This is a genomic window from Bacillus sp. LSHTCR4 (genome assembly GCF_057197025.1).
The window spans coordinates 820,401-878,071 of record NZ_JBXUNO010000002.1 but is presented as its reverse complement, the minus strand read 5'-3'; the positions used below and the strand labels follow the sequence as shown (position 1 = coordinate 878,071).

Below are 57,671 nucleotides of genomic sequence, written 5' to 3'. Positions count from 1 at the left end.
CACAATGCTCGAGCTTAAAAATGAATATTGATTGTTTGTCATAATAAAAAAGGTTTCAATGTCTTCATCTAATTTTCGATTCATAGAAGTAATTTGCATCTCATATTCAAAATCAGAAACCGCTCGTAACCCACGTAAAATCGCGTTCGCATTACGCATTTTCGCATACTCAACTAGTAGTCCACTATGTGAATCTACTTTTACATTAGGAATATCCTTTGTTGCTTCTCGAATTAAATCTAAGCGCTCTTCCACTGAAAAGAACGGTTTTTTTGACGAGTTGTTTAAAACAACTACGTATACCTCATCAAATACTTTTGCTCCCCTTTTAATAATATCCAGATGCCCAAGAGTAATTGGATCAAAACTTCCCGAAGAAATAGCTATACTTGTCATTCCGTCCCCTCACCTTCATACTTATAAATCGATATCGCTGTAATGCCATAATTTTCAGCTCGCACTTTTACAAGTCTTCCTATAGACTCAGGTAAAACTACATCATTACCATGCTCCGCCATAATTAAACCATGGTTATGTAGCAATCCATGTTGATCCATTACACTAATTAAAGATATAATTTTTTGATCTTTATATGGAGGATCAATTAATATAAGATCGAATGATATTTCACGTTTTATAAGTGCTTTTATCGCACGTTCTGCATCATTTCGATATACTTCAGCTTGTTCCTGTATTCTACAACTTTCTAAATTTTGATGGATTACCTTTATCGCTTTATTGTCTCGATCAACAAAAATCGCTTTATCAATCCCTCTACTTATCGCTTCAATTCCAAGACCACCGCTACCGCCAAATAAATCAAGAGCGACACCTCCATCAAAATAAGGGCCTATCATATTAAAAATTGATTCTTTTACTTTATCCGTCGTTGGACGTGTTGTATTACCTGGCACCGCTTTAAGCGGGTGTCCTTTACATTTTCCTGAAACTACTCTCATCTGTTGTCACTACCTTTATTTCAATCTATCGAGCAATTATAGAAAGCCCTTCTCCATTCGGTAACCGCTACCAAACTTTACGATTCCGTTCATCTTTCAACAAACACTAGAAGAACTTAGCTTAAAATAACCGCTCTGTATTTTTATGTATTCATCTCACCATTCGCTAACACGAACTATTCGTTCCACTTTATCTTTTTTATCCTATCATAAAATAAAAAAAAGAAAAATAAAAAGCCCAACATAAAATTTAATTTCAACATGTATATCTTCATTTAGATTGGACATAAATAATTATAACAACATCACCTTCGATGTTGTTGCCAACCGCGGAGAAGACTTACGTTTCCCCATAAGTTCTTCCTCCGGTTTCTCCTCTCCCTTTGCCTTCTTACTAGTACATGCTAGTATAAGAAGGGCCCTGCTTTGCAGGGTTTTTTTTCTTTGTCTACTTTTCATTTGAAAAGTGAGATGATACAGTAAAAGAAAGAGGAGGAAAAGATATGATTCAACGCTTTATAGAACTCGGAGAGGGCTACTCTGATTTATATGAATTACTTGAAATTGCCAAAGCAAATCAAGAACGTATAACACATATGTTACAATTTGAAACGATTAAAAACGAAAAAAAAGTGTGCTCACTTGTTGTAATATTAAAACCAACTACTACTGGTGATTTCCAACCATTATACATATGTCGTGAAGGCATTCCTGTACTTGAAAATAAAAAAAGTAAACGCGTCATTTTATTTGAAGAAACGGCAGAACAACTTGGAAAAAAAGTGACTACCTTTACGGTAAAACCATCCACAACTTTCCCAGAAAAAGAACTGTTTTTCAATCATTTAATTGGTATTTTACGAATGAATAATTTTATCCCTCCAATGAAATAATGTGTTATTTCAAGTGAAAAATCCCCTACTAAAATTAGCAGGGGATTTTTTCTATTAGCTATAATCGTATTCTTTTGCCCGATCAGGACGTGAATTTTCAAATTCCGTTTTTAAATACGGGCGGTACGACTGTTCTATCTTTTTCACAAAAGGAAGTTTGTTCAACTTTTGCATCATATGCTCAATTTGTTCCATATCACAATATACTACTGCGTATTTTAAGCGTTTTGATATGTAATGTATGTTACCATATTTCCTTAAAATCTTGGCATGTTTCAATGAATGTAAATAAACAATCATACTTTGTCGTTGCCCGAACATAATCTTCTCCATCTTCTCCTTTTAAAAACATATATTTTATATTTTATGAAAACCAATCCGAAATTTATGACATTACAGGACAAACTCTGTATACGTTTTCTTCTATCTTCTAAAAAACGGGGTGATTTACCCCGTTTTTTTACAACCGCAACCTCCGCCGGTACCACAACCGCCACCACAGCCACCAGCATCAAAAAATGGATTCCCTGTTGGAACTTTGATGGAAGAGGACACCTCAGAACCGATTGCTACACTAACTTCATCTAACAACTTTTGTAAAGCCGTTTCTACTCGTTTAAAAGCTGCAATCTTATCATGTAAATCTACAGAACGCTTTAATTCCCTCATTTTCGTCGAAACGAAAGTATAGTCAGGATGATATTTACCGAAACGTTGCACTTCCTCATATCGTTCTTTCATCGCTGTAAATTGCTGAATTAACGTCTGAACTTCCATATCTTCATGCAAATCTTTATAACATTTACGATAATCTTCTGCTATATCTGAACAGATGATCGCTTTTGCAAGCTGCTCTGCCTTATCTAATATTAATACGCTTTCTAGCGTCGCTACAATCATGAGAGACACCTCCGAGTATTTATCATACCACATTTAGAATAGAACTACTAATTGAAGTGTCTCACTAAACAGAAAGATATCATTCTAACTATTTTTTATATACTTTCAGTAGACATTTATACATTAATATGTTCCGCAATATTGTATTTAAGAACATCCCACTTCCCACTATTTTCATTCACATAACTAATACATGCGTTTTTTAACGGTGTCTTAAACGAAATATCTTCCGGTGCAATTGCATGTAAAATCGCTTTTATCGCATGTGAATGGGCTACAATGATAATACGTTTGCCAGAATGAGTTTCTGCAACATCTTTTACCGCAGCAAAACAACGAGCTACAATTTCTTCATCTTGCTCCATACCCTCTACTTTACCTTCTGCAATTAATTCCCTAACAGTCGCAACCGGCTTTCCAGAAGCTTCTCCAAAATTACGTTCAACAAATCGCTCATCTAATAAAATTGATTGTAATCCAGTTGCCCCTGCAATTTCCTTAGCTGTTTCGTGCGCTCTAATTAATGGGCTACTTATAATTATATCCCATGCCTCCGCTTGCAAAGCAGCTGCACTTTGACTTGCTTGCTTCTTCCCCACTTCATTAAGCGGAATATCTTCACGTCCCTGAATAATCTCTTGAAAATTCCAATCAGTTTGTCCATGTCGTACTAAACAAATTTCCGTCATGCTCATGCTGCAACTCCTTTTTAAATAATCCGCTTCTATTGTATCAAAAGTTCTGCATGACGGACATAGTTTTCCCTTCCAATTATGTTGCATTTTGCTGCTTCATATACTGAAACATATCAATCATAATGGAAGCAACCGCCAATTGATTTTGAAACTTCTCAACTTTATCTGGTATCGTTTTTTTGAAATGTTGCATAGCCGCTAACTCAAATGCCTCTTTTTCTTCAGGATTTCTCGTTAGCTTTCTATACCAGTAAGGTTGCTCCCTAATGTAGCGAGATAAATCCTCATCCGCTTTTATAAACTCCATAATTTCTGCTCTCATCCGCTTTCCCCCTAATCCTTCTGAAAGAAAAATGGATTATTTTCTGAAGTACTCTCTTCTTGCTGCGTGCGTTTCCCTTGAAATTGTTGAAAAACTTGTTGCACACTACCAATAGCACTCGTCACATTAGCTAAATGATGTTGCATTTGTTCCACATCTAGCTTTTTAAAGAAAGAAAGCATTTGTCCCATCACATCAGCAGTTTTTTCCTCTTCAGTTCGATTATCTTTTTCTTTTTTATTTTCTTTTACCGAAGAAAAAGGAGGCGCTCCATCAGGTCTAAAAGTTGCCCATATCGGATCTTCTTCACCAAGTAAGTACCATTCCTCATAAAACTGTTGCCAAGTTTTATGACCACTTCGAACTTCATGAACCATTTTAGGGTGATGGTTTACAAACTCTTTAAACTGTTGAACCGATGGATGTAACGGTCCTTTTGTTGTTGGCATAATCCTCACCTCTTCATGTATATCTACCTACTATATAGTAAGAAAAAAAAGGCACATGGTTCGCCTATTTTTAGACGATTCATGCACCTTTTTATCCTACTATTTGCATAGGGTAAGATTCCCATCCACAAGTTACAGTTTCACTTTATTTCCGAATAAAATTTTGTGTATAAAACTTATCGTATACTCCTACACCTAATCCTGTAAATTGTTCATTCAATAAATTCTTTCGATGTCCCTCACTATTTAACCAACCTTGCAATGCCGCAACTCCATCACTATGTTGCGCCGCTATGTTTTCACCCGCAAGTTGGAATCCTACTTTCCCGCGCTGCAAACGATCTCCTAACGTACCTAATGTAGGTGAATCGTGTGAAAAGTAATTATTATCCTTCATATCTTTACTATGACCGATTGCCACCTCTGCCGTTTGTTGATCCCAAGCTAATAACGGTAAATTATGACGACTTCGAATAATATTTGTTAAATCAAAAATTTGTTGCATATTCCCATTCTCTATTTGTTTCATTTTATCTGGAGTTAATGGTTGTTCTGCTAGTAATTCACCTGAATAAACGAGCTGATACGGTCTTTGACGTAATAACGTTTCGTCATCCATATAACGAACACCAACAAGCTCATGCGTAAAATGATCAAAATATAATTGTGCCCAGCCATCCTCTACAGGTATTAATGGTTGCTCCATCACTTCGGTATCAGATAACTCAAATTGATAACTATTCTTCCCTCTTTTTAATGAAATCTCATGTGAGAGTGGATTCTTTTTATACACATCTTCATACTTTTCATTTATATAATAAGGTGGCACCTTAACTTGCTCACCAGCGACATACGCTGTTACAACTTTACGTTCAGCAACCCCAAATTGAACATACTGAGCTAAATCTTGATTGTATACCCACCATTCATATCCATAAGCAGATGGCTCTATTCGAGAAGGTTCGCCCCATTTTGCTAATAAATTTTCAGAGTCCCCACCAATCATATTTAAAACAGTATCGGAAGAGTCTTCATTTACTTGTTTTTTCTTTTTCACAATTTTATTTTCTTGCTTTGATTGAGATGGGGTTAATATATATTGCGAAACGAGCAATTTCCCATATAAATCAACAGCTAAAATTAAAATTGTAATCATTACGATACGCAATAATTTCTTCAATCGATATACCTCCTGCAGAAAACATAAAATTGAGATATACACAAATCCTTTTCTTTCCTTTTTGTGTGTACCGTACTCTTTTCACTATATCATATTTTCGCAAAAAAAGTCTGGATTATCCCTTTTCTCTCAATATGAATTGCACTTTCTTACTATTCATACTATTATAAAAATAATGATGTAACATGAAAAAAGGAGGTATTATATGCAATTTACAAATACGAAATTTAATGGGGCAGTCGTTGATTTAACACTATTAACAGAGATTATGGAAAAGAACCATTTTGTACTTGCTGGACAATGGGATTATGAACGAGTTACATACGATTATAAATTCGAAATATTAAACGATGTTTATTATTTACGTGTACAAGGTTTAGCTGTTGAAGGTGACATTGGTAGTAGACACGCTGAAATAAAGCTACTACCTCCCTTATTAGGTAAACACTATTATCCTCATGGCGTTGAATATGGTGATGGTGAAGTTTTTCCAACAAATGTACTTCAAAAAAGCGAACAACTCCTACAAAATGTCGAAAAAGAGTTAAAAGAATTCCAAATCATTGAGTAAAATAAAAGTGAGTGCATCAATATGATGCACTCACTTTTATTTCGTTTGTAAATACGGCGGCAATTGTTGTAACTGCTCTTTATCCTTTTCACGCTCTCGACGCGCCCATCGAAAGAACACATAACCAATAATTGTACCGTACACTATTTCCTGGACAATTTTCATAATGATGCCCCCTGTTTGTTGGTCTTGTACGACCGGCATCCAGTGTAAAAATTCTGGTCCAGTTATATTTAAATCAGATAAAGTTCCCGCTGGTACACATAGTTCCATCGCCTTCATCCAAGCAGCCGGATCCGTATACGTTGCAAACAACGGCGCCGTCGCAAAAATTATTAACGCGCAAGCTGGCGTTAATAATATACCGTTAGCAAACATATAACCAAGTTTCTTTATATCACTTAACGTTTGATATTCTGGTAATGGATTTAGCATCGGCCACCACATCATGATTGCCGTAAAGAACAATATAGCGAGACAGATAGGATGAGCAATTTGACTTTGTTTTACTGTATCAAAAACAACTGGTAAATGATAAAAAGAAAACAGGCCATTAAATACAAACAATGCAATAAGCGGCTTAGCAAATATCTTTAATATAATTTGAACGAACTTAAAAGAAGTAATATAACGATATAACCAAACTGGTATACCAAGCAACAACAATGGCGGAACGGCAATATACATGACTGCCATTTCAAACATATGCGCACTAAATATAATATGACCAATTAAATCAATAGGCCCTCCCTTTACAAAATACAAAAGAACAATCCCGGTCGTAAAATAAAAAACTTGCTTCTTACTTACCTTCGTCGCATGTTCAAATCGCATTCTATATGGCCCAATAATTAAAAAATATCCAATGAGGATCGAAAGCATAAATAATAAAAAGATTGGACTCCATAGCGCTTGAAAACCAAATATCCACAAGTTACTCATTGTCACACCTACCTTCTTAAGGTTATCCTTTCACATAATATGAAGAGGGAGCTGCGACAACACAAGCTCCCTTATTCTTCACTTTTCAAATCCACACAATTGTCATAAAAGCTAAAATTGTAATTAACCCGATTAACAGACCAGAATAAAGAAAGAAACTCGCTGCTTCATGACCTTTATGACTCATATGCATAAAATAGTACAATTGAAAAATTACTTGTACCACCGCTAATAGTAAAATAAATGGTACTGAGAAAGTCGGGCTGAAAGTTTTCGGATATGCTACTGCTACAAATGCAACTAATGTTAAAAATATCATTAATGCAAATGTAATAACTTGATGCTTCATTTCCTCCGCACTTTTTCTTTTCCGATAAACAAGATCAACTTTAGGATTATTCGTTTGCTTTATCGCCATTGTTTATCCCACCATTCCCATTAAATATACTACAGTGAAAATAAACACCCAAACTACGTCAATAAAGTGCCAATAAATCGATGCAACATAAAACTTCGGTGCATTGTATAAATTTAGACCTCTCTTCGCATTTCTAAAGATTAATGTTAAAATCCAACACAACCCAAACAATACGTGGAGTCCATGTGTACCAACAAGAGCATAAAACGCGGAACCAAATGCACTACTTCTCATAGTATGCTTAAATTCATGCGTATAATGATAAAACTCATATATCTCAAACCCTAAAAACCCTAATCCTAGTAGCACTGTTACCAGTAGCCAAAGCTGCATTTTCTTAAAATTAAAGTTTTTCATATGATACATCGCATATACGCTCGTTAAGCTACTCGTTAATAAAAGCATCGTCATAATGAAAACGAGTGGCATTTGGAACATCTCTTGAGATGTTGGTCCGCCATTTGTAGAATTTTTTAACGCTAAATATGTGCCAAATAAGGAAGCGAACAATACTGTTTCGCCTCCAAGAAATAACCAAAAACCAACAAACTTATTTTTCCCCTCAAGGGTTGCTTTTTCAGGCTCTGCTGGAAATGTTTCATTCGTTAATTTTTCATCTACATGCATTATGCCTTGCCCCCCTTATCTTCTAAATCTTCCTTATGAATATGATATCCATGATCATCGATTACTGAACGTAGGAACATTGCACCAAACGTAATGATTAAACCAATAATTGCTACTAATAACCAAAACTTATCTTTTCCACCCTGCATATACATTGCACCAAATGCCGCTATAAACAATCCGAAAGAAATGATAAATGGTGAAAATGATGGATTTGGCATATGAATATCACCAACTGGTTCCGCCGCTGTCATCTCTTTATTCCCTTCACGTTTTTCAATCCAAAACGGATCTAATCCGCGAACAAATGGTAATTGTTTAAAGTTATATTCCGGTGTAGGTGCTGGCATTGTCCATTCTAGCGTACGTGCATCCCATGGATCACGACCAGCTTTTTCTTTTGATACTGTTGTTTTAATTACATTGAATAGAAGCACAATCGTTCCAAGAGCCATAAACACCGCTCCAATAGAACTAATCATATTTCCCATTTCCAACCCTTGACCTTCAAGATATGTGTAGTAACGACGCGGCATACCAATTAACCCAAGGAAATGCTGAATGAAGAACGTTAAATGGAAACCGATAAAGAACAACCAAAATGTTATTTTCCCTAACGTTTCATTTAATACTTTATTAAACATCAGTGGCCAATAATAGTGAGCTCCTGCAAGTAAACCAAATACAACACCGCCGACAATTACATAATGAAAGTGCGCTACTACGAAATAGTTATCATGAAATTGATAATCAGCTGGTGCAGATGCTAGCATAACACCTGTAACTCCACCCATTACGAATGATGGAATGAAAGCTACTGCCCACATCATCGGTGTCGTAAAACGAATACTTCCGCCCCACATCGTAAAGAGCCAGTTGAATATTTTAATACCAGTCGGAACCGCAATCGCCATTGTTGCAACTGAGAAAATAGCATTGGCAACTGGACCAAGTCCAACAGTAAACATATGATGCGCCCATACCATAAATCCTAAAAATCCAATTAACACTGTCGCAAACACCATTGACGAATAACCAAATAATCGTTTTTTCGAAAACGTCGCGAAGATTTCTGAGAATATTCCGAAAGCTGGGAGTATAAGAATGTATACTTCTGGATGACCGAAAATCCAGAATAAATGCTCCCATATAATTGTATTCCCGCCCAGTGCTGGATTAAAGAAACTTGTTCCAAATAAACGGTCTAACATTAAAAGTCCTAATCCTACAGTTAACGGTGGAAAAGCAAATAATATTAACGAAGATGTTACAAATGTCGTCCATGTAAACATCGGCATACGCATATACGTCATCCCTGGCGCACGCATATTAATAATGGTTACAAGGAAGTTAATACCTCCAATTAATGTACCAATACCAGAGATTTGCAAGCCAAGTACATAAAAATCAACACCATGGCCTTTAGAGGCTAAAGCTAAAGATGCATAAGATGTCCATCCTGCATCAGGTGCTCCACCTAAAAACCAACTTAAATTTAAAAATACTCCACCAAAGAAAAATAACCAAAATCCGAGTGAATTCAAAAACGGGAACGCTACATCACGTGCACCAATTTGAAGCGGTACAGCGGCGTTCATAAATGCAAACACGAGTGGCATAGCTGCGAGGAAAATCATTGTTGTACCGTGCATAGTTAATACTTGATTATAAGCATCCCCAACAAGAAAAGCGTTGTTAGGAATCGCTAATTGAAGGCGAATAAATAGAGCTTCTATTCCGCCTATTACAAAAAACAATCCACCTGCAATTAAATAGAGAATGGCAATCTTTTTATGGTCTACTGTCGTTAAATAATCCCATATGACAGCACCCATCCCCTGTTTTTTTGCTACAGAACTCACGTTTTCAACCTCCCCTTCGCGAATAATCCCTCTTTACTTTTCAACTTTTAACGTTTGTAAGTATGCATTTAATGCATCAATTTGATCGTCTGTTAAGTTGCCATATTTACCAGTCATTTTATTTCCTGGTTTCATATTTTCGGGATCTTTCAGCCATTTTTTTAAGTTTTCTTCATTGTTTTCAGCAATGCCGGCAACTGTATCGCGATCCGCAAAGTTTGCTAAGTTTGGTGCGATACGAGCGGAAGGTGGTCTACTATCATTAGATCCAACTGCGTGACAACCAATACAGCTTTTATTAAATATTTCTTGGCCCTCTTGCGCCTTTGTTGAAGCTACTTCTTTCTTCCCATCAATTTTCTTCATATCAGCAAGCCATTTTTTGTACTCGCTTTCATCTAAAGCTTTCACTTTGAATTGCATTAAAGAATGTGATGGGCCGCAAAATTCTGTACAAAAACCATTATAAGTGCCCGATTTATCTGCCTTTAACCACATTTTGTTCACATTGTCTGTATTTGTATCCATTTTCCCAGCTAAAGATGGAACCCAAAACGAATGTTTAATATCGGCACCCTTCAAATTCAAATACACTTTCTTACCTGTGGGGATGACTAAATCTTGAGAAGTTACTATCTTTTCTGATTTATAAGAAAATTCCCACCAATAAAGATTCGCTGTTACATCAACAACGATAGTATCTTTATCAATATTCTTTTTCTCCATCGCACTTACATCAGCAAGTTTGAATGTATATGTAACCGTCGGAACAGCTAAGATTAGCAAAAGAATAATCGGAATAACTGTCCATATAATTTCTAGTTTGTGATTCCCTTCAACTTGCTCCGGAATATAATCTTCCTGACCTTTCTTTTGTCGGAAACGCACAATTACATATAAGAAAATAATAGTAACTACTAGTACTACTCCTACCATGATTGCACTTGCTAGTAAGAGCAGATCATATTGCATTTTTGCTACTTCTCCTTGCGGAATTAAAGTAGATTGAAAGGCTTTACCGCATCCCCCTAACAGTAAAGCCAGCAGTGAAACGAACGAAAGCAGTCGCCACTGTTTCTTCATACAAACAACCCCCACTTTCCTTGTGAATTAGATTGTACTTTATAGTTAAGTAAAGTAAATCTCAACGTAAAGAAATCCAATTATGTCGTTGTCTTAGAAGAATGTAACTACAATCATTGATACAAATAAGATTGTTAAATAATTTAGGGAATAAACAAACATTTGCACAGACCATTTGATGTCATCTTTCTTACGGAAGCCATAAAATCCTAAAACGATCCATCCGATGTTAAGCAGTGTTGCAATTACCATAAATGTTATCCCTAGTCCACTCATATAAAATGGTAGTGGTAATAAACATACTGTCCAAATCATAATTTGGCGTTTCGTAATTTCAAATCCATGAACTACAGGAAGCATTGGAATTCCTGCATTTCGATATTCATCAACACGTTTCATTGCTAATGCAAGGAAATGTGGGATTTGCCAAATAAACATAATTAAAAATAACATCCAAGCAATTGGATGGCCTAAAGATGGATCGATTGCTGCCCATCCAATTAAAGGTGGAACTGCACCGGATATACTACCTACAACAGTATTTAGTGTATACTTTCTTTTTGTCCATAAACTATATAGAACAACATATGTGAAAGCACCAATAAATCCCATTAAGACTGCCATTGGTGTTGTTAATAATAAAAATACAAAACCAAGAAGTAATATGACTAGTCCAAATGTAAGTGCAAATCCTGGTTTATACTTTCCAGTAACCGTTGGACGTGTCTTTGTTCTTTCCATTAATGGATCGATGTCTCGATCAATGTAGTTGTTTAAACAACATACCCCTGCCATAACTAATCCAGAACCAACGATTGTAAAGAATAACTTATCCAAATTGTCCATTACACTTAATCCATTAAAGTGTAATGCCAACCAAAATCCTGTAAATACAGTAAGTGTATTTGAGTTTACAATCCCCATTTTAACGAGTGCTTTTAAATCTTGTATCCGAGTTGTTTCCGGTACACTTGTAACAGCAGACTCATCATGCAGCTCACTTGTTGCATGGTTCATCACTTTAACCCCCTCTTAAAACTTTCATCTTTCTTTTTGCGCCTATTTCAAATGAAATATTTCGCTTCTATATAGCAATATTATTACAGTAGAAACATTGTTAACCCATTCTACTACTAATCTACGCCCATACTCCAATATATTAAATCATATTTCCCGAACATTTTGTGAAGAAAACATGAACTTTTTGTGTCGAATATAAAAAACTTAATTCTTACTTATCCATATCATAACATGATGTTACCTTCTATAATAAACTTTTTTGTCATATTTAACACGTATTCTCCCCATTTCTTTTCAAAATAGCCTATTTTTCACCTAAAAATTTCCTTGTAAATCTTATTTCCACACCCGTTTTCTCTCCCCTGTCTTCCTCCTCCATTTCTTTGCTATTTTATTATTTTTTATATATCATAGGAACTAGCGCGTTTTATTCTATACATAATGGAATGAAAATATTTCGCAATAACTTCATAGCAGAAAGATGGTGAAAGAGATTGCAACGCTTTATTAAATGGTTAGCAGTCATTACGAGTCTTGATTTATTAATAGTTTTATTAGGAGGCGCCTTAGTTACAAAAACAGGATCTGGCCAAGGATGCGGTAAGTCATGGCCACTTTGTAACGGTGAATTTGTTCCATCTAATTTATCAATGGAAACTATTATAGAACTAAGTCATCGCCTTACATCAGGATCAGCAGGAATTTTTGTTACTCTCCTTTGTATTTTGTCCTGGAAATATTATAAACATGTGCGCGAAACAAAAACGTTAGCAATTTTATCCTTCGTATTTTTAGTTGCACAAGCATTAATGGGAGCCGCAGCGGTTGTTTGGGGACAAATGCCAGCTGTACTTGCTATCCATTTCGGTATCTCCTTAATTTCATTTGCTTCTGTCATTTTATTAACGTGTCTTATCTTTGAAATTGACCAAAAATTTGATGCACGTTCACTTATTATGGACAAAAAAATGAAATTTCATATTTATGGTGTAACAATTTACAGTTATATTGTCGTCTACACAGGGGCTTTAGTACGTCACGAACGAGCTAGCTTAGCCTGTCCAGACTTTCCTTTATGTAGCAAAAACAGACCTATGCCAACTCAACTACATGAATGGGTTCAAATGGGCCATAGAGTTGCAGCGATGTTAATTTTCGCTTGGATACTATACGCGATGATTCTCGCTATCCGCCATTACAAACAGCAACCTGTCGTATACTGGGGATGGATCATCTCATTTATCCTTGTTACACTTCAAGCTATAGTAGGAATTTTAGTCGTATTTACAAATGCTAGTTTATCAATGGCATTATTACATTCCCTATTCATTTCTTGCTTGTTTGCTGTACTATGCTATTTAGTTATGTTAGGTACAAGAAGTAAAGTGAATGCAAAAGAAGCTGCATCAACTTCTAAACAAACAAAATAAATGAAAATACCTTGCCGAATTGGCAAGGTATTTTTTCGTAATAAAAAAGAGCTGTGTTTCCACAACTCTTTTTTATTTTAGTGATCTAATTCAATGAGTAAGTCACCCGTTTGAATTGCATCTCCATCGTTAACATATACTTTTTTCACTTTACCATTGAACGGCGCTTGAACTGTCGTTTCCATTTTCATCGCTTCTGTAATTGCCATAGAATCGCCTTTTTTCACTTCATCGCCTTCTTTTACAACTACTTTAATAACCGTTCCTGGCATTGTTGCGCTAATGTGGTTTGGATTTTCACGGTTTCCTTTCACACGTTGTGCAACTGTTGCTTTCACACTTTCGTCTTTCACAACAATCTCACGTGGTTGACCGTTAAACTCCAAGTAAAGAACACGATTTCCATCTGGCTGAGGCTCTCCGATTGATACTAGTTTAACCATCAATGTTTTACCTTGTTCAATTTCCACATCGATTTCTTCACCAAGTCTCATACCATAGAAGAATGTCGGTGTATCAAGCACAGATACATTCCCATAAATCTCAGCAACTTTTTCGTAATCCATAAATACTTTTGGATATAATGCATATGCCACTACATCAAAAATCGTCACTTCGCGTCCAAGTTTATGGAATAGCTCTTCTTTTAACGCGTCGAAATCTACTGGTTCTAATAATTCACCTGGTCTTACTGTTAATGGTTCTTTCCCTTTTAAAATAATTTCTTGTAACTTTTTCGGGAAACCACCATACGGTTGTCCTAAGTCTCCAGAGAACATTTCAACAACAGATCCTGGGAAATCCATAGAATGTCCACGCTCTAAAACATCTTGTTCTGTTAAGTGATTTTGAACCATGAATAATGCCATATCACCGACAACTTTAGATGATGGCGTTACTTTAACAATATCACCAAACATGTCATTCACACGGCGGTACATTACTTTTACTTCATCGAAACGATCTCCTAAGCCAACCGCTTTCGCTTGTTGTTGTAAATTACTATACTGTCCGCCTGGCATTTCGTGCATATATACCTCTGTATGAGGAGCATTCATACCGCTTTCAAACGGTGCGTAGTATTTACGTACATCTTCCCAATAATGAGATAGTTTTTCTAATGAATCTATATTAACATCTGGCTGTCTTTCGTTTCCGCCTAACGCATAGTATAGCGTGTTCGCACTTGGTTGTGACGTTTGACCAGCCATAGAACTTACTGCTACATCGACGATATCAACACCTGCTTCAATTGCTTTCGTATACGTTAATATCCCATTTCCACTCGTATCGTGTGTGTGCAGGTGAATCGGAATCGATACCGTCTCTTTTAATGCTGAAACTAAATCATATGCTGCGTTTGGTTTTAGTAAGCCCGCCATATCTTTAATACCTAAAATGTGGGCTCCTGATGCTTCTAATTCTTTTGCTAAATTTTTATAGTAATTTAAATCATATTTACTACGCAATGGATCATGAATATCCCCTGTGTAACACATAGTTGCTTCTGCAATTTTACCAGTATCTCGTACAGCATCAATCGCAACTCTCATACCTTCTACCCAGTTTAAGCTATCAAAAATACGGAACACATCAATTCCAGCTTGAGCAGAACACTCCACAAACTTTTGAATTAAATTATCCGGATAGTTTTTGTAACCAACTGCGTTTGAAGAACGAAGTAACATTTGGAATAAAACATTTGGCATTTTTTCACGAAGATCTAGTAATCGTTCCCAAGGATCTTCTTTTAAGAAACGATACGCAACATCAAACGTTGCACCGCCCCACATTTCCGCTGAGAATAAGTTCGGTAACATTCTCGCTGTCGGCTCTGCAATGTGATGTAAATCTTTTGTACGAATACGCGTTGCAAGTAATGACTGATGCGCATCACGGAATGTTGTATCCGTTAAAAGTACACGTTTTTGATCTTGTACCCATTTTACTAATCCGTCTGCTCCACGCTCATCCAAAATTTGTTTCGTTCCATTTTGGATTGACTCTGAGTGTAATACATTCGGTATACGAGCATCTGGGAAAATTGGTTTCTCTTTTTTCCCTACTCCCGGGAAGCCATTTACTGTTACTGTCCCAATGTAATTTAACATTTTCGTTCCGCGGTCTTTACGTTTCGGGAACAAGAATAGTTCAGGTGACGCATCGATAAATGAAGTGTCATATTCCCCTGATAAGAAGTTTTTATGTTTTACTACATTCTCTAGGAATGGAATATTAGTTTTAATACCACGAATACGGAATTCTTTTAAGTTACGTTCCATTTTTGCAGCAGCTTGTTCAAAAGTAAGTGCCCATGTTGTAACTTTTACAAGTAAAGAGTCATAGTACGGTGTAATAACAGCACCTTGGAAACTATTACCTGTATCAAGACGAACCCCGAAGCCACCACCTGATCGATATGCCATAATTTTTCCTGTATCCGGCATGAAATTATTTAGTGGATCCTCAGTCGTTACACGAGATTGTATTGCAAATCCATGTACAACAACTTCCTCTTGCTTTGGAACACCCACCAATTTGCTATGTAACGCATGTCCATCAGCTATTAAAATTTGTGATTGAACGATATCGACTCCTGTAATCATTTCTGTAATTGTATGTTCTACTTGAACACGCGGATTTACTTCAATGAAATAGAAATTATCATCTTTTACAAGAAATTCAACTGTCCCTGCGTTTAAATAATTTACATTTTTTGTTAATTTCACAGCAGCATCACAAATACTCTGACGCAAATCATCTGAAAGCGACACACTAGGTGCAATTTCTACTACTTTTTGATGACGACGTTGTACAGAACAGTCTCGCTCGTATAAATGAACAACATTGCCCTCTTCATCTGCTAAAATTTGAACTTCTATATGTTTAGGTTTTTCAACGAATTTTTCTACGTATACTTCATCATTACCAAAGGCTGCTTTTGCTTCTGACTTCGCTCGATTATACGATTCTCTTAATTCTTCACTATTACGTACAATACGCATACCACGACCGCCACCGCCAAGGGAAGCTTTAATAATAATCGGGTAATCATACTTTTCAGCAAATTCTTTGACTTCTTCTAATGAATCTACTGGCCCATCACTACCAGGAATAACTGGAATTTGTGCTAGCTGCGCTTGTGTTCTTGCTTTTACTTTATCTCCAAACATATCTAAATGCTTACTTTTTGGGCCGATAAAGATAATCCCTTCTTCTTCACAACGTTTTGCGAATTGAATATTTTCTGACAAGAAACCATATCCAGGGTGGATTGCATCTACATGATTACTTTTCGCAATCTCAATAATGCCTTCAATATCTAGATAAGCATCAATTGGCTTTTTTCCTTCCCCAACTAAATAGGATTCATCGGCTTTATAACGATGATAAGAACCACTATCCTCTTTAGAATAGATTGCAACTGTTTTTAATCCCAGTTCCGAACAAGCTCGAAACACACGAATTGCAATCTCTCCACGGTTAGCTACCAATACTTTTTGAATACGTTGCAGCTTTGTCATGATTTTCCCCCTCTACTTTCCTACCACTCTAGAGATAAAATATGTACACACCCTAAAGAGCGTGAAGTTCTTCACTTTCTACATTATATTATACTTAGAAAGCTTCACTTTATTTTTATCCATCATACCTTATTTTTTAACAAATGATAAGTTTTCTGTACAATTTGTTTCACAAAAATAGTATAGCATACCTCTTCCTTTTCTAACAACTTAATTGTATATCACATTAAATTAAATGTGATATATCTTTTGATATCAAAGTCAATTAATACATCACATTTAACTTGTCTTAAAAATAAAAAAACACATCGCGCTCTAAAGCACAATGTGTTTTTATTTTACAACTACAAGACGTGGTCCATCTTGTTCTCTTTCTTTAACTGTCTCGTTCTGTTGTTTCTCTTGTCGTTTTACATGACTAGCAATATTCAATAATAGCCCCATCGCGAGTAGATTAGCTAATAAGGAACTCCCGCCATAACTAACAAACGGTAAAGGAACTCCCGTAAGTGGTATTAATCCGGACATACCACCGACATTAACAAATGTTTGGACTCCAAACAAACTTGCAATTCCGATAGCTATTAAACTTCCAAATGGATCTTTACACTTTTGTGCAACTCTAAATGCCCGAATAATTATAAGCAATAAACAAATCAAAATGATCGCTACACCTATAAAACCAAGTTCTTCTGATATAATTGCCATAATAAAATCTGTTTGCGGCTCTGGTAAGTAACCATACTTTTGTACACTATTTCCTAATCCTCTACCATTTAGCCCTCCCGAAGCAATTCCAATAAACGAATTTATTAATTGAAATCCATCCTTTTGTGGATCGCTAAATGGATCAAGAAAAACGGAAAACCGTGCTTTTTGGTACTGACTTAATTTATAACTCCCAAGGAAATACAACGCCGGAGCCCATACTATAGACGTTAACAAGAATCTCTTTATCCACAAATTAACATTAACTCCTGAACAAAGAAACATAATTCCTACTGTTCCCGCAATTAACATATCGGTACCTAAGTCATTTTGCTTTAAAATTAAAAACATGATTAAACCAACACCCAAAAGTACTGGTCCTGACCCTTTAAAAACAGACGTATTCGTTTCTTGCCTCTTCGCAAAGAAATGAGCCAATACGAGAATAACTGTTATCTTAACAAATTCCGCAGGCTGTATTCCAAATATCCATCCATTTGCACCATTTACTGCTTTAGCAAAAAAGGCAGCTGCTGCTAATAATGCTACACTAATTCCATAACTCCCCAATAAAAAGATTCGTTTTCTCCACACTTTATATGGAATAATAGCAAGAATTATTAATACTATTGTCCCAGCGGCTAAAGTAATCAATTGTCTTTTAAAAAAGAAATTTGCTGGTTTATCAAACCTCGAAATCGCAACAATGGAACTAGAACTATATACCATTATAACTCCCAGCACACATAAGATAACAAGAGGAAGTAATAATGAATAATCCATTGATTTCCATACTCTTTTCATTTCATTTCCTCTCTCTGTTTCAATTTAATTATTGTTGTATTCCATATGTACATTGATTCTTCCTGCTTTATTATACAAATAAAAAGCTCAAACTTTTTCAGTTTGAGCCCCCTTATTTGAACCCGTTATTGTTGTTTGTTTGTAAATGCTTCATGAAGTGCAGATAACTCACGTTCAAGCTCTCCTAACATTGCCTTCCCTTGTTCTTCTGCAATAAGACCAAGGCGAACTGCAAAATCGACTTCGCGGGATAGTCCAAACATTTGTGTGTCTAACACTTCTTCATATAATGGACATTGCGGCATTGTAAGATGGTCCATTTGCACCTTAATAAGTCTTAAAATCTTCTCCGCATCCGCTTGTAGAAGGGCTAGTGCCTTTTCCTGATGATTTGATACTGTCTCAGACGCCAAATTGATTCCCTCCGTTTCCGTCCTACTCTCTCCTATCTATTAATATTAGCGATAGTTTTAATAAATTGCAATAGAAACATTTTTTGTGACAATAGTGCCTAATACTATTATACTGAAAAGTGGGAGTATAACACAAATGGGGGAACAACAATGAGCGAAATTTTATTTATTAATGGAAAAGTTCGTTTTCCAATCACTATCGATCCAACCGTTTGGATCTTTGATGATCGAAAAGTAGATTTGACAACTTACTTTGATGAAACGAGAGAAAACACTTCAGAACTAGAAGCTTACTTAAAAAACACTTCAGAACATTGGGATCGCGAAATCCGTGATGGTGCTGCTTTCCCGCCGATACAACAAAGTGTAAAGAAATATAAAAAAGAACAGCTAATTACTGGAACGTTCGGTATACCATTTCAACCTTTTCTTGCTAACGCCGAAATTTCAGATGATGCTACGCAAGTCGAGATTGAAACAGTAGATGATACAATAACGCTTCCATTAGAAACAGTCAAAAATGCTATTCTTGGTTTTTCGAAAGACGGAAAACCATTAAAAGAAGACGGACCTGTTCATTTATATTACAATGATGGATCTAATAGACAAAATCCAATCCGTAACATCCGTAAATTTACAATTATTTAAAGAAAAGGAGTGAGCTTCAGCTCACTCCTTTTTATAATAAATCTGCTGCTAGTTGAGCTAAATTAGATCGCTCCCCTTTTACAAATTTCACATGACCACTAATACGTTGCTCTTTAAACTTCTCTACAACATATGTTAAACCATTATTATACTCATCCAAATACGGATGATCAATTTGCTGAGGATCTCCCATTAATACGATTTTACTTTTTTCTCCTACCCTTGTTAGTATCGTTTTCACTTCATGCTTCGTTAGATTTTGTGCTTCATCAATTATAATGAACTGATCTGGAATACTTCTCCCGCGTATATACGTAAGAGCTTCTACTTCTATCGAACCCATTCCAGCTAAAATAGCATCTAACTCTCCTGGTTTTTTCGTATTAAATAAATACTCTAGATTATCAAAAATCGGTTGCATCCACGGTCTTAACTTTTCTTCTTTTTCTCCCGGTAAATAACCAATATCTTTCCCAACTGGAACAATTGGCCGTGCAACGAGTAGTTTTTTGTATAACCCTAAATCTTCCGTTTGCATGAGCCCCGAAGCCAAAGCTAGTAATGTCTTTCCTGTACCAGCTTTCCCTGTTAGCGTGACTAATGGAATATCTTCACGAAGCAACAATTCCAATCCCATAATTTGCTGCACATTTCGTGGTCGTATTCCCCATACTTGTTCATTGTGAAAAATAAGTTTCTTTACCTTCTTACCTAAGTGATCCACAATACCAAGTGCTGAACTTGATCCACCTAATGCGTCTTTCATTACTACAAACTGATTTGGATAAAAAGGATGATTTGCAATTTCGGATAAAGGCAATTCGCCTTTTTCATAAAAATAATCCAATTGTTCTTTTGATATATATCCTTCTAAAAATCCTGAGTATATATTATCTACTTCAATGACGCGATCACTTAAATAATCTTCCGCCTTTAAACCTATTGCATCCGCTTTAACCCTTACGAGTACGTCTTTACTTACTAAAATAACAGACTTCCCGTCCTCTTTTTCTTGTTCTTCTAACGATAGATTTTTTGCTACAGCTAAAATTCGATTATCATTTGTTTTTTCTACAAAAATATCTTGTAGTTGGACAAACGAACGATGATTTAATTCAATACGAAATGTACCGCCGTTTTCTAGCGGAATACTTTCATGCAGCTTTCCTATTTCACGAAATTTGTCTATTAACTTAGATACATAACGAGCGTTTCGTCCTACTTCATCCATATAACGTTTTTTCGAATCAACCTCTTCTAATACAACTGCTGGAATCACTACTTCATTGGTTTCAAATGAAAAAATAGATAAAGGATCCTGCAAAAGTACATTCGTATCTAACACATAAATTTTATCCAACCTGTTACCCCCTGACTCCACTTTTAAATTTGTAGAACAAGGGTTTCATCCATACAATATGGACGAACCATTGTTATAATTATATGTACCGTATAAACGAGGTAGAATCGAAATTTATAGCTATTAAACCTTTTATTTATTTTTTATTCATTTCTATTCAATATATTACTTTTAATTATAATTATTAACATAAAATCACAATAACTGATTACAAAAGTTAATACCTGACTTTCTTATTTATCACATTTATAATTCTTTCATTCCTGTTAACACTTGGTTATCGAGCTTTTTTGCTGCACGAAGATCATATGTTTTTTCATATGTTGGTTCAATTGCAAGTTTCGCACCATAAAACATAACATCACGTACTTCTTGCACCTTTACTTCTATTACAGTTAATTTTAGAGGAATGCTTTCCATTCTATCAGTCAAAATTTCACCTGTACCACTTATGGAAAATACGGATTCATTCGCCATTATAGTCAATACCACTCCAGTACTATGTCTTATATTTTCCACAATACGTGAGCGTTGATCTACTGCAAATCGAATACTAGTTTTACTCAATGCATACACCCAAGAAATAGCACTTACGTTAGGAACTTGTTTTTCAAAATCTGTTGTTGCTACCATAACAATACACTCTTTACGCAACGTTTGTACTAAATCATCTGTTAATGTAGGCTCTACTACATTCGCCATATTTCCACCTCCAAATATACTTCATATATCCTTATCATAACCTATTTTTTGAATTGCGAAAATATTATTTTTTCCCACTATTATTCAAAAATATTACACTTCCATGATATACTTATACTGATAGAATTCGTATTGAGGTGACGAAATGAGAGTCAAATGTATGATTTGTGATAAAAAAGATATGTTAGATGATGAAAATCCTATGGCAAAAAAACTGCGTAATCGCCCTATTCATACATATATGTGCATGGAATGTTCGGAACGAATTGCAGAACGTACGATGGAACGTCATGCAAGTGGTAATTTCCGATTATATCGTGATAAAAAAGTCGAAGACGATTGGTAATATATAAATAAGTCCTTTATCATATTGATAAAGGACTTATTTATATTTTTCAGGCTCACGATTCATCTGATCCAAGAAACAATCAATAGCTTCTAATGGAAACCTTGCAAATTTTCTTTCTCCATTTATTTCATATGTAATCAAATACATTTCCTCGTTCTTTTTAACTTCCACATTCCTCAATTTGTGTTCTACATATATCATATTTTGAAATAACAAATACGTTTCTTTTGCAGCACTATCATCCGGACGTGCTTCGGCAACTGTTTTAATTGTTAACCAATTATATAACGCATCTTGTACTGAACGCATAAAACTTCTCCCCTCATCCTGCTTTTTGTTGTCTTGCTTGACGTAATCGCAACCTATAAATCCCAAGTACAATTGCTGCTACAACAAGCCCCTCTCCAACAGGTAAAAAAACTGCAAAGAAAGTTAACACTGTACACCCAATCGCTAACGATATATATATCACTATATTTTTTATTATGGATAATTTTCTTGCAAAACCTAAATTATACACAAGTGCACTTAATATAATAATGGTGCCATACAGTAACCACATCCCTAGTTCTGGATTTTCATCAACTTTACATAATTTCGCAAAAAACGACATTCTTTCTAACATGATTCATCCCCCTTTCTCACACAATACAATTTTATTTATGTACTTAATACAAGAGTAACTCGCAAAAAAAATACTGTCCATAAAAAAGAGTAAATATTCTAAAAATAAACACAAAAAAACAGCTACCTTAAAATTAAGGTAACTGTTTTATTTTTTTACGCTTCTACAGATTTCTTTTTCTTAGCAGCTCTTTCACGTTCGCTCTTATCAAGAATCTTTTTACGTAAACGAATTGATTCTGGAGTTACTTCACAGAACTCGTCATCGTTTAAGTACTCTAATGACTCTTCTAAAGTCATTAAGCGTGGTTTTTTCATTGTTGAAGTTTGATCTTTCGTTGCAGAACGAATGTTAGTTTGTTGTTTCATCTTCACAACGTTAACTGTTAAGTCGTTCTCACGAGTGTGTTCTCCTACGATCATACCAGCATATACTTCTGTACCTGGTTCAACGAAGATTACACCACGGTCTTCAACTTGCATAATACCGTATTGTGATGCTTTTCCTGTTTCAAGTGAAACTAGAACACCTTGGCGACGTCCACCAACTTGTCCAGCGTGTACTGGTTGGTAGCAATCGAATGTATGGTTTAAAATACCGTAACCACGAGTTAATGTTAAGAATTCTGTTGTGTAACCAATTAAACCACGTGCTGGAACCATGAAAGTAAGGCGAACTTGACCGTTTCCGTTATTCACCATATCTAACATTTCACCTTTACGTGCACCCATAGATTCCATAATAGAACCAGTGTATTCTTCAGGTACATCGATTTGTACACGCTCTACAGGCTCACATCTTACGCCATCAACTTCTTTAATGATTACTTCTGGCTTAGATACTTGTAACTCATAACCTTCACGACGCATGTTTTCGATTAAGATAGATAAATGTAGTTCCCCACGTCCAGATACGATCCACGCATCAGGAGAATCTGTATTATCTACACGTAAACTTACATCTGTTTCTAATTGTGAACGAAGACGCTCTTCAATTTTACGAGATGTAATGTATTTACCTTCACGACCTGCAAATGGGCTGTTATTTACAAGGAACGTCATTTGTAGTGTTGGCTCATCAATACGTAATAATGGTAACGCATCTTCATGCTCAACCGGACATACCGTTTCACCAACGTTAATGTCTTCCATACCAGAAACAGCTACTAAATCTCCAGCTTTTGCTTCTTCAATTTCTTGACGTTTTAATCCAATGTAACCAAATAATTTTGTTACGCGGAATTGTTTTACAGTTCCGTCAACCTTCATTAATGCAACTTGTTGTCCAACCTTCATTGTACCGCGGAATACGCGTCCAACCCCGATACGTCCAACATAGTCGTTGTAATCAAGAAGTGCTACTTGGAATTGAAGTGGCTCTTCGCTGTTATCAATTGGTGCTGGAATATGTTCAATAATTGTATCAAATAATGATTTCATATTCTCTTCTTGATTTGCTGGGTTTGAGTCTAAGCTTGCTGTTCCGTTCATTGCTGATGCAAATACAACTGGGAACTCTAATTGATCTTCGTTTGCACCAAGTTCGATGAATAAGTCGATTACTTCATCAACTACTTCATCAGGACGAGCGAAGTCACGGTCAATTTTATTTACAACTACGATTGGAGTTAAGTTTTGCTCAAGAGCTTTCTTTAAAACAAATCGTGTTTGTGGCATACAACCTTCATATGCGTCAACAACAAGTAAAACGCCATCAACCATTTTCATAATACGTTCTACTTCTCCACCGAAGTCAGCGTGACCTGGTGTATCTAAAATGTTAATTCGTTTATCTTCATAGTGAATCGCAGTATTCTTCGCTAAAATTGTAATACCGCGTTCTCTTTCTAGATCATTTGAATCCATTGCGCGTTCTTCAACGTGTTCGTTCGCACGGAAAGTCCCCGCTTGACGTAATAACTGGTCAACAAGTGTTGTTTTACCATGGTCAACGTGGGCAATAATTGCTATATTACGTAAATCTTGTCGTTTTTTCAACATGTCCAACTCCTAATGTCTTTTTAATCCTTCTCTATTATAAGAGCGAAGGGGATACAATAGCAATTAAAATAAAATCAAGAATGAAAATATAGTTGTATTCTTACTTTTGTGAAAGTAAAATGAGATTGGAGGGTGAAGAAATGGAACACATTCAATATCGCTTTTTATTAACCGCAATTATCGGTGTTATTTTCTTAATTGGTATCGGCATTATGATTGCTGAAAATAGTCCAATTGGTATTATTATTTGCATTATCGGCACATTTGTTACAGTTGGATACGGTTTTGTAACAAAAAGAAAAATGCGTAAATCGCAATAACGTCAAAAAGTAAGAAGCCTGTATACAGCCTCTTACTTTTTTTGTTACTTCAATATAAACGATAACACTTCTTCATACACCCCTGGCTTCGCAACTAACACGCTACTCTTCTCTACGATAGAAAGTGGCGTTCCGAAGAATGTTGTTACCTTGCCTCCAACTTCCTCTACAATTATCTGTCCCCCACCAAAGTCCCATGGTGATAATCTAGGGGTTACATATGCATCAATTCTTCCGGTTGCAACGTATACCATCTCTAATGCTGCACAGCCATATGATCTCGTGCCTCTTGCTTTCTTAACAAGTGCCATCATACTTTCCATATTAAGCAATGGATTGTCGGTAAGCCATATCGCATTTAAAGCTACAACACCTTGCTCTACAGTACCTTTTTGTAATAAAGGTATTGGTACTTCATTACAAAATGCTCCAGCCCCTTTTAACGCATGATATAATTCATCATGAACTGGATCATAAATAAGTCCAATCTTTCCGATACCGTTCTCATAAATCCCAATTGAAATTGCAAAATTTCTTTTTTGGTGAACAAAGTTCATCGTGCCGTCAATTGGATCAATTAACCAAACAACCCCGTCAGAAGAAGTTACCTCGTCTCCATAGCCCTCTTCACCTAAAATATGATGATGTGGGAATGTTTCTTTAATTTTCCCAATTAAAAACTGTTCTATTTCTCGATCCATATTTGTAACTAAGTCAGCTGCATTTGATTTTGTTTCTATAATAAGTGCTTTTTTCATTGATGCCATTAAATGCTCTCCTGCATCCCGAATCCACCGTTTGGCGCGTGCATCGATGTCTTTCCATACTTCTTGCATGTTTAAACACTCCGATCTATTACTGTTCACAGAAAAAACGAACCCTTTATAAGGTTCGCACCAACTAATTTTTTATACATATACTATTATTACGCTTCTAAACGAATCATTTCAAGTCTTAACACTTCTAACTTTTGTACACACTCTTCTTTTTTCTGTTTATCATCTTCCATCATCGCATCATATAAAGTTGCTAATTCATAATCTAGCTCCAAACGTAGCACCGGTATTCTCTTTTCAGCATCTGTTCTCTTTAACGCATTAATCACCTGTCTCATATTATTTGCCTCCTCCCAATATTCGTCTGCCCTCGGACTAGAATTAATTCAATTTTCTGATTTTTTGTTTTATACTATACTATGTTGGATAAATCATCTATGCAACAAAATTATATTTTTTTATTTAAATTTTTTTGTGCTGTTTTTTTTATGAATAGTACAAGCTATGCTAAAATAAAAGCAAAATAGGAGTTGGAGGAACAATCATGACACTACAAACATTCAAATCAACTGATTTTGAGGTCTTTACAGTTGATGGTCTCGAAGAACGAATGAGTGCAATTAAAACGAACATTCATCCTAAGCTAGAAGCTTTAGGGGAACAGTTTGCAGCGTATTTATCCAAACAAACTGATGAGAACTTTTTTTATCATGTAGCAAAACACGCACGTCGCAAAGTCAATCCACCAAACGATACTTGGGTTGCTTTTTCAACAAATAAACGCGGATATAAAATGCTACCACATTTCCAAATTGGATTATGGGGTACTCATGCCTTCATATACTTTGGTTTAATCTATGAGTGTCCACAAAAAGTGGAGACGGCTCACGCCTTCTTAGAACATATAAATGATTTAAAAACAAATATTCCAAATGACTTCGTTTGGTCCATTGACCATACTAAACCAAGTGTAAAATTACATAAAACACTTGAAACAAATGATTTACAAAAGATGATTGAACGTCTAGCTACTGTGAAAAAAGCAGAATTATTAGTTGGTATTCATATATCACCAGAGGAGTTTTCAGCAATGACCAACGAACAATTCCTTGCTAAGATTGAATCTACGATGCAATCACTCCTTCCTTTATATGCACTTTGTAATCGATAGTAGAAAACGGACAATTTATATTGTCCGTTTTTAGTTGTTATCACATTATATCACTTCAGTTTTTATTTTTCAAAATATTTTTTACATTTTCACAAGCTTTTCTTCTTCAATTTCTTTAGCCCTCTGAATCGCACGGTATATAGAATATCCACTTACTTCTTGAAACTCTTTATCAATTTTCTTTTCTTCTGCTTTCGATGGAACAATCTCTTTAAAACGACGATATAAACCCATTAATTCTTCTCTTATAATTCCTTTTTCATATGCTTTCTCAATCGCTTCATAAAACTTCACAATTGTAACCATTTCCTCATTTGACCAATCATAATCTAACGGATATTGATATTCCATTTCACACCTCATTTATCTTTTCTTCTCATTTCAATACGCTATCTTAAAGTGATATTTTCCACTTCACTATAGCCCCTTTGCATTATACACTATTTATTCATTTTAATGGAATTGCCTTCCACTAGAAGTTAGTAGGAAGCAACTATTTAACATACTCACCGTAAAAATATTTTTTGCTATACATCTATAATTATTGGTGATATAATGCTTTTGTTTTATAGAAAATAAAGTGAAGCTCCCATCTCAAAAAAGCTTTTGTGAATGGCAGAAAAACAAGTCTCATTCTAAAAAAGAACTTAACTTTTTTTAGAACAAGATTATATAAAACAAACTCTAATAAATATAAAAAAAAGAAGGGGTGTATAGATTGTCCCAATACGAAACACCATTGTTTACCGCTTTAGTTGAGCACAGTAAGCGAAATCCAATTCAATTCCATATTCCAGGTCATAAAAAAGGACAGGGCATGGATCCTGAATTTCGCGAATTTATTGGGCATAATGCATTAGCAATTGATTTAATTAATATTGCGCCGCTCGATGATTTACATCATCCAAAAGGTATGATTAAAGAAGCGCAGGATTTAGCAGCCGCTGCATTTGGTGCGGATCATACTTTCTTTTCTATTCAAGGTACAAGTGGCGCAATTATGACAATGGTGATGAGCGTTTGCGGTCCTGGTGACAAAATACTAGTACCACGAAACGTGCATAAATCAGTAATGTCAGCTATTATTTTCTCAGGTGCAAAACCTATTTTCATGCATCCTGAAATTGATCCAAAACTTGGTATTTCACATGGAATCACAATTCAATCTGTCAAAAAGGCACTTGAAGAGCACTCAGATGCGAAAGGCTTACTTGTTATTAACCCAACATACTTTGGCTTTGCTGCGGACTTAGAACAGATTGTACAATTAGCACATTCTTACGATATCCCTGTACTCGTTGATGAGGCTCATGGTGTTCATATTCATTTTCACGATGAACTGCCGATGTCAGCGATGCAAGCCGGTGCAGATATGGCAGCAACAAGTGTTCACAAATTAGGTGGATCTTTAACGCAAAGTTCTATTCTTAATGTAAAAGAAGGCCTTGTGAACGTAAAACATGTTCAATCTATTATTAGCATGCTTACGACTACATCAACGTCTTACATCTTGTTAGCTTCCCTAGATGTTGCTAGAAAACGTCTTGCTACAGAAGGAACGGTACTCATAGAACAAACAATACAATTAGCGGAACAAGTTCGTGATGCTATAAATGATATTGAACATCTTTACTGTCCAGGGAAAGAAATGCTAGGTACGGATGCTACTTTTAACTATGATCCTACAAAGATAATTGTATCTGTAAAAGATTTAGGTATTACAGGTCATCAGGCTGAAGTATGGCTTAGAGAGCAATATAACATTGAAGTAGAGCTCTCAGATTTATACAACATACTATGTCTTGTCACTTTTGGGGATACAGAAAGTGAGACAAATACACTTATTGCAGCATTACAAGATTTAGCAGCAACGTTTAAAAATAAAGCTGATAAAGGTGTTCGAATACAAGTAGAAATTCCAGAAATACCTGTGTTAGCACTTTCTCCTCGAGATGCTTTTTATTCGGAAACAGAAGTCATCCCATTTGAAAATGCAGCAGGTCGTATTATAGCTGATTTCGTTATGGTTTATCCGCCAGGGATTCCAATCTTTACTCCGGGGGAAATTATTACACAAGATAACTTAGAGTATATTCGTAAAAACTTAGAAGCAGGTTTACCTGTACAAGGTCCTGAAGATATGACATTACAAACATTACGTGTGATTAAAGAGTACAAGCCTATCAGTTGATAGGCTTTTCTTTCACTCTTTTTGTCTTTTCTCATACGATATTATGTAATGTAACGTATAGGTGGGGATACTATTATGATTGTAATAGGCCGTTCTATTGTACATCCTTATATCACAAATGAATATGAGCCATTTGCAGCTGAGAAACAACAAATTTTATCTATAATGGCAGGAAATCAAGAAACCTATTCCTTCCGAACATCTGATGAACTCAGCTTTGATCTAAATTTGCGCGTTAATATTATTACTTCTGCATTAGAACTTTTTCAAAGTGGTTTTCAGTTTCGCACATTTCAACAATCTTTTTGCAACCCTCAGTATTGGAAAAGAACTTCTCTTGGAGGATTCCAGCTCCTTCCAAACATACCCCCTTCCATTGCCATACAAGATATTTTCAAAAACGGAAAACTATATGGAACTGAATGTGCCACCGCTATGATCATTATTTTTTACAAAGCTTTACTAGCATTGTATGAGGAAGAAACCTTCAACCGTCTCTTTGCAAACCTTTTACTTTATACGTGGGACTACGATCAAGATTTAAAACTCATAACAAAGACGGGTGGCGATCTTGTCCCGGGTGATCTCGTTTACTTTAAAAATCCACAAGTGAATCCAGCTACAATCGAGTGGCAAGGAGAAAATACAATCTATCTAGGAAATTTCTTTTTTTATGGGCATGGCGTAGGTGTAAAAACAAAAGAAGAAATTATATATGCGTTAAATGAGCGACGAGTCCCTTACGCTTTTATTTCCGCTTTCTTAACCGATACTATTACCCGTATTGATAGCCGTCTCATGAGCTACCACGCTTCTCCTAGCACACCACAGACATCCATAGGATTTATTCCGATTAGAGATGATGCAATTGTTGCAACAGTTGGCAGCACAACTACAGTTTATTAAAAAAAGCACCTACATATGTAGGTGCTTTTTTTATTTAAGCTTTTGAATGTTCTTTATGGTCACAGTCGCAATGAGATCCACATTTCCCGTATAGTACTGTTGATTTTTCATCTTCAAAATGTCCGATTGTTCCTTCACATACTTGGCATACGATTGTTCCCATTTTTCATTTCCCCCTGAGTTTTAATAGTAATCTATTTATTTATCATTAAGCTTTCGCATTATCTCTACTAGCACAGTCACAATTTGTTCCGCATTTTCCGTAAAGCACTGTCGTTTTTTCATCTTCAAAATGCCCGATTGTTCCTTCACATACTTGGCATACGATTGTTCCCATTTTTCATTTCCCCCTAAGTTTATGGTCCTAAAAACTTTCAGTTGTCCATTTCCTATCAATTATTGGGCTTTTGTATGCTCTGTGTGATCACATCCGCAAGATCCACATTTCCCGTAAAGTACCGTTACTTTCTCATCCTCGAAGTGTGCAATTGTACCTTCACAATCTTGACATACGATTGTTCCCATTTTTCATTTCCCCCTAAGTTTATAATCCCAAAAACTTTTTGTAACCGCTTAACTTTCTGTCTTTATTTTAATATGTTATACTTTTTACGTCAATAGGTTTTTAGTATAACACATTAAATATTTTAATTTTAAATTAGTATGCGATATTCAAATAAAAAAACAGCCATATTTATACGTACGACTGTTTTACATTATTTATTCTTCGTATTCCGCATGCAAAGATGTAGATGGAACTAGAAATGAGAAGAACTGAGCTAACTCAGCTGCTTCCTCTTCTGAACCTAATTTGAACACTTCCTGCAAATATTGAACATTCTCTACATCATCTCGTCCAAGTAAAGTAGACCTTCCTGTTTGCATGCAAACAATAAGTGGCTTTCCAAAAAACATATTTGTATAAATAACACCAAAATCATAACGAGTATCATGTGTCATAAACCCCAAAAATCGTACCTTCACACTTTCATGCTCATCATACAATTTTTCAAACATCGGTTTCCACCTTTCTACATCACCTTTCATTAGTATATTAAACAAAAAAAGGAATACTCCTTTTAATTGTCAAAAAATTCAGTAGGATGTAGAATGGTAGTATTCTACTAAGTTAGGGGGAACTTATATGCAACATGCCTTTATTACGCTTGTACCTAAATCCAATCAACAATCTGTTTCAATAGATGATATAAAACAACTTTTTCATTATTATAAAACAGTTACTTCCAAAACTGGTGTTCAAATTAATTACGCTTATACAAATACCGCTTTTCCGTATGAAATTTTAGATACATCAGCAACAACATTCAAACTACAATCTACTCACGATCGATATGACTCCATTTATGTTGGTGTCGGTATAGAAAAGGAACAATCTTATATTCAGGTTTCTTTACCACCTAATGCAACATTTGGTGATAAAGGAAAAGCAAATGAATTTTGCCGTTTTCTAGCGAAGAAATTAGAAGGAGAGTTACAATTATTTAATGGAAGAACAATGTATTTCTATAAACGTTAATTTAAAAAATAGAAAATATAATTAAGAAAAGTATGCAATTTGAACACGTAAGGAATAATGCTTGCTTTCTAATTTGCAATACAAAATATGCGATCACATATGCTAAATAAAGAAATACAAAGAATAGAATGACTTTGTAATGCAACTTATCACCATTTGACAATGATAATACAACGGAAAAACCACTCCATAATAAAAAATGATAAAATATAACATGTAATATTCTCATGGAACCTTCTCCTTTGACATGCTCTATTTTATTAATATATGGGATTAAGTTTGAATCAATTACATATTATACGAAAGCATATATGGCTTTTGGATTAACATATGTTCTAACGATTCAATTCAAGTATTATATATTCATTCGACAAGTACATATAGAGACCTTGCAAGCCATTTTTATTATAAAATAAAAAACAGCCCATCTCTTTAAATAAGAGATGGGCTGTTTTCATTGCTTAAATTATTTTACAATGTGAATTGGCATTCCAAGAGCAACTTCAGCTGCTTCCATTGTGATTTCACCTAATGTTGGGTGAGCGTGGATTGTTTGAGCGATATCTTCTGCTGTCATTCCAGCTTCGATAGCTAAACCAATCTCAGAAATAATATCAGAAGCGCCTGCGCCTGCAACTTGAGCACCTACAAGAAGACCATCTTCTTTACGTGTTACAAGTTGTAAGAAACCGTCAGTGCTGTTTAATGATAATGCACGACCGTTAGCAGCGAATGGGAACTTAGATACAGTTACAGTCATTCCAGCTTCTTCAGCTTGTTTCTTAGTGTAACCAACAGATGCTAATTCTGGATCAGTGAAGCATACTGCAGGAATTCCGATGTAATCGATAGCTGACGCATGGCCACTAATTGCTTCAACAGCTACTTTACCTTCGTAAGAAGCTTTGTGAGCTAATGGTGGTCCAGGAACGATATCACCGATTGCATAGATGTTTGGTACGTTTGTACGACATTGCTCATCGATTTCGATGATGCCGCGGTCAGTCATTTTAACTCCAACTTGCTCAAGACCGATTTCTTGAGTGTTTGGACGACGACCTACAGTTACTAATACGTAATCTGCTTCTACAGTTTGGATTTCACCTTTAACTTCGAAGCTAACTTTTACGCCAGTTTCTGTTTCTTCAACGCCTTTAGCCATAGCTTTTGTATGGATATTTACGTTACCTTTTTTCTGTAGAGCACGTTTAACAACAGAGCTCATTGCTTTTTCGAAACCAGCTAAGATTTCGTCGCCAGCTTCTACTACAGTAACTTCTGTACCGAAGTTAGCATATGCAGTACCTAGTTCCATACCGATGTAACCGCCGCCGATTACAACAAGTTTTTTAGGAATTTCAGGTAAGCTTAAAGCGCCTGTAGAGTTGATAACACGTTTAGAGTATTTGAATCCTGGAATTTCGATTGGTGTAGAACCAGTTGCAAGAACAGCATTTTTAAACGTATAAGTTTGAGCTGCATCTTCAGTCATTACGCGTAATGTGTTAGCATCTACGAAGTAAGCTTCACCGCGAATGATTTCAACTTTGTTACCTTTAAGAAGGCCTTCAACACCGCCAGTTAATTTCTTAACTACGCCGTTTTTCCATTCTTGAACTTTTGTAAAGTCAACTTTTACGTTCTCTGCAGTGATACCCATGTCATCAGAATGCATTGCATTCTCATAACGATGACCTGCATTGATTAACGCTTTTGAAGGAATACATCCAACGTTTAAGCATACGCCACCAAGGTTAGCTTTTTCAATGATCGCTACCTTTTGACCTAATTGTGCTGCACGAATTGCCGCAACGTATCCACCAGGACCTGCACCAACAACGACTGTATCTAATTCAATTGGGAAATCTCCTACTACCATTGTTATTACGCCTCCATTACTAATAATTGTGGGTCATTCAATAGACGTTTAATTTGGTTTAATGCTTTTTGAGCAGTTGCGCCGTCAATTAAACGATGGTCAAAGCTTAGAGATAATGCTAATACTGGAGCTGCAACAATCTCACCGTTTTTCACAACTGGTTTCTCAGCGATACGGCCGATGCCAAGGATTGCTACTTCTGGGTGGTTGATAACTGGAGTGAACCATTGTCCACCTGCAGAACCAATGTTTGTAATTGTGCAAGAAGCACCTTTCATTTCAGCAGGAGCTAAACGACCTTCACGTGCTTTACCAGCAAGATCATTGATCTCGTTAGAAATTGTGAAGATAGACTTGCGATCTGTATCTTTAACAACTGGTACTAATAGACCTTTGTCTGTATCAGCTGCGATACCGATGTTGAAGTAATGTTTATGAACTACTTCTTGAGAAGCATCATCTAAAGAAGTGTTTAACATTGGATATTCACGTAATGCAGATGTTAAAGCTTTAACAACGTATGGAAGGTAAGTTAATTTAATACCTTTGTCAGCTGCAACAGCTTTGAACTTCTTACGGTGAGCAACAAGTTCAGTTACATCTACTTCATCCATTAATGTTACGTGAGGAGCTGTATGTTTAGAGTTAACCATTGCTTTCGCAATTGCTTTACGGATACCACTCATTTTCTCACGAGTTTCTGGATATTCACCAGCTGGGATTGGTTGTGCTTTTGGTGCTTCTTCTTTCGCTGCTGCTGGAGTAGCTTCTACTGCTGCTGGAGCCTCAGTTGCTGCTACTGCTTGTCCACCATTTGCAAATGCATCGATGTCAGCTTTTACGATACGACCGTTCTTACCAGAACCAGCTACTTTATGAATGTCTACGCCGTTTTCACGAGCATATTTACGAACAGATGGCATAGCGATTACGCGCTCATTTACTACTTCTGCAGTTGCTGCTGGAGTAGCTTCAGCTTTAGGAGCTTCTTCTTTTGCTTCTTCAGCTTTAGGAGCTTCGTCATGATCGTCGCCTTTAAATTTAAGGTTTTCGTATCCAGGAGCATCAAATTTAATTAATGTATCTCCAACTACTGCAACCGTACCTTCTTCTACAAGTACTTCAAGTACTTTACCTTTAACAGGAGAAGGAATTTCTACTACTGCTTTATCATTTTGTACTTCAAGAAGTACGTCGTCTTCGTTTACTTCGTCGCCTGGTTTAATAAACCATTTTACGATTTCACCTTCGTGGATACCTTCACCGATATCTGGTAGTTTAAATTCAAATGCCACGGAATTCAGCCCCCTGATTCATTTCTTTATTATGGAATATGGCAAAAGAAATCAGCATGTGCTGATTTCTTTTGCACATGAATAAGTAAAAATTAGAAGTTCATTACTTTGTTAACAGCTTCAACAATATCTTTGTGGTTTGGTAACCATACGCTCTCAGCTTGAGAGAATGGGAATACTGTATCAGCAGCTGCAACACGTACAACTGGAGCTTCTAAGTTTAAGATTGCACGGTCGTTAATTTCCGCTACAACGTTAGCTGCAATACCAGCTTGTTTTTGAGCTTCTTGAACTACAACTACGCGGCCTGTTTTTTCAACAGAAGCGATGATTGTTTCGATATCTAATGGTTGAACTGTACGTAAGTCAACAACCTCTAAAGAGATACCTTCTTTTTCAAGTTCTTCAGCAGCTTTTAATGCAGCGTGAACCATAGCACCGTAAGCGATAACAGATACATCTGTACCTTCACGTTTGATATCAGCTTTGCCTAAATCAATTGTGTATTCGCCTTCTGGTACATCTTGACGGAATGAACGGTACAATTTCATATGCTCTAAGTAGATAACTGGATCGTTGTCACGAATCGCAGAGATTAAAAGACCTTTTGCATCGTATGGAGTAGATGGAATAACAACTTTTAGACCAGGTTGTTGAGCCACTAAACCTTCTAAGCTATCAGCATGTAGTTCAGGAGTATGAACACCACCACCGAATGGAGAACGAACTGTTACTGGAGCAGTCCAACGTCCACCAGAACGGTAACGCATACGAGCTAATTGACCAGAAATTGAATCCATTACTTCATAAACGAAACCGAAGAATTGGATTTCTGGAACTGGACGGAATCCTTCAAGTGCAAGTCCAACTGCAAGTCCACCAATACCAGACTCTGCAAGTGGAGTATCCATTACACGGTCTTCACCGAATTCAGCTTGTAAACCTTCAGTAGCACGGAATACACCGCCGTTTACACCAACGTCTTCACCAAACACAAGTACGTTAGGGTCATTTTTCATTTCAACGCGTAAAGCATCAGTGATTGCTTGAATCATTGTCATTTGAGCCATGGCTTACTTCGACTCCTTTTCTTTGTAAATTTCATATTGTTCAGCTAAGTTGTAAGGCATTTTTTCGTACATGATTTCCATTAAATCAGTAACTTTTTGTTTTGGAGCTTGGTCAGCCTTAGCAATTGCTTGTTTGATATCTTCTTTTGCTTCTTCAATTACTTTCTCTTCAACTTCTTGAGACCATAGGCCTTTGTTTTCTAAGAATGCACGGAAGCGTACGATTGGATCTTTTTGTTCCCATTCGTTCTCGATATCTTTTGTACGGTAACGAGTTGGGTCATCACCAGCCATTGTATGTGGACCGTAACGGAATGTTAAAGTCTCGATTAAAGTAGGACCTTCACCATTTACTGCACGCTCACGAGCGAAAGCAGTTGCTGCGTATACAGCTAATGGATCCATACCGTCTACTTGAATTCCGTAAATACCTGCTGCTACTGCTTTTTGTGCTACAGTTTTAGCTGCAGATTGCTTTTCTACTGGAGTAGAGATTGCATAACGGTTGTTTTGTACAACGAAGATTGCTGGAGCTTTGAATGCACCCGCAAAGTTCATACCTTCGTAGAAGTCACCTTGTGAAGCACCACCGTCACCAGTGTAAGTAATTGCAACAGATTTTTTACCACGTAATTTCATACCTAACGCAACACCAGCAGTTTGGATGATTTGCGCACCGATGATGATTTGTGGAGCAAGTGCATTTACGTTCTCAGGCATTTGGTTACCCATGAAATGTCCACGAGAGAATAAGAATGCTTGGTATAATGGTAAACCGTGCCATACTAATTGTGGCACATCACGATATCCTGGTAAGATGAAATCTTCTGCTTCAAGTGCGAAATGACTTGCTAATTGAGAAGCCTCTTGTCCAGCTGTTGGTGCGTAGAAACCTAAACGTCCTTGACGGTTTAAAGAAATAGAACGTTGATCTAGTACGCGAGTATACACCATACGGCGCATTAATTCTTTTAATTGATCATCAGATAATTCAGGCATAGCTGCTTCATTCACAACTTCGCCTTTTTCATTTAAAATTTGTAATGTTTCAAATTGAGCTGCGATAGCTTTCATTTGCTCATCAACATTAAATAGGGTCTTTTTTGTTTTAGTACCCATTCCGTTCACCTCTTCCTCTCTTGAACCATATTCTGAAACGCTTTCACTATCTATTCGCTAGATGGAAAACGCAACAATGTAAACCAAACAAATGTATTTGTCGGTTGAGAATAATTTTGTGTACCTAACAATCTGTACTAATGTTTTTTCAGAAACATATTAATACAATCTTGATCACGTTTTTTAGTTTACAACTATTCTAATTACGATGTCAATTACTTTGAATACGTTTTTTTATAAATAATCTGCAGGTTTCTTCTGCACAAACGTGTTTTTATTTTTCACATCTGTATTAGTAAGCATTAACCTACTGTTATATTATTCCCTTTTTAACTTGTTTTTTCTCTTAGAATAATATGTAAACGATTTAATTCCCTTTAGTTTTTCTCTCTTCTTAACAAAAATATACAAACTCTTCTTCCTTTTATAGGTAATTACCCATACATTTCTACTCTTCCCTCCATACATTATAGTAACCGCAGTATTAGCGGGAAATGATAAAGGAGGTCATCTCATGTACGGATATTCATATTGCTATCCAACTTGTTCATATCCTTCCTACGGTTATGGCGGTTCTTGTGGTGGGTCTGGACGCGGCTTCGCCTTAATCGTTGTGTTGTTTATTCTTTTAATTATCGTTGGTGCTGCTTGCATTCGCTAATGTAAAATGAAACAACTATGGAAAGAAACAGACGGCTCTGCCGTCTGTTTCTTTTTATTCCTACATAACCAATCTTGAATAAAATGCTTTCCAAAGCGCTTCCCCTTACTTGCCGATGACTTTTTCCATCTCCTTTGGTAGACTAAAGGAGAAAGGAGAGATTACATATGCTTACAATGAAAGATGTAATTCGCGAAGGAGATCCTATTTTGCGAAACGTTGCAGAAGAGGTAGTCATACCAGCGAGCGAAGAAGATACAAATACCCTTAAAGAAATGATTGAATTTGTAATAAATAGCCAAGATCCTGAAATGGCTGAAAAATATAGTTTACGCCCTGGAATCGGATTAGCGGCTCCGCAAATCGGTATTTCAAAGAAAATGATTGCGGTTCATGTAACAGATACGGACGGTACTTTATATAGTCATGCATTATTCAATCCAAAAATCATTAGCCATTCTGTTGAACGTACGTATTTACAAAGTGGTGAAGGCTGTCTATCAGTAGACCGTGAAGTACCTGGTTATGTCCCTCGTTATACAAGAATTACAGTGAAAGCAATTTCTATCAACGGCGAAGAAGTAAAATTACGTTTAAAAGGTTTACCAGCAATTGTATTTCAACATGAAATTGACCATTTAAATGGTGTTATGTTCTATGACCACATTAATAAAGAAAATCCATTTGCCGCTCCTGACGATTCAAAACCTCTGGAGCGATAATAAAAAGGCGGAAGAGTATCTTCCGCCTTTTTATTATATGAAATAGATTCCATATTCACTTATAGCAATCCAGCCCATTTTAAACCATGATATATACCGTCTTCACTAACATCCTTTGTCACATGATTTGCAAGTTTTTTCAAGTCTTCATGACCATTCCCCATCACAATACCTGTTCCAACCGCTTCAATCATTTCTAAATCATTTAAGCCATCCCCAAATGCATACACTTGTTCACGGTTAAACCCTAGCTTTTCAATGAATTTCTCAATCCCTTTTGCCTTAGAACCACCATTTGGAATAATATCCATTGAATACGCATGCCAGCGAATAAAATGAAAGTCTGGGTACTGGTTTATAAACTTTTCTTCTTCATTTACTTCACAGAAAAGAAGTGTTTGATAAATATTACGCTTCTCATAAAAATCAGGTTCATATGCCGGATGCTCAAAATTTAAACTTCCAAAACCTTCTTTCACATAATCATGATATTCCACTGATGCTCTCATTTCTTGATGATCAAGATATACAAGTGGATATCCTTCTTGTTTTGCAAACTGAGTAAACTTATGTAGAGCAGCTGGATGTAATGGGTTATTAAATACTACCTCATCTTCAAATACAACGTACTGTCCATTAAAGCTAACATAATTGTGGATATTAAGTTCCTTACGAATATCTTCGAACATAAATGGCGCACGTCCTGTCGCAATTGCTACATGCACGCCTTTTTCTTGTAACTGTCTTACTGCGTCTCGCGTAGATTGTGGAATCTTTTTATCATGATCCAATAATGTTCCATCAATATCAAAAAAGACAATTTTATCATTCATTTGTCAAAATCCTTTCTGTTACTCTATATTCCTATTTTGATTATCGCTTTTCAAATTCTAAAAAAAAGTATAACATATTAAACATCTGTGAAGAAAGCGTTCACTTTCTGACCTTATTTATGAAACCTGCATATATATATTAGTAAAAAATGTGGATACTTGTTCGTATGAATTTTCTTTTCTATTCTTTCTCATACTATACCTATAACTAACGGCTACTAATCGTTACTATAGAATAACTTTCCCTATATGAGAAAAGACAAGATTCAACATTCACTTTTGTCCTCTTTCTTATATCAGAGACGGCGCTTTCACTAGTAATATGCATGTTTAAAATAAGGAAAGGAAGGAGTAATCATGCTGAAGAAGCTGAAGAAAAAGCTGAAGCGTTATTTAAAAGATCTAGTCCGTAAAAAGACGATCGCTTAAATTGTGCCCATTTCGGGCTTTTTCTTCATTCTCATTCGAAAAAACATGAAAATCGTGACTGTTTGCTTTATAATAAGTAACAGATAATGCAAAACATAGACAAGGAGAGGTTTTCCAAATGATTTTTAAAGTATTTTATCAAGAAAAAATGACTGAGGTTCCAGTACGTGAAAATACAAAAGTTTTATATTTAGAGGCTACGTCTGAGAAGGATGTTCGTACAAAATTAAATAAGTTCGCATATAATATCGAATTTGTTCAGTCTGTGACTGGCAATCATCTTGAATATGAAAAAGAAAACGCTGATTTAACATTAGCGGAAATCGTATAGTCATATGAAATTTCTAAAGAATGATCAAGCAGCCGTTTTTGCTTTAGGTGGCCTTGGTGAAATCGGTAAAAATACATATGCTGTTCAATTTCAAGATGAAATTATTATAATTGACGCTGGAATTAAATTTCCAGAAGACGAACTCCTCGGAATCGATTATGTAATACCAGATTACACTTATTTTGTGCGAAACGAAGATAAAATTAAAGGATTATTCATTACACATGGTCACGAAGATCATATTGGTGGAATTCCTTACTTATTACGTCAAGTGAACATTCCGATTTATGGCGGAAAATTAGCAATTGCACTAATCAAAAACAAATTAGAAGAGCACGGATTACTTCGTAAAGCAAAACTTTATGAAATTCAAGAAGATGATGTTATTAAATTTAAAAAGACATCTGTTTCCTTCTTCCGTACAACTCACAGTATCCCAGATTCATACGGAGTTGTTGTGAAAACACCTCAAGGACAAGTGGTTCATACTGGAGATTTCAAATTTGACTTCACACCAGTTGGTGAACCTGCGGACTTAACAAAAATGGCTGAAATCGGAAAAGACGGTGTACTTTGTCTCTTATCTGACAGTACAAACAGTGAAGTTCCAAACTTTACAATGTCTGAGCGCCGTGTTGGTGATAGTATTCAAGATATTTTCCGCAAAGTAGAAGGTCGTATTATCTTCGCAACCTTTGCATCAAATATCCATCGCTTGCAACAAGTCGTTGAAGCAGCTGTTGAAAACAATCGTAAAGTGGCTGTATTTGGCCGAAGTATGGAGGCAGCGATTGAAATCGGACAAAACCTCGGTTATATTCGCTGTCCGAAAGATACATTCATAGATGCATCTCAATTAAATCGTCTACCAGCTAATAAAGTTGTTATTTTATGTACAGGTAGTCAAGGGGAGCCAATGGCAGCACTTTCACGTATTGCTAATGGTACTCATCGTCAAATTCAAATCATCCCTGGCGACACAGTTGTTTTCTCTTCTTCACCAATCCCTGGTAATACAATTAGTGTAAGCCGTACAATTAATATGTTGTACCGCGCTGGTGCTGATGTAATCCATGGAAAACTGTCAAACATTCATACGAGTGGACACGGTGGACAAGAAGAACAAAAACTAATGCTTCGTCTAATTAAACCGAAGTATTTCATGCCAATTCATGGTGAATATCGTATGCAACGTATGCATATGAAGTTAGCAAATGATTGTGGTATTCCAGAAGAGAACTGTTTCATTATGGATAATGGTGATGTTCTTGCCTTACGTTCAGATGAAGCAAGTGTAGCTGGTAAAATACCATCTGGATCTGTCTATATTGACGGAAATGGTATTGGAGATATCGGTAATATCGTATTACGCGATCGTCGTATTCTTTCTGAAGAAGGACTTGTTATTGTCGTTGTAAGCATTGATATGAAAGAATTTAAAGTTGCAGCAGGGCCTGATATTATCTCACGTGGTTTCGTTTATATGCGCGAAAGTAGTGATTTAATTAATGATGCTCAAACATTAATTACAACTCATTTAGAAAAAGTAATGGAACGTAAAACAACACAATGGTCTGAAATTAAAAATGAAATTACAGACACATTAGCACCATTCCTATATGAGAAAACGAAACGTCGCCCAATGATTTTACCAATCATTATGGAGATATAAGAAAAAGGACAATACCTTTATGGTATTGTCCTTTTCTCTTATCTTAAAAAGTGCTTGAAACGATCTACTTCATCGTCATGACCAATTACAATTAATATATCTCCCGTTTGAATGTTTTCCGTAGCTCGAGGAGATACAATCACTTCTTTACCACGTTTAATCGCTACAATATTCAATCCAAACTTCGCACGAATATCTAATTCGATTAAAGAATGACCATCAATTTTTTTATTTGCAATAATCTCTACAATACTATGCTCATCTGAAAGCTCAAGATAGTCTAATACATTACTTGATGCAATATTATTAGCAATCCTTTTTCCCATATCACGCTCTGGGTGCACAATGTGATCTGCTCCTATTTTACTTAATACTTTTTCATGATAATCATTTTGAGCTTTTACAGTAATATTTTTTACACCTAACTCTTTCAGAATTAACGTTGTTAAAATACTTGAATTTAAATTGTCTCCAATAGCAACGACTACATGATCAAAATTACGAATACCAAGACTTTTTAATACCATCTCATCTGTTGAATCTGCAATTACAGCATGTGAAGCTATATTTGCAAACTCATTAATTTTATCCTCATCTGAGTCAATTGCCATTACTTCCATACCTAATTGAGCAAGTTCCCGGCAAATACTTCCACCAAAACGACCAAGCCCAATGACAGCAAATTCTTTCTCTTTTTCACCCACAGGAATTCCTCCAATAACATCGAATACTATGTATTTTTATTGTAACATACTTTAGATTTGCTACAAAAACCTGTATATCATTCTTTATTTTTGTTTTTGCATATAAAAATACTGTTGTAAATAAAATGCGATACTGAAAATTAACATACCAAATACAAATATATTTCCAAATGAACTAAACGTTTCAAAAACGAATAATAACGTTTCTTGTCCGAAGAAGGCAAATAATAGTTGTGTAAATGCGAATAGCAATGCCAATATATAATGGTGTTGATGGAATAAATAATGCGTTGCGCCTAAAAAAGCGATAAACGAAAGAATGAAAATCCACCAATTTTCTAAAAACAGTTGCCAATTCGTAAATTGATACCCATTTACTAATATGGCAATAATCCCTATAACCGCCATCGTTGGCACGCTCCAAAATAATGCTCGTCCTCTAAAGAAGCGAGTTCCTTTAACATCACCTTTTTCATGTGCAATGTATGTTAGTACTACCGTACTTATGTACAAAACTGAAAGAATTGTTAAAACGATAATGAGCCAAAAATGCAATTGATAATACTCATGCTCTATGTTTGTCACGATAGCCGCTAACATACACGGAATTAGCATTCCAGTCCAACCATCTACTTTTCTTTCATTCCAAAACACCGTGTTACCAATCCGTATACCTAACAACATAAAAATAATGATACCTAGTACAAATAATGTTGTTTTATTCCCTACTAAACTCGTTGAGAAAGCAATTAACCCAATAAATAAAAAGAGCACAAACCCATTCATAATTTCTAATACCGGTGATAAATATCTCTTCACCCATTTATATGTTTCGTCATATTCATGATTATCTACTAAGCGGTAGGCATAAAAACTTATCCCAAAATAAACCGCCGCAATAATCACATACGCATATAAGACGAAACACAACATTGCACTGCTAATTTGCACGTAATTCCCCACCCTTTTTTCTACGTTTCACCTTGATTTTACACACTTTCCACACGAATTGTAAACATATATAAGCTAGTTAAATAATCACCTTCTTAATAAGCGATAATGAATAATGAGCAGCGGCTCAAAACCACTGCTCATTATTTTATCCATTTGTATACCGATGTGTATCCAAAACAAATATGAAAGATGTTTTCACCTTGGAACTAACGAATACCCACTTTAAATTGTTACATAGTTGGCGAGCAAGTTTACTTTCTAGTTCCCTTCCACTTTACATATTGATCTAAAAATACGATAGCTTTCTCAATAGCCTCTTCATCTGGTTTTAATTTTGCGTGATGTAAACCATATTCTGAATTTACCCCAAGCCAAAACATAAATCCAGGAATCTCTTGAAGCATATAACCAAAATCTTCACCTGTCATTGCCTCAGTACATGTAATTACTTTCATATCAGTTTGTTCACTTACAAATTGCATAAACTCTCTCGTTAATGCTTCATGGTTATATACTTGATGATACATCGCTCCGTAGTCAATAACCGCTTCACATTGGAAGGAAGCTTCTATACCTGCAACAATTGCCTCAATCCTACTTTTAACACGACTCATTGATTCCACTGATAACGTTCGGATCGTTCCTTCTAACCGAGACTTTTCTGCTATGATATTTTGAACTGTACCGCCTGTTATTTTTCCGATTGTAATTACTGCACTATCAAGTGGGTTTACATTACGACTAATAACGGACTGAAGCTGTGTAACAAGGTGACTAGCTGCGACAATCATATCATTTGCAGTATGAGGGTAAGCTGCATGTCCACCTTTCCCCTTTAAATCAACATATAACTCTGATGTATTTGCAAATAATAGCCCCTCTTTTGTAGCAATTGTTCCTACAGGGTATTCAGGTGCAATATGAAGACCGAGAATTATATTCGGCTTCCATTCTTTTAACTCTTCACTCTCTAACATAGGAAGAGCCCCTCCAGGCCCTTCTTCAGCTGGTTGGAATAGAAATACAAGATCATCATCTATTCTTTCTGTTACAGCTGCTGTTAGAAGGCCTAAACCGATTGTCGTATGTAAGTCATGTCCACATGCATGCATCATTCCTTCATGAACAGAAGCGAACTCATATCCAGTTTCCTCTGTAATTGGTAAACCGTCTATATCTGCGCGATAACCTATAACTTTTTCTGGATTTTTTCCCTTCACTTTAACAATGACACCCGTTCTCCATACTTTCACTTCCACATGTTCATTCGAAAGCGTTCCTATGTAATCTAAAATATACTGTTGTGTTTTCCACTCTTTAAATCCAATTTCCGGTATTTTGTGTAAGTCTCTACGAATTTGAACGAATTTGCTTACTGCCATTTTTGCACCTCTATCTATAAAAAGCGTAAGAGCCTGTTTATGCTCTTACGCTTTTTTGTTTTTATTTCTCTGGGTTTAATTGACGAAGCTCTTGTTTAATTTCAGTTTTTGCTTTTGTCTTCTCATCAATCTCTTTAATTACACGTGCTGGAGTACCTGCAACAACTGTATATGGAGGTACATCTTCTGTTACAACAGCTCCTGCCGCTACAACTGCACCTTTACCTACTGTAACTCCCTCTAATACAACTACGTTAGCACCAATTACAACATCGTCTTCAACGATAACTGGTTTTGCTGAAGGTGGCTCAATAACACCTGCAAGTACTGCACCTGCACCTACGTGACAGTTCTTACCAACAGTTGCACGTCCACCAAGTACCGCGTTCATGTCGATCATAGAACCTTCACCAATTACAGCACCGATATTAATTGTTGCATTCATCATAATAACAGCGTTGTCGCCGATTTCAACGTGGTCACGAATAATCGCGCCTGGCTCAATACGAGCTTTAATACCTTTTAAATCAAGCATTGGAATTGCAGAATTACGACGGTCATTTTCAACAACGTAATCAACAATGTACTTGCTATTTTCATCTAGAATTGTCTTAATTTCAGACCATTCTCCAAATAATACACCAGACTTTTTATTTACAAATGCTTGTACCGTTTCAGGGAATGTTACTTCTTTTAAATCCCCTTTTATGTATACCTTTACAGGAGTTTTCTTTTCACTTTTTTGAATAAACGAAATAATTTCGTTAGCGTCCATCATTTTCATTCTTGTTGCCTCCTAAATCCATTTATAATGTTACTCTACCAAACGACAGAGCGAGTAGCAAGATAATAATCCTATTTTTCCATTTGAATTTCTTCTATAATTTCTAAAAATGCTTGTACTTGCTTCAATTGTCTAGCTGATTCACTCGTCAATAACCACGTTTCTCTCGTTAATTGAACAGGTGTTTTATACATATTTTCCTGTACTTCTTTTAAAACAGTAGAAGGTAAAAGAGCATAACCTATACCATTTAAAACGAGTTGTTTGCAAGTCTCAATTTGATCGACGACAATTGTTCTCTTAGGGGGATTAGAAAATAAACCATACCACCAATTTTGTATTTGTCCATAATAAGTCGAATCACTTTTAAATTGAATAAACGGTCTATTTGTTTCTTTTAACATCGAAATATCTTTTATTTCTTTATCCACTAAATAAAGTTCATCTTCAAATAATTGTTGCTTCTGGCCTTTATATTCTTGTGTTCCTCTCAATATAGCAACATGAACGTCACCTTCATAAAATTGCTTTTGCACTTCACTACTCCAGCCAGTAAACAACGATATTTTCACAGAAGGATATTTATGCACAAACTTTTTCAAAACAGGAGGGAGCCAATATTGACCAATAACTGATGCGACAGCTATTTTTAACGTCCCGTGAGTTTCTGTTCTAAAAACAGCTAGCTCACTTTTAATATCCTCTTCCCTTTGTAGCATTTCTTTTGCGTAATTTGCTACTTTTTCCCCTTCAGGTGTAATTGTCAATCCTTTTTGTGAGCGAATAAAAAACTTCATTCCCCATTGTTTCTCCATAGATTGTAATCGTTGACTAAGCGCAGGTTGTGAAACAAATAAACGTTCCGCCGCTTTTCTCATATTTGATTCCTGTGCTAACACAACCATCATTTGAAAATCATCAATTTGCAACTTTCTCCCTCTTTCCTTAGCTTCCATACACCTTATCTCAATAAGCTTTTCATCCTTAATTTAACTACATACTCTTATATTTTTTATCTTTTTAAATATAATACATCCACAACTGATATGCACGAAAAAAAAGTGACTTCTCCGTTTCTATGAAGTCACTTTTCTCACATTATCGATTATGCTGCCTTACTTTTTTATTTAACAACTTTAAAATAGCTCGACGTGTTAAAATCCCCTCAAAGTACCCATCTTCATTGACAGCGCAAATAAATGGATGATCAATAGTCATTTCTAATGCTTTTGCAAATGAATCTTCTAACTTAAGAACCGGAATATCTTCCTTCATTACCTGCTCTACTTTCATCTCGTCAAGTCTTTCAAACTCAATGCGTTCTAGCCCTAACATACCGTCTAAAATCATAGCAGTACTAATTAACCCGTGCAATTTGTACATCGGGTCCAAAACAGGTATCGCCGAATATCCAGATTTCACAAGTACGAGTAAAGCATGCTCTAAACCATTCCCTATTTGGACGTGTGCTACTTTTTCTGATGAAATCATTAAATCTTTTACAAAAATTTGTTGAAACTCGTCTTTTGGAATACTAATCATATTACATCCCCCATTTTCCCTTTTTCCTGCTTATAATCACCGGCTCTATTCACATTTTATGACAGCGTTTTCATATTATTATTTTGTCCTTACATTCTTTCAGTAAAAAACAAAATTACACAGCTATTTTAGCATACAACACAAAAAAAAGACTACCATTCCGGTAGCACTTAATACCCTTTATTTTTTAATCTGTAAAATAACCTTGTGATTTTTTTATATTGCATCACATCTGTCTTTTTTAAACCATTCTCAATATCTGTAAGTTCCACAGCTAAAATTTCACTCGCATAATTTTGCTGAAATAAAATATCTAGTAACAAACTTTCTTCTTCTTCCGTTAATACAAATTCCCTTTTCATATACCCCTCTCCTTATACTCGCATCGTTACTCCTATTATATAAAATTTCTTGCCTATTTAATAGATGTAATATTCAGTTTTTAACAAAAGATATATGAAAATGGTTTTTTATTTCGTATAACGATTTGCATAACTAAACGCAGCATAAGCATCGGGTTTAATCTTTGCAGTTAATCCCATCGCTTGAATTTTCGCTGTCATATCTAGAATAAATTCTTTTGTTAAACCATCATTTCCGATATCCAAGTGAATTTCCATTATAAAACCAGCCCCCTCTTGAGCATATGGATGCAATAAATCCCATATTGTTTGTATATGATTTGGAGTAAATAGGCATGCAATTTCTTGACTAAACTGCGTCTCTAAATATATTTTCTCACGTAAAGTTGCTGGCTTATCTTTTACTGATTGATGGTGTAAACACCCCCAGGCTCCTTTTCCAACGCGATGAATATGAATTGCCGTAATAAACCTCGTATCCTTTTGATGCGCTTGTGAGTCTGTCCCAATAGATAAACGATATAAATTTCGCGGATCCTTTTCAATGAAATTACAAATACGGGTAAAGACCATATCAAAATTTAAATGTCTCTCTGAAACATTATAAAATTTATGTTCACCGGCCACATAGTCACGTCCTTTCAATTAGACAGACTTTTCGTATTCTCATTGTATGGGACAAAAACAAAAATTATAACTTCCTACCCTTTATTCGTTTCAATATTCCGAATTACATAACGGCAAACTTGGCACGTATAAATTACATTTTGATTAGATTGAGCCGTTAATACATGAATAATCTCAGCAGAATTGCGACAATTAGGACAAATCACAACTGGTAAACGTTCCATATCACACACCTCCTCACTATTTTCATCCGGCTATTTACTATCCGTCCCCCATTGGTGATGGCTAATAAGCAGTATAGGACGAAGAAACACTACTGATTACAATTTTACTTTATTACCATTGTAGGAAAAATGAAAAATCCCTATACATATATACGAAAAGTAATAGAACTAAAAAAGGTGTTGCCCTATGGCAACACCTTTTTTATATGTATCAAGAAATGATATCGTAAATCTCAATTGCAACCATGTCGATATTATCGAATTGATACACTTGAGGTTTTTCACCTTGTTGATACACTTCTAACTCATACATTTCACTTTTATCGAAAAATTTCACGCTACATTTGCGCTCACCGTTCACTTCAAAATAGCGTTGTGCTACTTCACCGCTTTCAGCTTGTTCTTGTAGACTAACAAGTCGAGTTAAAATTCCTTGGAGTAGAGACATGAAATCTCTCCTTTCTCTGATCTTCCTACCAATAGGTTTTACAGCTATACTCATTCTATCCGTCATAACAGAAAAAATGTTCCACACTCTAGGATAAAGGTTATTGGCCAGAAACTCAACTAAAAATTTGTCGAAATACGAAGGAAAAAACAGAAAGAACATCTTTTCCCTTCTTTATTGCGATTTTTATACTGGAAGAATATAATAAAAAACAGTAAAAAGGAGGAATTGCAATGAAAAAAATTGAGGTTTACACACAACCTGATTGTCCGCCATGTGTTATTGTGAAAGAATTTTTAAAGCATAATAACGTTGTATATGAAGAATTTGACGTAAAAAAAGACGCTGCTGCACGCAATCGTCTTTTATATGACTATGATTCTTATTCAACTCCAACGGTTGTAATTGACGGAGAAGTCGTTGCTGGTTTTCAAATTGAAAAATTACAACAACTACTAAATATAGAATAGGAATAGGTAAAGACCTATTCCTATTCTTATCCCGCTATATTTTATCCGATTGTGGCGGGTTAATATTCAACGGGGTATCCCCCCTATTGATTAAAGTTTCACTTTATAATTGTTGTAACCTTTTTATTTCAGTTAGAAGTTCTTGGCTTTCATGATATCCGGCCAATTTCCATTTCCCTTGATCTCTTTGCAATGTTACAATTTGATATTGTCCACTTTTCGCCCGCTCATAAACATATAAAATTTTATGCTCTTCATCATATGCCATTTTTGTTTCTGAACGAAAAGAAAATGGGGCTTCTTTTGCTGGAAGTAAATATTCACCACTTTGTTTATCACTTCTACTATTTTCATCTGTAAATACTTGAAGGAAATTCTCTGTAAAATATGGTGATAACGTTTCTATCATCTTATTCATCGGCAAATGCTTTCCACGAATTGAAAATTGACTTTCGTAGCCCTTTTGTATCGTTGTAAACACTTCTTTCCGATCGACTTTCACTTCCTCTTTTCCTAAAACAGTTGTAACACTATAACCAACTAGAAAGGCAACGCACACAAATAGAACTAACCATATTCCATATTTCCTCATTTTTTCACCTTCCTTTTAAGAAAACTTGTCTTTGTAGTATTCATTGTAACAATGATTATGCTAAGAAAGGGCTCGTTTCGTTCGTAAAATCTTTACAACGATAGACAGCATTTTCAGCACCATTTTCACTATTACCAATTTATGATAAAAACAAACAAAAAATGCACGAATCTCTTCGTGCATTAAAATAAAACATCTTCTTCATATAAATATTCATACGATAAATCTATAAATAAAAAGTTTTCATCATCAATTGGGAATGAGAATGTTCGTACCATCTCACCAGTTTCAATATCAGCATATAAATCTGAAAGTCTTGCCTTATTCTCAAAACGCATTTTCATAATATTTTCTAGAAAATACGGACGCCAACTCCAGTTCTTCATATAATACTCAGGCATCACAATCCATTCCCCATCTTTTTTCATAACGTTTCCTGATTGTTGGAAACCATCTTCGTTACAAATAAATATACGAAAACTACACTGTGATACACTTTGACTAAATTGTAATAACCAATCATTTATATCTTCATTCTTTTTCTGTTTCGCTAGAACATCACCAATTCGATCGCGTAACATCTCTGTTAAATTATAAATTTTTTGTAACTTCTTCTTCTCATGTTGAATAAATTGATGACACTCATTACCAAGTCGTTCTTTCAAAACGTTCGTTTCAATAAAATCAGGTAAACATTCTTTCAAATAATTTCCTTGATAGTATCTACCACCGTTTTTCCAAGCATATTGTAGTTGATAAAAAGCATCTATTTCTTCATATAACAATGTCGCACCAATTCTTCTAGCAAGTAATGATAAAGAATATAAAATATCTTGATAAGATTGTAAAAGTGCAGTTTGCCTTAAATTTGTTAAATCTACTTTTAAAATATCAGGTGCTAACACGCTAATACGTTCTAAATTACTTGTACCTGTTCCGACTTTATTAATCGAAATTTGAATACCATATGTACGATAATACATAAGCAAATGATTAAATTGCTCTATATCTTCTTTACATTCATGTTCTGTAATCTCTAAAACAATGTTTTTCAAATTTAAACCTTGTTTTTCATACATCAATAAAAGTTGAAGCAAACTTTCATCATCATCGTTCATTAATACGTTAGCATTCCGATGTATAAATAATAATAGTTTTTGATCGCTTTCTAAATAACGATTTAAAGCCTTTTCTACTATAATGTTATCCGCTTCTAGTTGAAACTCACTTGGAATAGAGTCATCATGAAAGAAAGAAGCTAAACTTTGTATGCCCTCTTCTGTTTGAATACGCCCTACTACTTCATATCCAATTACAGTATGTTCATCAGCACTAAAAATTGCTTGATAATAAGGAAGGACTTTATCCAAGTTACTCATTACATCTAATGCATCTATCAACGTGCTTCCCTCCCTTTACTTTTCAAAAATTATAACATGATATTTACGGAAAAATAATAAAAAATCCCTTCAGTTTTCCTGAAGGGATTAGAGGGGTAAAATGCTAAGGGGAATTAGCAATTCTACTATGAAGAAAAAAGAGGTCTTAAATATAACGTATATATGACCTCTTGTAAACACTTTTCTTTCATATGTCACAATTCCGTCACATTTAACCGTAAAAAAATGAATTAAACATTCATTTTTTTATCCCTTTTAAAATGGATATTGATGTAAATGTTGTCCTCCATCCATTGTCATGCACGTTCCATTTATGTACGCAGCCTCATCTGAACATAAATAATAAGCTAGACCTGCAATTTCTTCTGGCGTACCCAGTCTTCCAAGCGGAACACTTTGTATCGTACGCTTAGCCATTTCTTCTGAAATCCATAATTTATCAGCACCACCCGTACGTTCAATTGGCCCTGGCGCAATAGCATTAATTCGGATTCCATACTTACGTCCCCACTCAACAGCGAGTGTCTTCGTCATCGCTAATACTCCAGCCTTCGCTGCAGCCGAATGAATAACTCCCGGACCTGCATCCCACGCATATGTTGCTACCATATTAATGATATTACCTTTTATACCTTTTTCAATCCAATATTTTCCGACAGCCTGGCTACAGTAAAATGTACCGTTTAACACAATATTAATAACCGAATTCCAGCCGTTCACGGATAAATCTTCTGCTGGACAAATAAAGTTTCCAGCTGCATTATTTATTAAAATATCAATTCGTCCAAACTTCTCATCAATCTGTTCAATCATTTTCTGAATATCATCCGTATTTCTTACATCCATTTGTACCGGTAATATTTGTCCTGGAAATTGTTCAATTTCCAACTTTGCTTCCTCTAGTTTTTCCTTTGTACGTCCTGTAATAACAACTCGTGCCCCTTCTTTTGCAAAACGAGTCGCCATTCCTTTTCCCATTCCACTCGATCCACCTGTTATAATAACTACTTTTTCTTTCATATATATCCCCTCCAAAAAATGAATACACATTCATTTTATCATTTTATTTAATAGAAATCTTTATATTTTTAAACTTTTCTGATATTTTAACGTAAAGAGATTTCTTTTCATTCGTTTTTTCGTAATCAATACTACTTTTTTATTATTTAAAATATATTTCAAATAAACTGAAAGGAGGTTTGAGTAACCTGTAAATAGAACGAACATATATGATATAAGTCAAATAGGTATACTCATATTTTTATGAAGAAAATTACAAGAAGAGATTTTTTAAAAACTGGAATGCGAACTTGTCTATATTCATTTATAACGACTAGCATCGGATACTATTACGCTAAATATATTGAGCCTCATCTACTCTCTTTTACAGAACATACACTTACATCACAACTCATACCAAAAAGTTTTCATGGTATGAAGATTCTTCAATTCAGCGATTTACATCTCGGGTACTATTTCTCTCTTCACCATTTATCTAAAATCGTTTCTAAAATTAATGCTGTAAAACCCGACATTGTTCTTTTTACTGGCGATCTCATTGATAATTATCAAACATATACTGACACTCCTTTCGTTGCATCCATTTTAAAAAATATACAAGCCCCCTTCGGTAAATTTTCTATTTATGGTAACCATGATCACGGTGGATATGGAACGGAGTACTACGAACACATCATGCGTGAATCTGGATTTGAACTATTACTAAATAGCGAAAAGAGAATCCGTCTACTGGATAATAGTGAGATTTCCATTTTCGGTCTTGATGATATACTATTAGGCAAACCAAAAATAAAGGAGACACTACAGCACGCTCGGAAAAACACTTATAACATTGTTCTTGTTCACGAACCAGATATTGCACCGCAAATTGCTAACTATCCAGTTAACTTACAGCTTTCTGGTCATAGCCATGGCGGACAAGTACAAATTCCTTTTTTTGGTGCTATTATTACCCCAGCACTTGCTAAAAACTATGTAGAAGGTTTCTATACGATCCAAGATTTAGCTCTCTATGTCAATCGAGGCCTCGGAAGAACTCGTGTCCCCTTCCGATTTATGTCAAAACCTGAAATTACGATTTTCACGCTCCAACATTCGTAATAATTCGCCTATTTTCTTACATATCCTTTCTTGTACGCGCTCATCCACGTTTCATTTACCATATGATAAAAGTGAGTCCAATAAAGGAGGTTTGTTCATGTATCCATATTATCAACCAATCCCATTCCGTTCAGCACCTATTGGTCCAGTAGGCGACTCACGCTTCTTTCCATTTTTTGGAGTTCCGTTTCTAGCTGGCATTGCTGGTGGACTGCTTGGCGGGGCATTAGCTTTCGGTCCTAGACCATATTACCCACCATATCCACCACCTTTTCCACCGCCAGCACCTTACCCTTGTTATGGTGGACCTTGTCAACAACCATACTATTATTAATGTACCGCAACAATTCTACCAATGTTATTCCCTCTCTTAACCGATTCATAATCCATTAACATGCTTACAATAAAAACTATTCTCTCTACGCATGCTTCTATTTTGAGAACATACAATAAGTAGAGAACAAAGTAAAAACCTCTTTTTAAAAAGAGGTTTTTACTTTGTTCTCATTATTCAGCATCTGTGTTTTGATACGCCATCTTAAACAACTTCACTTGGCTATCAATCTCTTCTGCACCGCTATTAATAACATAATAATAGTCACCATCTTTATTTTGTTCGCGCGTTTTCACATTATCAGCTAAAGTAAGCTGCAAAATCGCCTTAATTCTCGCCTTCATTTCAATATCTAATATAGGGAAGGATATTTCTACTCGCTTCTCCATATTCCGCGTCATCCAGTCAGCTGAAGATAAGTATATTTTCTCTTCCCCATTATGATGGAAATAATAAATTCGACTATGTTCTAAATATCTCCCGACAACACTAACTACCCGAATATTTTCACTTACATTTGGAATACCAGGTCGTAGGCAACATGTTCCTCGAACGATGAGTTCTACCTTTACTCCAGCTTGTGATGCTTCATACATTTTTTTAATGAGTGGTTTATCAGTTAATGAATTCATTTTAGCAATGATATATCCATTTCCATATTGCCTATGATAACGAATTTCTTCATCTATTAAATCCATAAATTGCTCTCTTATATCAAATGGCGCAACCGATAAATGATGAAAATGCGGTTTTGTTGTATAACCACTCAAATAATTAAAGAAATTTGTTGCATCGACCCCAAAGTCTTTTCGTGATGTAATATAGCCAAAATCGGTATATAGCTTTGCGGTTGCATCATTATAATTTCCGGTCCCAAGATGTACAAACCTTTCGATTTTTCCGTTTTTTCTTCTTACAATTAGTGTAATTTTACTATGTGTTTTCAAATGACTTACACCGTAAATAACATGACATCCTGCCTGTTCTAATTCTTTAGCCCAATGCACATTATTTTCTTCATCAAATCTTGCCTTTAATTCAACTAATACTGTCACTTGCTTCCCTTTTTCAGCCGCTACCTTTAGCGCCTGAATAATCGGCGAATCCCCACTTACTCGATATAATGTTTGTTTAATTGCAAGTACATTCGGATCGTCTGCCGCATCACGGATAAAATCAACTACTGGCTGAAACGATTCAAAAGGATGATGTAATAAAATATCATGCTCAATCGCTTTTTCAAATACATCTTCTGCATCCCCTAAGTCTTGAGGCCGTTGCGGAATAAGAGCCGGATATACTAGATGTTCATATAAAGGAGCTAGTTTTTTATATAAAGAAAATAGACATGTTAAATCTAACGGTCCATCCATTATATACACATCTTCATCCTTTACTTCCAACACCTCATATAATAATGCTAATACTCTTTCATCAATATGCTCTTTGCCAACTTCTAAACGTACAGCAGCTCCCCACTTACGCTTTTTTAATTCTTTTTCAATTACCTTTAATAAATCTCTCGCACCTTCTTCGTGAATTGTTAAATCCGCATTGCGTGTAATACGGAAACGAGTAACAGATGATGCTTTATATCCTGTAAATAATTTATGAGTAAAACTACTAATTACGTCTTCTAATAAAATAAATTTATGCTTTTGTCCTTCACTCGGTAAAAATATGAAACGTTCAAGTAGTGAAGGAACTTGTACAATTCCTAACTTCGTGCGGTTTTCTTCTTCCACTTGTTTCTCATCATATAAAAGAGTAGCTAAATTCAAACTTTTATTTAATAACATCGGAAATGGACGATATGCATCGATAGCCACAGGTGTTAAGACTGGGAAAATTTGTTCATCAAAATACTCTTCTATAAATTCTCTCTGTTCTTTCGTCAAATCATGGAATGTTAAACGCTCAATCCCCTCTAACTCCAGCGCTGGCAACACATAATTTTTAAACGTACCATACTGTACGGTCATTAATTCATGTGCTTTTATCGCAATTTTATTTAGTTGCTTTTTTGGTGTTAAGCCGGCCTTATTTTCTGATTGGTTAAAACCAGCACTCACTTGATCCTTCAATCCTGCCACGCGTACCATAAAGAATTCATCTAAATTTGAGCTAAAAATGCTAATAAACTTTAATCTTTCTAAGAGTGGATTCGTTTCATCTTGTGCTTCTTGTAGTACACGTTCATTAAATGCTAACCAACTTAACTCTCGATTGTTGTAATAAGCTGTATCATTTAAATTTACTATATTCCCCTTCGATAATTCCATTCTCTTCACACTTCCCCTTGAAACTTTTTTACTATAATTTAGTTACTTTCATTTTAGCAAATTACTATATTATAAAGTGTAAATTTTTTGTAAAGACATCCGTACAACTCAATGCTTTAATTTAAATAATAAGGTAATATTTGTTTTCAATACTCTTTCTAGCTGTTTCTTCTGCTTTTCAGCTTGCACTTTTTCCGCTAACGCCGATTGTTCACATACAATTTCAAATGTTAATCCTTCTTTACTTTCTGTTATAGATATTGATTCAACAAGCGATCTTTGTCTTATATTTAGAGCCGCTGAAAATTGTAAAACAGCCCCTAAAAGGCGCATTTTCTTTTGTTCATTTTTATCAAACCATCCTTCAAATGGTGACAAATGTTGTTTGAATAACATTTTTGATTTATAAGACGCAATAAGTGCTAATCTTACTCGCTCTTTGTGCATCATACCATCAATTGTTTTATTCGCTAATAAATAGAACGTATGTAAGCGGCTCGCTTCTTCGTCTATATATTTACCTATATTAAATACTTTCGCTGCTTGATGGAATACTTCCCAATCTTTTACTGACATAGAAATCAGCCCTGTTTGTTCAAGCTGTTGACAAATCAATCTTCCATGTTTAATAAGCTGCATTACAAATTCCATATCCATTTCATATTCATGTGATAATAAATACAAACTTTCTTCGACCACGTTCGGATAATATGAAATCCCCAAATCTTTTGTCAACTCTTCATAGAAAACACCTTCTCGTAATCCTTTTCTACTTAATACAAATGCTGGCGCCTCTATAACATTAACAAGCGTATGAAATACTTCGACTGCTGGAACAATTGTATCTGCTCGATCTTTTGCCAATCCTTCCAATTTTTGAAGTTCTATGAACGACAATGCTTCTAATTCTTCTTTCACATTTTTAATATCTTCTTCTTTCATCTTATATAAATGTACCCCTGCTATAGGATAACAAATTAAATTTTGATGAATTTTCACTAAGTTCCTCGCACTACCACCAATTGCAATAAGAGGCAACTTCTTATCCATTAACCATGGTAATGTTCGAAATTGATATTCTAAGTACGTTCGAATCTTTTCCAACTCTTCTTCAGTAGGTATGTCCTCTTTAATAAACTGCTTTAAAGAAAGTGCTCCAAAAGGAAAGCTATGATACTCTAAAATCTCTCTATTTCGAAAGTATGTAACTTCCGTACTTCCTCCACCAATATCTACTGTAATTCCTTCAGAGAACGAAGTTGAATTCATAACTGCTAAATAGCCGTAACGTGCTTCTTCATATTCTGATAATACTCTAAGAGTAAAGTCTGTTTGTCCTTCAACAAGTTTCTTAATTGATTCTTGATTTTCAGCCTGTCTAATTGTTGCCGTTGCAACACAAAGTACATGGTGCAACTGATGGAATCGTGTACTTTCTTGAAATTGAAATAATGTTTGTAACAATACCTCTATTCCTTCTTCAATCAACACACCATCGACTAAGTAATTCCTTAACCTTGCAACCACTTTCGTATTTTCAATCTCTTTATAAAAACCCCCGTTTTGCTTTTCATAAATAACTAAACGCATTGTATTAGATCCAATATCTATAATGGCATATTGCTGTTTTAATATTTCTTTCAAACTTCTCACTCTTTCATTATCAAATTTCTAAAACACATTCTATTACTATTATACAAAATAGTTGTTTTTTGTAACAATATTGCTTTAATATTGAAAATATATACAATCACTTTTTGCATATAATAAAAATCGCTTTTACTTATGGTATAATAATGAAAAATTGAAAGGAGATTCAATATGAAACCTTCACAACCACAATCTCAATTACAAAACCAACATTCTATTAATCGACTAGCTCAATCTGTTTTCGTTGTGAATCGCCATGCTAAAGCTGCAACTAATCCGAAATATTTATACTGGTTAAAAAAGACAGCTTTAGAACGCTTAATTACTGAAAAAAAAGCTATTAAAGAAGGATTACATTTCTCTAGAAATCCACGTTTTAGCCAACAACAATCTGATGTT

General features: G+C 35.4%; 68 protein-coding genes (2 of these 68 cut by a window edge). 18 read left to right on the top strand and 50 right to left on the bottom strand.

Going from position 1 to position 57,671, the window contains the following annotated elements:
- Window positions 1–396, bottom strand: the 5' portion of a protein-coding gene (gene coaD, locus AC2CGR_RS18420; RefSeq protein ID WP_000200596.1) for a pantetheine-phosphate adenylyltransferase. The gene continues 96 nt to the left of window position 1, outside the view; only the first 396 of its 492 coding nucleotides appear in the window; the start codon lies at window positions 394–396; the stop codon falls past the left edge of the window.
- On the bottom strand, window positions 393–959 hold the full coding sequence (gene rsmD, locus AC2CGR_RS18415) for a 16S rRNA (guanine(966)-N(2))-methyltransferase RsmD (protein ID WP_087966261.1): 567 nt from the start codon (window positions 957–959) through the stop codon (window positions 393–395). The genes coaD and rsmD overlap by 4 nt, the downstream gene beginning before the upstream one ends.
- 503 nt (window positions 960–1,462) lie before the next feature.
- Here rsmD and AC2CGR_RS18410 point away from each other — a divergent pair.
- Entirely contained in the window at window positions 1,463–1,852 is a 390-nt protein-coding gene (locus tag AC2CGR_RS18410) for a DUF7147 family protein (protein WP_000616011.1), read from the top strand.
- Window positions 1,853–1,906: 54 nt separating this feature from the next.
- Here AC2CGR_RS18410 and AC2CGR_RS18405 read toward each other — a convergent pair whose 3' ends face one another.
- The 6 genes from AC2CGR_RS18405 to AC2CGR_RS18380 form a co-directional block, all read right to left on the bottom strand.
- Window positions 1,907–2,173, bottom strand: a complete 267-nt coding sequence (locus AC2CGR_RS18405) for a YlbG family protein (protein ID WP_002080814.1) — start codon at window positions 2,171–2,173, stop codon at window positions 1,907–1,909.
- Between the two features lie 126 nt (window positions 2,174–2,299).
- On the bottom strand, window positions 2,300–2,752 hold the full coding sequence (locus AC2CGR_RS18400; RefSeq protein ID WP_000634351.1) for a YlbF/YmcA family competence regulator: 453 nt from the start codon (window positions 2,750–2,752) through the stop codon (window positions 2,300–2,302).
- Window positions 2,753–2,868: 116 nt separating this feature from the next.
- Entirely contained in the window at window positions 2,869–3,441 is a 573-nt protein-coding gene (locus tag AC2CGR_RS18395; protein WP_131102637.1) for a histidine phosphatase family protein, read from the bottom strand.
- An 82-nt stretch (window positions 3,442–3,523) separates the two neighbouring features.
- The gene (locus AC2CGR_RS18390; protein ID WP_001200990.1) at window positions 3,524–3,769 is read right to left on the bottom strand and encodes a YlbE-like family protein; all 246 of its coding nucleotides are present in this window, start codon (window positions 3,767–3,769) and stop codon (window positions 3,524–3,526) included.
- Between the two features lie 11 nt (window positions 3,770–3,780).
- On the bottom strand, window positions 3,781–4,218 hold the full coding sequence (ylbD, locus tag AC2CGR_RS18385; protein WP_087966256.1) for a YlbD family protein: 438 nt from the start codon (window positions 4,216–4,218) through the stop codon (window positions 3,781–3,783).
- 145 nt (window positions 4,219–4,363) lie between these two features.
- The gene (locus AC2CGR_RS18380) at window positions 4,364–5,398 is read right to left on the bottom strand and encodes a CAP domain-containing protein (protein ID WP_029438043.1); all 1,035 of its coding nucleotides are present in this window, start codon (window positions 5,396–5,398) and stop codon (window positions 4,364–4,366) included.
- Window positions 5,399–5,603: 205 nt separating this feature from the next.
- On the opposite strand from AC2CGR_RS18380, the gene AC2CGR_RS18375 reads away from it, so the two are divergent.
- Window positions 5,604–5,969, top strand: coding sequence for a YugN family protein (locus AC2CGR_RS18375; protein WP_087966254.1), 366 nt, complete (start codon window positions 5,604–5,606; stop codon window positions 5,967–5,969).
- Window positions 5,970–6,005: 36 nt separating this feature from the next.
- Here AC2CGR_RS18375 and ctaG read toward each other — a convergent pair whose 3' ends face one another.
- The 6 genes from ctaG to ctaB all read right to left on the bottom strand — a co-directional run bounded on the left by ctaG (window position 6,006) and on the right by ctaB (window position 11,918).
- On the bottom strand, window positions 6,006–6,911 hold the full coding sequence (gene ctaG, locus AC2CGR_RS18370) for a cytochrome c oxidase assembly factor CtaG (RefSeq protein ID WP_048530645.1): 906 nt from the start codon (window positions 6,909–6,911) through the stop codon (window positions 6,006–6,008).
- 85 nt (window positions 6,912–6,996) lie between these two features.
- Window positions 6,997–7,329, bottom strand: coding sequence for a cytochrome c oxidase subunit IVB (gene ctaF, locus AC2CGR_RS18365; protein WP_000985703.1), 333 nt, complete (start codon window positions 7,327–7,329; stop codon window positions 6,997–6,999).
- A 3-nt stretch (window positions 7,330–7,332) separates the two neighbouring features.
- The gene (gene ctaE, locus AC2CGR_RS18360) at window positions 7,333–7,956 is read right to left on the bottom strand and encodes a cytochrome c oxidase subunit III (RefSeq protein WP_000557861.1); all 624 of its coding nucleotides are present in this window, start codon (window positions 7,954–7,956) and stop codon (window positions 7,333–7,335) included.
- Entirely contained in the window at window positions 7,956–9,791 is a 1,836-nt protein-coding gene (ctaD, locus tag AC2CGR_RS18355) for a cytochrome c oxidase subunit I (RefSeq protein ID WP_001972749.1), read from the bottom strand. Before ctaD ends, ctaE begins: the two co-directional genes overlap by 1 nt.
- 60 nt (window positions 9,792–9,851) lie before the next feature.
- The gene (gene coxB, locus AC2CGR_RS18350) at window positions 9,852–10,901 is read right to left on the bottom strand and encodes a cytochrome c oxidase subunit II (protein WP_000745271.1); all 1,050 of its coding nucleotides are present in this window, start codon (window positions 10,899–10,901) and stop codon (window positions 9,852–9,854) included.
- A gap of 93 nt (window positions 10,902–10,994) precedes the next feature.
- The gene (gene ctaB, locus AC2CGR_RS18345) at window positions 10,995–11,918 is read right to left on the bottom strand and encodes a protoheme IX farnesyltransferase (RefSeq protein WP_001015054.1); all 924 of its coding nucleotides are present in this window, start codon (window positions 11,916–11,918) and stop codon (window positions 10,995–10,997) included.
- 497 nt (window positions 11,919–12,415) lie between these two features.
- Between ctaB and ctaA the strand changes: the two genes are divergently transcribed.
- Window positions 12,416–13,351: a heme A synthase gene (gene ctaA, locus AC2CGR_RS18340; protein WP_484481045.1), complete on the top strand. Its 936-nt coding sequence runs from the start codon at window positions 12,416–12,418 to the stop codon at window positions 13,349–13,351.
- Window positions 13,352–13,428: 77 nt separating this feature from the next.
- Here the strand turns inward: ctaA and pyc are convergent, their stop codons facing one another.
- From pyc to AC2CGR_RS18325, 3 genes are all read right to left on the bottom strand, one after another.
- Window positions 13,429–16,875, bottom strand: a complete 3,447-nt coding sequence (gene pyc / locus AC2CGR_RS18335; protein WP_270184838.1) for a pyruvate carboxylase — start codon at window positions 16,873–16,875, stop codon at window positions 13,429–13,431.
- Between the two features lie 333 nt (window positions 16,876–17,208).
- Entirely contained in the window at window positions 17,209–18,387 is a 1,179-nt protein-coding gene (locus AC2CGR_RS18330; protein ID WP_087966250.1) for an FtsW/RodA/SpoVE family cell cycle protein, read from the bottom strand.
- Between the two features lie 125 nt (window positions 18,388–18,512).
- On the bottom strand, window positions 18,513–18,800 hold the full coding sequence (locus tag AC2CGR_RS18325) for an Fpa/YlaN family protein (protein ID WP_000135695.1): 288 nt from the start codon (window positions 18,798–18,800) through the stop codon (window positions 18,513–18,515).
- Window positions 18,801–18,950: 150 nt separating this feature from the next.
- Here AC2CGR_RS18325 and AC2CGR_RS18320 point away from each other — a divergent pair, with 150 nt between their 5' ends.
- On the top strand, window positions 18,951–19,448 hold the full coding sequence (locus tag AC2CGR_RS18320; RefSeq protein ID WP_087966248.1) for a molybdopterin-binding protein: 498 nt from the start codon (window positions 18,951–18,953) through the stop codon (window positions 19,446–19,448).
- Window positions 19,449–19,479: 31 nt separating this feature from the next.
- Here AC2CGR_RS18320 and AC2CGR_RS18315 read toward each other — a convergent pair whose 3' ends face one another.
- Both AC2CGR_RS18315 and AC2CGR_RS18310 read right to left on the bottom strand, forming a co-directional pair.
- Entirely contained in the window at window positions 19,480–20,808 is a 1,329-nt protein-coding gene (locus AC2CGR_RS18315; protein ID WP_000358079.1) for a PhoH family protein, read from the bottom strand.
- 246 nt (window positions 20,809–21,054) lie between these two features.
- Window positions 21,055–21,510, bottom strand: a complete 456-nt coding sequence (locus AC2CGR_RS18310; protein WP_270184837.1) for a pyridoxamine 5'-phosphate oxidase family protein — start codon at window positions 21,508–21,510, stop codon at window positions 21,055–21,057.
- Window positions 21,511–21,655: 145 nt separating this feature from the next.
- Between AC2CGR_RS18310 and AC2CGR_RS18305 the strand changes: the two genes are divergently transcribed.
- Entirely contained in the window at window positions 21,656–21,856 is a 201-nt protein-coding gene (locus tag AC2CGR_RS18305) for a YlaI family protein (protein ID WP_001995040.1), read from the top strand.
- Between the two features lie 36 nt (window positions 21,857–21,892).
- Here AC2CGR_RS18305 and AC2CGR_RS18300 read toward each other — a convergent pair whose 3' ends face one another.
- The 3 genes from AC2CGR_RS18300 to typA form a co-directional block, all read right to left on the bottom strand.
- A complete protein-coding gene (locus AC2CGR_RS18300; RefSeq protein ID WP_484481044.1) occupies window positions 21,893–22,168 on the bottom strand; it encodes a hypothetical protein in 276 nt (91 codons plus the stop codon).
- A 13-nt stretch (window positions 22,169–22,181) separates the two neighbouring features.
- On the bottom strand, window positions 22,182–22,484 hold the full coding sequence (locus AC2CGR_RS18295) for a YlaH-like family protein (RefSeq protein WP_000893660.1): 303 nt from the start codon (window positions 22,482–22,484) through the stop codon (window positions 22,182–22,184).
- Window positions 22,485–22,639: 155 nt separating this feature from the next.
- A complete protein-coding gene (typA, locus tag AC2CGR_RS18290) occupies window positions 22,640–24,484 on the bottom strand; it encodes a translational GTPase TypA (protein WP_029438050.1) in 1,845 nt (614 codons plus the stop codon).
- A 140-nt stretch (window positions 24,485–24,624) separates the two neighbouring features.
- Here typA and AC2CGR_RS18285 point away from each other — a divergent pair, with 140 nt between their 5' ends.
- Entirely contained in the window at window positions 24,625–24,804 is a 180-nt protein-coding gene (locus AC2CGR_RS18285; protein WP_000400127.1) for a DUF5325 family protein, read from the top strand.
- Window positions 24,805–24,848: 44 nt separating this feature from the next.
- Here the strand turns inward: AC2CGR_RS18285 and AC2CGR_RS18280 are convergent, their stop codons facing one another.
- On the bottom strand, window positions 24,849–25,640 hold the full coding sequence (locus AC2CGR_RS18280) for an inositol monophosphatase family protein (protein WP_087966244.1): 792 nt from the start codon (window positions 25,638–25,640) through the stop codon (window positions 24,849–24,851).
- A gap of 89 nt (window positions 25,641–25,729) precedes the next feature.
- Window positions 25,730–25,918 (bottom strand): hypothetical protein, encoded by a 189-nt coding sequence (locus tag AC2CGR_RS18275; RefSeq protein WP_001250164.1) that lies wholly within the window; start codon window positions 25,916–25,918, stop codon window positions 25,730–25,732.
- Window positions 25,919–26,124: 206 nt separating this feature from the next.
- Between AC2CGR_RS18275 and AC2CGR_RS18270 the strand changes: the two genes are divergently transcribed.
- Window positions 26,125–26,751: a YktB family protein gene (locus AC2CGR_RS18270; protein ID WP_000175082.1), complete on the top strand. Its 627-nt coding sequence runs from the start codon at window positions 26,125–26,127 to the stop codon at window positions 26,749–26,751.
- Window positions 26,752–26,832: 81 nt separating this feature from the next.
- On the opposite strand, the gene AC2CGR_RS18265 is transcribed toward AC2CGR_RS18270, so the two are convergent.
- A complete protein-coding gene (locus AC2CGR_RS18265) occupies window positions 26,833–27,102 on the bottom strand; it encodes a UPF0223 family protein (RefSeq protein ID WP_029438052.1) in 270 nt (89 codons plus the stop codon).
- A gap of 367 nt (window positions 27,103–27,469) precedes the next feature.
- On the opposite strand from AC2CGR_RS18265, the gene speA reads away from it, so the two are divergent.
- Complete coding sequence (gene speA, locus AC2CGR_RS18260) at window positions 27,470–28,942, top strand: arginine decarboxylase (protein WP_205687609.1); 1,473 nt, start codon at window positions 27,470–27,472, stop codon at window positions 28,940–28,942.
- Between the two features lie 75 nt (window positions 28,943–29,017).
- Window positions 29,018–29,848: a protein-glutamine gamma-glutamyltransferase gene (locus AC2CGR_RS18255; protein WP_087966241.1), complete on the top strand. Its 831-nt coding sequence runs from the start codon at window positions 29,018–29,020 to the stop codon at window positions 29,846–29,848.
- A 34-nt stretch (window positions 29,849–29,882) separates the two neighbouring features.
- On the opposite strand, the gene AC2CGR_RS18250 is transcribed toward AC2CGR_RS18255, so the two are convergent.
- The 4 genes from AC2CGR_RS18250 to AC2CGR_RS18235 all read right to left on the bottom strand — a co-directional run bounded on the left by AC2CGR_RS18250 (window position 29,883) and on the right by AC2CGR_RS18235 (window position 30,865).
- Window positions 29,883–30,011: a GapA-binding peptide SR1P gene (locus AC2CGR_RS18250; RefSeq protein ID WP_000536793.1), complete on the bottom strand. Its 129-nt coding sequence runs from the start codon at window positions 30,009–30,011 to the stop codon at window positions 29,883–29,885.
- Window positions 30,012–30,056: 45 nt separating this feature from the next.
- A complete protein-coding gene (locus AC2CGR_RS18245; RefSeq protein WP_000536805.1) occupies window positions 30,057–30,185 on the bottom strand; it encodes a GapA-binding peptide SR1P in 129 nt (42 codons plus the stop codon).
- Window positions 30,186–30,244: 59 nt separating this feature from the next.
- Entirely contained in the window at window positions 30,245–30,373 is a 129-nt protein-coding gene (locus tag AC2CGR_RS18240; protein ID WP_000536778.1) for a GapA-binding peptide SR1P, read from the bottom strand.
- Window positions 30,374–30,568: 195 nt separating this feature from the next.
- A complete protein-coding gene (locus tag AC2CGR_RS18235) occupies window positions 30,569–30,865 on the bottom strand; it encodes a DUF3055 domain-containing protein (RefSeq protein ID WP_000462040.1) in 297 nt (98 codons plus the stop codon).
- Between the two features lie 127 nt (window positions 30,866–30,992).
- Here AC2CGR_RS18235 and AC2CGR_RS18230 point away from each other — a divergent pair, with 127 nt between their 5' ends.
- The gene (locus AC2CGR_RS18230; RefSeq protein ID WP_001163308.1) at window positions 30,993–31,385 is read left to right on the top strand and encodes a DUF1885 family protein; all 393 of its coding nucleotides are present in this window, start codon (window positions 30,993–30,995) and stop codon (window positions 31,383–31,385) included.
- A gap of 1 nt (window position 31,386) precedes the next feature.
- On the opposite strand, the gene AC2CGR_RS18225 is transcribed toward AC2CGR_RS18230, so the two are convergent.
- The 5 genes from AC2CGR_RS18225 to pdhA all read right to left on the bottom strand — a co-directional run bounded on the left by AC2CGR_RS18225 (window position 31,387) and on the right by pdhA (window position 36,748).
- The gene (locus AC2CGR_RS18225) at window positions 31,387–31,614 is read right to left on the bottom strand and encodes a hypothetical protein (RefSeq protein WP_001221351.1); all 228 of its coding nucleotides are present in this window, start codon (window positions 31,612–31,614) and stop codon (window positions 31,387–31,389) included.
- A gap of 237 nt (window positions 31,615–31,851) precedes the next feature.
- Entirely contained in the window at window positions 31,852–33,264 is a 1,413-nt protein-coding gene (lpdA, locus tag AC2CGR_RS18220; RefSeq protein WP_000260104.1) for a dihydrolipoyl dehydrogenase, read from the bottom strand.
- 5 nt (window positions 33,265–33,269) lie between these two features.
- Window positions 33,270–34,559 (bottom strand): pyruvate dehydrogenase complex dihydrolipoyllysine-residue acetyltransferase, encoded by a 1,290-nt coding sequence (gene pdhC, locus AC2CGR_RS18215; RefSeq protein WP_000863427.1) that lies wholly within the window; start codon window positions 34,557–34,559, stop codon window positions 33,270–33,272.
- Between the two features lie 92 nt (window positions 34,560–34,651).
- Complete coding sequence (pdhB, locus tag AC2CGR_RS18210; protein ID WP_000068166.1) at window positions 34,652–35,629, bottom strand: pyruvate dehydrogenase complex E1 component subunit beta; 978 nt, start codon at window positions 35,627–35,629, stop codon at window positions 34,652–34,654.
- A gap of 3 nt (window positions 35,630–35,632) precedes the next feature.
- Complete coding sequence (pdhA, locus tag AC2CGR_RS18205; RefSeq protein WP_000536893.1) at window positions 35,633–36,748, bottom strand: pyruvate dehydrogenase E1 component subunit alpha; 1,116 nt, start codon at window positions 36,746–36,748, stop codon at window positions 35,633–35,635.
- Between the two features lie 514 nt (window positions 36,749–37,262).
- On the opposite strand from pdhA, the gene AC2CGR_RS18200 reads away from it, so the two are divergent.
- On the top strand, window positions 37,263–37,409 hold the full coding sequence (locus AC2CGR_RS18200; RefSeq protein ID WP_000274562.1) for a YjcZ family sporulation protein: 147 nt from the start codon (window positions 37,263–37,265) through the stop codon (window positions 37,407–37,409).
- A gap of 167 nt (window positions 37,410–37,576) precedes the next feature.
- Entirely contained in the window at window positions 37,577–38,131 is a 555-nt protein-coding gene (def, locus tag AC2CGR_RS18195) for a peptide deformylase (protein WP_087966239.1), read from the top strand.
- 59 nt (window positions 38,132–38,190) lie between these two features.
- Here def and AC2CGR_RS18190 read toward each other — a convergent pair whose 3' ends face one another.
- Window positions 38,191–38,964 carry a Cof-type HAD-IIB family hydrolase gene (locus tag AC2CGR_RS18190; protein ID WP_000998289.1) on the bottom strand — a complete coding sequence of 258 codons (774 nt, stop codon included), beginning with the start codon at window positions 38,962–38,964 and terminating at the stop codon, window positions 38,191–38,193.
- 547 nt (window positions 38,965–39,511) lie between these two features.
- Here AC2CGR_RS18190 and AC2CGR_RS18185 point away from each other — a divergent pair.
- Both AC2CGR_RS18185 and rnjA read left to right on the top strand, forming a co-directional pair.
- Complete coding sequence (locus AC2CGR_RS18185) at window positions 39,512–39,724, top strand: DNA-dependent RNA polymerase subunit epsilon (RefSeq protein ID WP_000576444.1); 213 nt, start codon at window positions 39,512–39,514, stop codon at window positions 39,722–39,724.
- Window positions 39,725–39,728: 4 nt separating this feature from the next.
- Window positions 39,729–41,396 (top strand): ribonuclease J1, encoded by a 1,668-nt coding sequence (gene rnjA / locus AC2CGR_RS18180; protein ID WP_000670368.1) that lies wholly within the window; start codon window positions 39,729–39,731, stop codon window positions 41,394–41,396.
- A 38-nt stretch (window positions 41,397–41,434) separates the two neighbouring features.
- Here rnjA and AC2CGR_RS18175 read toward each other — a convergent pair whose 3' ends face one another.
- From AC2CGR_RS18175 to AC2CGR_RS18130, 10 genes are all read right to left on the bottom strand, one after another.
- Window positions 41,435–42,100, bottom strand: a complete 666-nt coding sequence (locus AC2CGR_RS18175; RefSeq protein ID WP_087966237.1) for a potassium channel family protein — start codon at window positions 42,098–42,100, stop codon at window positions 41,435–41,437.
- An 84-nt stretch (window positions 42,101–42,184) separates the two neighbouring features.
- Complete coding sequence (locus AC2CGR_RS18170) at window positions 42,185–43,051, bottom strand: hypothetical protein (protein ID WP_029438058.1); 867 nt, start codon at window positions 43,049–43,051, stop codon at window positions 42,185–42,187.
- Between the two features lie 254 nt (window positions 43,052–43,305).
- Window positions 43,306–44,436: an N-acetyldiaminopimelate deacetylase gene (locus tag AC2CGR_RS18165; protein WP_000301165.1), complete on the bottom strand. Its 1,131-nt coding sequence runs from the start codon at window positions 44,434–44,436 to the stop codon at window positions 43,306–43,308.
- Between the two features lie 61 nt (window positions 44,437–44,497).
- Entirely contained in the window at window positions 44,498–45,220 is a 723-nt protein-coding gene (gene dapD, locus AC2CGR_RS18160) for a 2,3,4,5-tetrahydropyridine-2,6-dicarboxylate N-acetyltransferase (RefSeq protein WP_000783248.1), read from the bottom strand.
- Window positions 45,221–45,291: 71 nt separating this feature from the next.
- Entirely contained in the window at window positions 45,292–46,176 is an 885-nt protein-coding gene (gene ccpC, locus AC2CGR_RS18155; RefSeq protein ID WP_001984809.1) for a transcriptional regulator CcpC, read from the bottom strand.
- Window positions 46,177–46,318: 142 nt separating this feature from the next.
- On the bottom strand, window positions 46,319–46,762 hold the full coding sequence (cbpB, locus tag AC2CGR_RS18150; protein ID WP_087966235.1) for a cyclic-di-AMP-binding protein CbpB: 444 nt from the start codon (window positions 46,760–46,762) through the stop codon (window positions 46,319–46,321).
- 170 nt (window positions 46,763–46,932) lie between these two features.
- Window positions 46,933–47,124 carry an antirepressor AbbA gene (abbA, locus tag AC2CGR_RS18145; protein WP_000817794.1) on the bottom strand — a complete coding sequence of 64 codons (192 nt, stop codon included), beginning with the start codon at window positions 47,122–47,124 and terminating at the stop codon, window positions 46,933–46,935.
- Between the two features lie 108 nt (window positions 47,125–47,232).
- Complete coding sequence (locus tag AC2CGR_RS18140) at window positions 47,233–47,751, bottom strand: ribonuclease H-like YkuK family protein (protein ID WP_087966233.1); 519 nt, start codon at window positions 47,749–47,751, stop codon at window positions 47,233–47,235.
- Window positions 47,752–47,825: 74 nt separating this feature from the next.
- Window positions 47,826–47,975, bottom strand: a complete 150-nt coding sequence (locus tag AC2CGR_RS18135) for a hypothetical protein (protein WP_087966231.1) — start codon at window positions 47,973–47,975, stop codon at window positions 47,826–47,828.
- 211 nt (window positions 47,976–48,186) lie between these two features.
- A complete protein-coding gene (locus tag AC2CGR_RS18130) occupies window positions 48,187–48,423 on the bottom strand; it encodes a YkuJ family protein (RefSeq protein WP_000055151.1) in 237 nt (78 codons plus the stop codon).
- 233 nt (window positions 48,424–48,656) lie between these two features.
- Between AC2CGR_RS18130 and AC2CGR_RS18125 the strand changes: the two genes are divergently transcribed.
- Window positions 48,657–48,893, top strand: coding sequence for a glutaredoxin family protein (locus AC2CGR_RS18125; protein ID WP_000717880.1), 237 nt, complete (start codon window positions 48,657–48,659; stop codon window positions 48,891–48,893).
- A 103-nt stretch (window positions 48,894–48,996) separates the two neighbouring features.
- On the opposite strand, the gene AC2CGR_RS18120 is transcribed toward AC2CGR_RS18125, so the two are convergent.
- The 3 genes from AC2CGR_RS18120 to fadH form a co-directional block, all read right to left on the bottom strand.
- Window positions 48,997–49,485 (bottom strand): DUF3993 domain-containing protein, encoded by a 489-nt coding sequence (locus AC2CGR_RS18120; protein ID WP_087966229.1) that lies wholly within the window; start codon window positions 49,483–49,485, stop codon window positions 48,997–48,999.
- 182 nt (window positions 49,486–49,667) lie between these two features.
- Entirely contained in the window at window positions 49,668–50,885 is a 1,218-nt protein-coding gene (locus tag AC2CGR_RS18115; RefSeq protein ID WP_000564304.1) for an EAL domain-containing protein, read from the bottom strand.
- Window positions 50,886–51,140: 255 nt separating this feature from the next.
- A complete protein-coding gene (fadH, locus tag AC2CGR_RS18110) occupies window positions 51,141–51,905 on the bottom strand; it encodes a 2,4-dienoyl-CoA reductase (protein WP_029438063.1) in 765 nt (254 codons plus the stop codon).
- Window positions 51,906–52,148: 243 nt separating this feature from the next.
- On the opposite strand from fadH, the gene AC2CGR_RS18105 reads away from it, so the two are divergent.
- Window positions 52,149–53,006 (top strand): metallophosphoesterase, encoded by an 858-nt coding sequence (locus AC2CGR_RS18105; protein ID WP_087966227.1) that lies wholly within the window; start codon window positions 52,149–52,151, stop codon window positions 53,004–53,006.
- A 97-nt stretch (window positions 53,007–53,103) separates the two neighbouring features.
- The gene (locus AC2CGR_RS18100) at window positions 53,104–53,340 is read left to right on the top strand and encodes a hypothetical protein (RefSeq protein WP_087966225.1); all 237 of its coding nucleotides are present in this window, start codon (window positions 53,104–53,106) and stop codon (window positions 53,338–53,340) included.
- A 173-nt stretch (window positions 53,341–53,513) separates the two neighbouring features.
- On the opposite strand, the gene AC2CGR_RS18095 is transcribed toward AC2CGR_RS18100, so the two are convergent.
- Together AC2CGR_RS18095 and ppx are read right to left on the bottom strand one after the other, a co-directional pair.
- Entirely contained in the window at window positions 53,514–55,622 is a 2,109-nt protein-coding gene (locus AC2CGR_RS18095) for a polyphosphate kinase (protein ID WP_484481043.1), read from the bottom strand.
- 108 nt (window positions 55,623–55,730) lie between these two features.
- On the bottom strand, window positions 55,731–57,266 hold the full coding sequence (ppx, locus tag AC2CGR_RS18090; protein ID WP_087966221.1) for an exopolyphosphatase: 1,536 nt from the start codon (window positions 57,264–57,266) through the stop codon (window positions 55,731–55,733).
- A gap of 177 nt (window positions 57,267–57,443) precedes the next feature.
- Between ppx and AC2CGR_RS18085 the strand changes: the two genes are divergently transcribed.
- A protein-coding gene (locus AC2CGR_RS18085; protein ID WP_000804871.1) for a YkyB family protein crosses the window boundary here: on the top strand, window positions 57,444–57,671 show its 5' portion. The gene runs 231 nt beyond the window's last position; the window shows 228 of its 459 coding nt (coding positions 1–228); it begins with the start codon at window positions 57,444–57,446; its stop codon lies off the right edge, out of view.

Coding starts and splice junctions, on each gene's coding strand:
- rsmD (WP_087966261.1), bottom strand. CDS start 959: ATGAGAGTAGTTTCAGGAAAATGTAAAGGACACCCGCTTAAAGCGGTG.
- AC2CGR_RS18410 (WP_000616011.1), top strand. CDS start 1,463: ATGATTCAACGCTTTATAGAACTCGGAGAGGGCTACTCTGATTTATAT.
- AC2CGR_RS18405 (WP_002080814.1), bottom strand. CDS start 2,173: ATGTTCGGGCAACGACAAAGTATGATTGTTTATTTACATTCATTGAAA.
- AC2CGR_RS18400 (WP_000634351.1), bottom strand. CDS start 2,752: ATGATTGTAGCGACGCTAGAAAGCGTATTAATATTAGATAAGGCAGAG.
- AC2CGR_RS18395 (WP_131102637.1), bottom strand. CDS start 3,441: ATGACGGAAATTTGTTTAGTACGACATGGACAAACTGATTGGAATTTT.
- AC2CGR_RS18390 (WP_001200990.1), bottom strand. CDS start 3,769: ATGAGAGCAGAAATTATGGAGTTTATAAAAGCGGATGAGGATTTATCT.
- ylbD (WP_087966256.1), bottom strand. CDS start 4,218: ATGCCAACAACAAAAGGACCGTTACATCCATCGGTTCAACAGTTTAAA.
- AC2CGR_RS18375 (WP_087966254.1), top strand. CDS start 5,604: ATGCAATTTACAAATACGAAATTTAATGGGGCAGTCGTTGATTTAACA.
- ctaG (WP_048530645.1), bottom strand. CDS start 6,911: ATGAGTAACTTGTGGATATTTGGTTTTCAAGCGCTATGGAGTCCAATC.
- ctaF (WP_000985703.1), bottom strand. CDS start 7,329: ATGGCGATAAAGCAAACGAATAATCCTAAAGTTGATCTTGTTTATCGG.
- ctaE (WP_000557861.1), bottom strand. CDS start 7,956: ATGCATGTAGATGAAAAATTAACGAATGAAACATTTCCAGCAGAGCCT.
- ctaD (WP_001972749.1), bottom strand. CDS start 9,791: ATGGGTGCTGTCATATGGGATTATTTAACGACAGTAGACCATAAAAAG.
- coxB (WP_000745271.1), bottom strand. CDS start 10,901: ATGAAGAAACAGTGGCGACTGCTTTCGTTCGTTTCACTGCTGGCTTTA.
- ctaB (WP_001015054.1), bottom strand. CDS start 11,918: ATGAACCATGCAACAAGTGAGCTGCATGATGAGTCTGCTGTTACAAGT.
- pyc (WP_270184838.1), bottom strand. CDS start 16,875: ATGACAAAGCTGCAACGTATTCAAAAAGTATTGGTAGCTAACCGTGGA.
- AC2CGR_RS18330 (WP_087966250.1), bottom strand. CDS start 18,387: ATGAAAAGAGTATGGAAATCAATGGATTATTCATTATTACTTCCTCTT.
- AC2CGR_RS18320 (WP_087966248.1), top strand. CDS start 18,951: ATGAGCGAAATTTTATTTATTAATGGAAAAGTTCGTTTTCCAATCACT.
- AC2CGR_RS18310 (WP_270184837.1), bottom strand. CDS start 21,510: ATGGCGAATGTAGTAGAGCCTACATTAACAGATGATTTAGTACAAACG.
- AC2CGR_RS18305 (WP_001995040.1), top strand. CDS start 21,656: ATGAGAGTCAAATGTATGATTTGTGATAAAAAAGATATGTTAGATGAT.
- AC2CGR_RS18300 (WP_484481044.1), bottom strand. CDS start 22,168: ATGCGTTCAGTACAAGATGCGTTATATAATTGGTTAACAATTAAAACA.
- AC2CGR_RS18295 (WP_000893660.1), bottom strand. CDS start 22,484: ATGTTAGAAAGAATGTCGTTTTTTGCGAAATTATGTAAAGTTGATGAA.
- typA (WP_029438050.1), bottom strand. CDS start 24,484: ATGTTGAAAAAACGACAAGATTTACGTAATATAGCAATTATTGCCCAC.
- AC2CGR_RS18285 (WP_000400127.1), top strand. CDS start 24,625: ATGGAACACATTCAATATCGCTTTTTATTAACCGCAATTATCGGTGTT.
- AC2CGR_RS18280 (WP_087966244.1), bottom strand. CDS start 25,640: ATGCAAGAAGTATGGAAAGACATCGATGCACGCGCCAAACGGTGGATT.
- AC2CGR_RS18275 (WP_001250164.1), bottom strand. CDS start 25,918: ATGAGACAGGTGATTAATGCGTTAAAGAGAACAGATGCTGAAAAGAGA.
- AC2CGR_RS18270 (WP_000175082.1), top strand. CDS start 26,125: ATGACACTACAAACATTCAAATCAACTGATTTTGAGGTCTTTACAGTT.
- AC2CGR_RS18265 (WP_029438052.1), bottom strand. CDS start 27,102: ATGGAATATCAATATCCGTTAGATTATGATTGGTCAAATGAGGAAATG.
- AC2CGR_RS18255 (WP_087966241.1), top strand. CDS start 29,018: ATGATTGTAATAGGCCGTTCTATTGTACATCCTTATATCACAAATGAA.
- AC2CGR_RS18250 (WP_000536793.1), bottom strand. CDS start 30,011: ATGGGAACAATCGTATGCCAAGTATGTGAAGGAACAATCGGACATTTT.
- AC2CGR_RS18245 (WP_000536805.1), bottom strand. CDS start 30,185: ATGGGAACAATCGTATGCCAAGTATGTGAAGGAACAATCGGGCATTTT.
- AC2CGR_RS18240 (WP_000536778.1), bottom strand. CDS start 30,373: ATGGGAACAATCGTATGTCAAGATTGTGAAGGTACAATTGCACACTTC.
- AC2CGR_RS18235 (WP_000462040.1), bottom strand. CDS start 30,865: ATGTTTGAAAAATTGTATGATGAGCATGAAAGTGTGAAGGTACGATTT.
- AC2CGR_RS18230 (WP_001163308.1), top strand. CDS start 30,993: ATGCAACATGCCTTTATTACGCTTGTACCTAAATCCAATCAACAATCT.
- AC2CGR_RS18225 (WP_001221351.1), bottom strand. CDS start 31,614: ATGAGAATATTACATGTTATATTTTATCATTTTTTATTATGGAGTGGT.
- lpdA (WP_000260104.1), bottom strand. CDS start 33,264: ATGGTAGTAGGAGATTTCCCAATTGAATTAGATACAGTCGTTGTTGGT.
- pdhB (WP_000068166.1), bottom strand. CDS start 35,629: ATGGCTCAAATGACAATGATTCAAGCAATCACTGATGCTTTACGCGTT.
- pdhA (WP_000536893.1), bottom strand. CDS start 36,748: ATGGGTACTAAAACAAAAAAGACCCTATTTAATGTTGATGAGCAAATG.
- AC2CGR_RS18200 (WP_000274562.1), top strand. CDS start 37,263: ATGTACGGATATTCATATTGCTATCCAACTTGTTCATATCCTTCCTAC.
- def (WP_087966239.1), top strand. CDS start 37,577: ATGCTTACAATGAAAGATGTAATTCGCGAAGGAGATCCTATTTTGCGA.
- AC2CGR_RS18190 (WP_000998289.1), bottom strand. CDS start 38,964: ATGAATGATAAAATTGTCTTTTTTGATATTGATGGAACATTATTGGAT.
- AC2CGR_RS18185 (WP_000576444.1), top strand. CDS start 39,512: ATGATTTTTAAAGTATTTTATCAAGAAAAAATGACTGAGGTTCCAGTA.
- rnjA (WP_000670368.1), top strand. CDS start 39,729: ATGAAATTTCTAAAGAATGATCAAGCAGCCGTTTTTGCTTTAGGTGGC.
- AC2CGR_RS18165 (WP_000301165.1), bottom strand. CDS start 44,436: ATGGCAGTAAGCAAATTCGTTCAAATTCGTAGAGACTTACACAAAATA.
- dapD (WP_000783248.1), bottom strand. CDS start 45,220: ATGAAAATGATGGACGCTAACGAAATTATTTCGTTTATTCAAAAAAGT.
- ccpC (WP_001984809.1), bottom strand. CDS start 46,176: ATGGAAGCTAAGGAAAGAGGGAGAAAGTTGCAAATTGATGATTTTCAA.
- cbpB (WP_087966235.1), bottom strand. CDS start 46,762: ATGATTAGTATTCCAAAAGACGAGTTTCAACAAATTTTTGTAAAAGAT.
- abbA (WP_000817794.1), bottom strand. CDS start 47,124: ATGAAAAGGGAATTTGTATTAACGGAAGAAGAAGAAAGTTTGTTACTA.
- AC2CGR_RS18135 (WP_087966231.1), bottom strand. CDS start 47,975: ATGGAACGTTTACCAGTTGTGATTTGTCCTAATTGTCGCAATTCTGCT.
- AC2CGR_RS18130 (WP_000055151.1), bottom strand. CDS start 48,423: ATGTCTCTACTCCAAGGAATTTTAACTCGACTTGTTAGTCTACAAGAA.
- AC2CGR_RS18125 (WP_000717880.1), top strand. CDS start 48,657: ATGAAAAAAATTGAGGTTTACACACAACCTGATTGTCCGCCATGTGTT.
- AC2CGR_RS18120 (WP_087966229.1), bottom strand. CDS start 49,485: ATGAGGAAATATGGAATATGGTTAGTTCTATTTGTGTGCGTTGCCTTT.
- fadH (WP_029438063.1), bottom strand. CDS start 51,905: ATGAAAGAAAAAGTAGTTATTATAACAGGTGGATCGAGTGGAATGGGA.
- AC2CGR_RS18105 (WP_087966227.1), top strand. CDS start 52,149: ATGAAGAAAATTACAAGAAGAGATTTTTTAAAAACTGGAATGCGAACT.
- AC2CGR_RS18100 (WP_087966225.1), top strand. CDS start 53,104: ATGTATCCATATTATCAACCAATCCCATTCCGTTCAGCACCTATTGGT.
- AC2CGR_RS18095 (WP_484481043.1), bottom strand. CDS start 55,622: ATGGAATTATCGAAGGGGAATATAGTAAATTTAAATGATACAGCTTAT.